General features: G+C 61.9%; 51 protein-coding genes and 2 pseudogenes (2 of these 53 cut by a window edge). 38 read left to right on the forward strand and 15 right to left on the reverse strand.

Features of this window, described 5'->3' with window-relative positions; translation table 11 throughout:
• The 6 genes from ELQ88_RS34645 to ELQ88_RS14055 form a co-directional block, all read left to right on the forward strand.
• Nucleotides 1-390: the 3' portion of a hypothetical protein gene (locus ELQ88_RS34645; RefSeq protein ID WP_228761610.1), read on the forward strand. The gene continues 372 nt to the left of window position 1, outside the view; 390 of the gene's 762 nt are visible here — the last part of the coding sequence; the start codon falls outside the window, past its left edge; the stop codon is at nt 388-390.
• Nucleotides 391-648: 258 nt separating this feature from the next.
• Nucleotides 649-1572 carry a hypothetical protein gene (locus ELQ88_RS34650; RefSeq protein ID WP_228761611.1) on the forward strand — a complete coding sequence of 308 codons (924 nt, stop codon included), beginning with the start codon at nt 649-651 and terminating at the stop codon, nt 1570-1572.
• Between the two features lie 92 nt (nt 1573-1664).
• Nucleotides 1665-1994, forward strand: a complete 330-nt coding sequence (locus ELQ88_RS14040; RefSeq protein WP_138965754.1) for a hypothetical protein — start codon at nt 1665-1667, stop codon at nt 1992-1994.
• 16 nt (nt 1995-2010) lie between these two features.
• Nucleotides 2011-2265, forward strand: coding sequence for a hypothetical protein (locus tag ELQ88_RS34655; protein WP_228761612.1), 255 nt, complete (start codon nt 2011-2013; stop codon nt 2263-2265).
• A gap of 402 nt (nt 2266-2667) precedes the next feature.
• Nucleotides 2668-3378: a hypothetical protein gene (locus ELQ88_RS14050; protein ID WP_138965757.1), complete on the forward strand. Its 711-nt coding sequence runs from the start codon at nt 2668-2670 to the stop codon at nt 3376-3378.
• 187 nt (nt 3379-3565) lie between these two features.
• On the forward strand, nt 3566-3964 hold the full coding sequence (locus ELQ88_RS14055) for a DUF6124 family protein (protein ID WP_138965759.1): 399 nt from the start codon (nt 3566-3568) through the stop codon (nt 3962-3964).
• Nucleotides 3965-4425: 461 nt separating this feature from the next.
• On the opposite strand, the gene ELQ88_RS14060 is transcribed toward ELQ88_RS14055, so the two are convergent.
• The 3 genes from ELQ88_RS14060 to ELQ88_RS14070 all read right to left on the reverse strand — a co-directional run bounded on the left by ELQ88_RS14060 (nt 4426) and on the right by ELQ88_RS14070 (nt 6427).
• A complete protein-coding gene (locus ELQ88_RS14060) occupies nt 4426-4839 on the reverse strand; it encodes a VOC family protein (protein ID WP_138965761.1) in 414 nt (137 codons plus the stop codon).
• Between the two features lie 90 nt (nt 4840-4929).
• Nucleotides 4930-5589 (reverse strand): TetR/AcrR family transcriptional regulator, encoded by a 660-nt coding sequence (locus tag ELQ88_RS14065; RefSeq protein ID WP_128869653.1) that lies wholly within the window; start codon nt 5587-5589, stop codon nt 4930-4932.
• A complete protein-coding gene (locus ELQ88_RS14070) occupies nt 5576-6427 on the reverse strand; it encodes a 3-hydroxybutyryl-CoA dehydrogenase (protein WP_128869652.1) in 852 nt (283 codons plus the stop codon). The genes ELQ88_RS14065 and ELQ88_RS14070 overlap by 14 nt, the downstream gene beginning before the upstream one ends.
• Nucleotides 6428-6592: 165 nt before the next feature.
• Between ELQ88_RS14070 and ELQ88_RS14075 the strand changes: the two genes are divergently transcribed.
• The 3 genes from ELQ88_RS14075 (at nt 6593) to ELQ88_RS14085 (ending at nt 10737) form a co-directional block, all read left to right on the forward strand.
• Nucleotides 6593-7630 carry an AraC family transcriptional regulator gene (locus tag ELQ88_RS14075; protein ID WP_138965763.1) on the forward strand — a complete coding sequence of 346 codons (1038 nt, stop codon included), beginning with the start codon at nt 6593-6595 and terminating at the stop codon, nt 7628-7630.
• Nucleotides 7631-7744: 114 nt separating this feature from the next.
• Nucleotides 7745-8875 carry a hypothetical protein gene (locus ELQ88_RS14080; RefSeq protein ID WP_138965765.1) on the forward strand — a complete coding sequence of 377 codons (1131 nt, stop codon included), beginning with the start codon at nt 7745-7747 and terminating at the stop codon, nt 8873-8875.
• Nucleotides 8876-8922: 47 nt separating this feature from the next.
• On the forward strand, nt 8923-10737 hold the full coding sequence (locus tag ELQ88_RS14085; protein WP_138965767.1) for an ABC transporter ATP-binding protein: 1815 nt from the start codon (nt 8923-8925) through the stop codon (nt 10735-10737).
• 3 nt (nt 10738-10740) lie between these two features.
• Here the strand turns inward: ELQ88_RS14085 and ELQ88_RS14090 are convergent, their stop codons facing one another.
• The 3 genes from ELQ88_RS14090 to ELQ88_RS14100 form a co-directional block, all read right to left on the reverse strand.
• On the reverse strand, nt 10741-11685 hold the full coding sequence (locus ELQ88_RS14090) for an alpha/beta fold hydrolase (RefSeq protein WP_138965769.1): 945 nt from the start codon (nt 11683-11685) through the stop codon (nt 10741-10743).
• A gap of 267 nt (nt 11686-11952) precedes the next feature.
• On the reverse strand, nt 11953-12951 hold the full coding sequence (locus ELQ88_RS14095; protein ID WP_138965771.1) for an NAD(P)H-quinone oxidoreductase: 999 nt from the start codon (nt 12949-12951) through the stop codon (nt 11953-11955).
• Between the two features lie 97 nt (nt 12952-13048).
• Nucleotides 13049-13771, reverse strand: coding sequence for a pirin family protein (locus ELQ88_RS14100; protein WP_138965773.1), 723 nt, complete (start codon nt 13769-13771; stop codon nt 13049-13051).
• A 321-nt stretch (nt 13772-14092) separates the two neighbouring features.
• Between ELQ88_RS14100 and ELQ88_RS14110 the strand changes: the two genes are divergently transcribed.
• Together ELQ88_RS14110 and ELQ88_RS14115 are read left to right on the forward strand one after the other, a co-directional pair.
• The gene (locus ELQ88_RS14110; protein WP_138965775.1) at nt 14093-15043 is read left to right on the forward strand and encodes a GlxA family transcriptional regulator; all 951 of its coding nucleotides are present in this window, start codon (nt 14093-14095) and stop codon (nt 15041-15043) included.
• A gap of 184 nt (nt 15044-15227) precedes the next feature.
• Nucleotides 15228-16622 (forward strand): annotated as a pseudogene (locus tag ELQ88_RS14115) (winged helix-turn-helix domain-containing protein); the annotation flags it as partial.
• 8 nt (nt 16623-16630) lie between these two features.
• On the opposite strand, the gene ELQ88_RS14120 reads toward ELQ88_RS14115, so the two are convergent.
• Both ELQ88_RS14120 and ELQ88_RS14125 read right to left on the reverse strand, forming a co-directional pair.
• Nucleotides 16631-19429, reverse strand: a complete 2799-nt coding sequence (locus tag ELQ88_RS14120; protein WP_138965778.1) for a winged helix-turn-helix domain-containing protein — start codon at nt 19427-19429, stop codon at nt 16631-16633.
• Nucleotides 19430-19739: 310 nt separating this feature from the next.
• Entirely contained in the window at nt 19740-20153 is a 414-nt protein-coding gene (locus tag ELQ88_RS14125; protein ID WP_138965780.1) for an AraC family transcriptional regulator, read from the reverse strand.
• A 159-nt stretch (nt 20154-20312) separates the two neighbouring features.
• Here ELQ88_RS14125 and ELQ88_RS14130 point away from each other — a divergent pair, with 159 nt between their 5' ends.
• The 4 genes from ELQ88_RS14130 (at nt 20313) to ycaC (ending at nt 24554) form a co-directional block, all read left to right on the forward strand.
• On the forward strand, nt 20313-21233 hold the full coding sequence (locus ELQ88_RS14130; RefSeq protein WP_138965782.1) for a LysR family transcriptional regulator: 921 nt from the start codon (nt 20313-20315) through the stop codon (nt 21231-21233).
• A gap of 200 nt (nt 21234-21433) precedes the next feature.
• Nucleotides 21434-22024 carry an antibiotic biosynthesis monooxygenase gene (locus tag ELQ88_RS14135; RefSeq protein WP_138965784.1) on the forward strand — a complete coding sequence of 197 codons (591 nt, stop codon included), beginning with the start codon at nt 21434-21436 and terminating at the stop codon, nt 22022-22024.
• On the forward strand, nt 22021-23859 hold the full coding sequence (locus tag ELQ88_RS14140) for an amidohydrolase (RefSeq protein ID WP_138965786.1): 1839 nt from the start codon (nt 22021-22023) through the stop codon (nt 23857-23859). Before ELQ88_RS14135 ends, ELQ88_RS14140 begins: the two co-directional genes overlap by 4 nt.
• A gap of 68 nt (nt 23860-23927) precedes the next feature.
• On the forward strand, nt 23928-24554 hold the full coding sequence (gene ycaC, locus ELQ88_RS14145) for an isochorismate family cysteine hydrolase YcaC (protein WP_138965788.1): 627 nt from the start codon (nt 23928-23930) through the stop codon (nt 24552-24554).
• Here ycaC and ELQ88_RS34310 read toward each other — a convergent pair.
• A complete protein-coding gene (locus ELQ88_RS34310; protein WP_178084694.1) occupies nt 24530-24874 on the reverse strand; it encodes a hypothetical protein in 345 nt (114 codons plus the stop codon). The genes ycaC and ELQ88_RS34310 overlap by 25 nt on opposite strands.
• 123 nt (nt 24875-24997) lie before the next feature.
• Here ELQ88_RS34310 and ELQ88_RS14150 point away from each other — a divergent pair, with 123 nt between their 5' ends.
• The gene (locus tag ELQ88_RS14150) at nt 24998-25894 is read left to right on the forward strand and encodes a LysR family transcriptional regulator (RefSeq protein WP_138965790.1); all 897 of its coding nucleotides are present in this window, start codon (nt 24998-25000) and stop codon (nt 25892-25894) included.
• Between the two features lie 142 nt (nt 25895-26036).
• Here ELQ88_RS14150 and ELQ88_RS34660 read toward each other — a convergent pair whose 3' ends face one another.
• Genes ELQ88_RS34660 through gspG form a run of 3 tightly spaced genes read right to left on the reverse strand, consistent with a single transcriptional unit; the run spans nt 26037 to nt 28191 of the window.
• The gene (locus tag ELQ88_RS34660) at nt 26037-26528 is read right to left on the reverse strand and encodes a hypothetical protein (RefSeq protein ID WP_228761613.1); all 492 of its coding nucleotides are present in this window, start codon (nt 26526-26528) and stop codon (nt 26037-26039) included.
• A gap of 28 nt (nt 26529-26556) precedes the next feature.
• A complete protein-coding gene (locus ELQ88_RS14160; RefSeq protein ID WP_128870075.1) occupies nt 26557-27744 on the reverse strand; it encodes a type II secretion system F family protein in 1188 nt (395 codons plus the stop codon).
• A gap of 12 nt (nt 27745-27756) precedes the next feature.
• Complete coding sequence (gene gspG / locus ELQ88_RS14165) at nt 27757-28191, reverse strand: type II secretion system major pseudopilin GspG (protein WP_128870076.1); 435 nt, start codon at nt 28189-28191, stop codon at nt 27757-27759.
• Nucleotides 28192-28385: 194 nt separating this feature from the next.
• Here gspG and ELQ88_RS14170 point away from each other — a divergent pair, with 194 nt between their 5' ends.
• The 22 genes and pseudogenes from ELQ88_RS14170 to ELQ88_RS14280 all read left to right on the forward strand — a co-directional run bounded on the left by ELQ88_RS14170 (nt 28386) and on the right by ELQ88_RS14280 (nt 52872).
• The gene (locus tag ELQ88_RS14170; protein ID WP_128870077.1) at nt 28386-28994 is read left to right on the forward strand and encodes a lytic transglycosylase domain-containing protein; all 609 of its coding nucleotides are present in this window, start codon (nt 28386-28388) and stop codon (nt 28992-28994) included.
• A gap of 206 nt (nt 28995-29200) precedes the next feature.
• Nucleotides 29201-35017, forward strand: coding sequence for a manganese-oxidizing multicopper oxidase MnxG (gene mnxG / locus ELQ88_RS14175; protein ID WP_138965792.1), 5817 nt, complete (start codon nt 29201-29203; stop codon nt 35015-35017).
• 20 nt (nt 35018-35037) lie between these two features.
• Nucleotides 35038-35160, forward strand: a pseudogene (locus ELQ88_RS34665) (outer membrane lipoprotein carrier protein LolA); the annotation flags it as partial.
• A gap of 110 nt (nt 35161-35270) precedes the next feature.
• Nucleotides 35271-37223, forward strand: coding sequence for a cytochrome D1 domain-containing protein (locus ELQ88_RS14185; protein ID WP_138965796.1), 1953 nt, complete (start codon nt 35271-35273; stop codon nt 37221-37223).
• Nucleotides 37224-37235: 12 nt separating this feature from the next.
• On the forward strand, nt 37236-37892 hold the full coding sequence (locus ELQ88_RS14190; RefSeq protein ID WP_138965798.1) for an SCO family protein: 657 nt from the start codon (nt 37236-37238) through the stop codon (nt 37890-37892).
• Nucleotides 37889-38509 carry an SCO family protein gene (locus ELQ88_RS14195; RefSeq protein ID WP_128870079.1) on the forward strand — a complete coding sequence of 207 codons (621 nt, stop codon included), beginning with the start codon at nt 37889-37891 and terminating at the stop codon, nt 38507-38509. The genes ELQ88_RS14190 and ELQ88_RS14195 overlap by 4 nt, the downstream gene beginning before the upstream one ends.
• A 9-nt stretch (nt 38510-38518) precedes the next feature.
• Complete coding sequence (locus tag ELQ88_RS14200) at nt 38519-40069, forward strand: ABC transporter substrate-binding protein (protein WP_138965800.1); 1551 nt, start codon at nt 38519-38521, stop codon at nt 40067-40069.
• A 13-nt stretch (nt 40070-40082) separates the two neighbouring features.
• The gene (locus tag ELQ88_RS14205) at nt 40083-41036 is read left to right on the forward strand and encodes a peptidylprolyl isomerase (RefSeq protein WP_138965802.1); all 954 of its coding nucleotides are present in this window, start codon (nt 40083-40085) and stop codon (nt 41034-41036) included.
• A gap of 222 nt (nt 41037-41258) precedes the next feature.
• Nucleotides 41259-41792, forward strand: a complete 534-nt coding sequence (locus ELQ88_RS14210; protein ID WP_128870081.1) for a response regulator — start codon at nt 41259-41261, stop codon at nt 41790-41792.
• A gap of 69 nt (nt 41793-41861) precedes the next feature.
• Nucleotides 41862-43568: a GspE/PulE family protein gene (locus ELQ88_RS14215; RefSeq protein WP_128870082.1), complete on the forward strand. Its 1707-nt coding sequence runs from the start codon at nt 41862-41864 to the stop codon at nt 43566-43568.
• Nucleotides 43549-44352, forward strand: a complete 804-nt coding sequence (locus ELQ88_RS14220; RefSeq protein ID WP_138965804.1) for a hypothetical protein — start codon at nt 43549-43551, stop codon at nt 44350-44352. The genes ELQ88_RS14215 and ELQ88_RS14220 overlap by 20 nt, the downstream gene beginning before the upstream one ends.
• Nucleotide 44353: 1 nt before the next feature.
• Nucleotides 44354-44899: a PilN domain-containing protein gene (locus tag ELQ88_RS14225; protein ID WP_138965806.1), complete on the forward strand. Its 546-nt coding sequence runs from the start codon at nt 44354-44356 to the stop codon at nt 44897-44899.
• A complete protein-coding gene (locus tag ELQ88_RS14230) occupies nt 44886-45434 on the forward strand; it encodes a GspMb/PilO family protein (protein ID WP_128870085.1) in 549 nt (182 codons plus the stop codon). The genes ELQ88_RS14225 and ELQ88_RS14230 overlap by 14 nt, the downstream gene beginning before the upstream one ends.
• Nucleotides 45434-45952 (forward strand): hypothetical protein, encoded by a 519-nt coding sequence (locus ELQ88_RS14235; protein ID WP_138965808.1) that lies wholly within the window; start codon nt 45434-45436, stop codon nt 45950-45952. Before ELQ88_RS14230 ends, ELQ88_RS14235 begins: the two co-directional genes overlap by 1 nt.
• Nucleotides 45949-47781 carry a secretin N-terminal domain-containing protein gene (locus ELQ88_RS14240; protein WP_128870087.1) on the forward strand — a complete coding sequence of 611 codons (1833 nt, stop codon included), beginning with the start codon at nt 45949-45951 and terminating at the stop codon, nt 47779-47781. The genes ELQ88_RS14235 and ELQ88_RS14240 overlap by 4 nt, the downstream gene beginning before the upstream one ends.
• 2 nt (nt 47782-47783) lie before the next feature.
• Nucleotides 47784-48257: a type II secretion system protein gene (locus ELQ88_RS14245; RefSeq protein WP_128870088.1), complete on the forward strand. Its 474-nt coding sequence runs from the start codon at nt 47784-47786 to the stop codon at nt 48255-48257.
• 3 nt (nt 48258-48260) lie between these two features.
• Nucleotides 48261-48635 carry a type II secretion system protein gene (locus ELQ88_RS14250; RefSeq protein WP_064678369.1) on the forward strand — a complete coding sequence of 125 codons (375 nt, stop codon included), beginning with the start codon at nt 48261-48263 and terminating at the stop codon, nt 48633-48635.
• On the forward strand, nt 48610-49146 hold the full coding sequence (locus tag ELQ88_RS14255) for a type II secretion system protein (protein ID WP_128870089.1): 537 nt from the start codon (nt 48610-48612) through the stop codon (nt 49144-49146). Before ELQ88_RS14250 ends, ELQ88_RS14255 begins: the two co-directional genes overlap by 26 nt.
• The gene (gene csgE, locus ELQ88_RS14260) at nt 49143-49532 is read left to right on the forward strand and encodes a curli production assembly/transport protein CsgE (RefSeq protein ID WP_138965810.1); all 390 of its coding nucleotides are present in this window, start codon (nt 49143-49145) and stop codon (nt 49530-49532) included. The genes ELQ88_RS14255 and csgE overlap by 4 nt, the downstream gene beginning before the upstream one ends.
• The gene (locus ELQ88_RS14265; protein WP_138965812.1) at nt 49529-49963 is read left to right on the forward strand and encodes a curli assembly protein CsgF; all 435 of its coding nucleotides are present in this window, start codon (nt 49529-49531) and stop codon (nt 49961-49963) included. Before csgE ends, ELQ88_RS14265 begins: the two co-directional genes overlap by 4 nt.
• 28 nt (nt 49964-49991) lie before the next feature.
• Complete coding sequence (locus ELQ88_RS14270; protein ID WP_128870092.1) at nt 49992-50858, forward strand: CsgG/HfaB family protein; 867 nt, start codon at nt 49992-49994, stop codon at nt 50856-50858.
• Nucleotides 50859-52542: 1684 nt separating this feature from the next.
• A complete protein-coding gene (locus tag ELQ88_RS14280; RefSeq protein ID WP_138965814.1) occupies nt 52543-52872 on the forward strand; it encodes a DUF6124 family protein in 330 nt (109 codons plus the stop codon).
• Between the two features lie 275 nt (nt 52873-53147).
• Here the strand turns inward: ELQ88_RS14280 and ELQ88_RS14285 are convergent, their stop codons facing one another.
• The 3 genes in view from ELQ88_RS14285 to ELQ88_RS14295 are tightly spaced (at most 60 nt apart) and all read right to left on the reverse strand, a layout consistent with a single transcriptional unit that may run on beyond the window.
• On the reverse strand, nt 53148-54596 hold the full coding sequence (locus tag ELQ88_RS14285) for a curlin (RefSeq protein ID WP_138965816.1): 1449 nt from the start codon (nt 54594-54596) through the stop codon (nt 53148-53150).
• 28 nt (nt 54597-54624) lie between these two features.
• The gene (locus ELQ88_RS14290; RefSeq protein ID WP_128870072.1) at nt 54625-55086 is read right to left on the reverse strand and encodes a curlin; all 462 of its coding nucleotides are present in this window, start codon (nt 55084-55086) and stop codon (nt 54625-54627) included.
• Nucleotides 55087-55146: 60 nt separating this feature from the next.
• Nucleotides 55147-56668, reverse strand: the 3' portion of a protein-coding gene (locus ELQ88_RS14295) for an Ig-like domain-containing protein (protein WP_138965818.1). Its footprint extends 713 nt past the window's final position; 1522 of the gene's 2235 nt are visible here — the last part of the coding sequence; the start codon falls outside the window, past its right edge — the gene reads right to left on this strand; the stop codon is at nt 55147-55149.

Below are 56668 nucleotides of genomic sequence, written 5' to 3' on the forward strand. Positions count from 1 at the left end.
GACGACGCTTTATACCACGCCCCGTGGGATGGTATTTCAGCCGTAGCCAATGAGTTTCAACTGGTAGGCACCCAAATCGGTGGCATGCAAAACGCTTCGTTGGAAATTCGCATGTGGAAGTTTGAAGATCCGGCAACGGCGCTGATGGTCAGCCTTGGTCCACCCTTCGGCAAATCACTGGCGATGCAAAAAGATTTTTGGGAGTACATCCGCTCCTACATGAACAATGGCCCTTATTTTGATGATCACGGTAATCACAGTGAGGCTGATACGTTTGTAAAAAGCCAACTCTCCGTGCGACCCAAAATGAGCGACAGTTTCAAGCAGACACTGGCGCAATTAAAACAGGCGAAGAAGGATGCGGGTGGTAAAAAACTACTTACGCAGTAGCGACGTAGCAAAACTGATATTCGAGCCACTGCTCTACCCTCAGGACCGAATTCAAGAAATTACCTACAGCCTCGCCAAACGCCGCTCCCGCAACCTGTGGCCAAAAATCGTCACTGAGCGCCTGAAAGCCAACGGCCCAATCACGAGGCTTGTTGATTTGGAGTGAGGAAAAGCAACAACGAGTTGAAACAGAGTTGAGTTATTCGCCGCGAGAAGACATGACTGCTGCCAGCAGTAAAAACCATGGAGCGAGCATGGATGAATACGCCAATAACACCACGCTACAGCGCCGTACCCACCGTAACTCTTGAAGCGAATAAGGCCACGGGCGAACAGCCTATGGAGCTGTTTATTAGCGATGAGCACACTGAGCATTACTTATCGTTGCTAGCAAGTGGCGACTCTGATCGAGGAATGCTAACGGGAGTGTTGGGCGGTATGGGCGGGGTTGGGGGGATGGGGCTTGGGCTGCTCAGCTTTATGCAAAGTGGTGAGCCTGAAGGGCTGTTTATCATGCTTGCCATATGCGGGCCCTTGTTCCTAGCGCCATTTTTATGGGAAACCCTTCGTCCTTTACCTCTGCCCATTCTGTTTAACCGCCGTACCCGCGAAGTGTACTTCGATCATGATGGCGATCTTTACCACGCCCCGTGGGATGGCATCTCAGCCTTCGCCAATGAATTTCACTTAGTCGGGACCCAAATCGGTGGCATGCAAAACGCTTCACTGGAAATTCGCATGTGGAAATTTGAAGAGCCGGAAACGGCTTTGATGGTCAGCCTCGGTGCCCCCTTCGGTAAATCACTGGCGATGCAAAAAGGCTTTTGGGAGTACATCCGTTCCTACATGAACAATGGCCCCTATTTCGATGAACACGGTAACCACAGTGAGTCGGATGCATTCGTAAAAAGTCAGTTATCCGTGCGGCCCAAATTGAGCGACAGCTTCAAGCAAACACTGGAGCGGATTAAACACGCGAAGCAAGAGAGCGGAGGTAAAAACTATCTGCGCAGTATCGACGCTCTGAGCTTAGTACTCGATCTCTGCTTCTATCCCACCTGTCGCATTCAAGAGCTCACCTACAGCATCGCCAAGCGCCGCTCCCGCAACCTGTGGCCAAAAATCGTCACTGAGCGCCTGAAAGCCAACGGCCCAATCACGAGGCTTGTTGATTTGGAGTGAGGAAAAGCAACAACGAGTTGAAACAGAGTTGAGTTATTCGCCGCGAGAAGACATGACTGCTGCCAGCAGTAAAAACCATGGAGCGAGCATGGATGAATACGCCAATAACACCACGCTACAGCGCCGTACCCACCGTAACTCTTGAAGCGAATAAGCCCACGGGCGAACAGCCCATGGAGCTGTTTATTGCCGACGAACACACCGGGCACTATTTGGCGTTGGAGGCAGGCGGCGATTCAGATCGGGGGCTGTTAACAGGACTCTTTGGGTGGGTTGCGCTCGGAATGCTATGTATAGAAGCGTTGCTGATTTTCAAGGGGAATTGGGATGGTGTCCCCATAGACTTGATTATGGTGACTACGTTTTTTTGTACCGTTTCTGTGGGAAACCCTTCGTCCTTTACCCCTGCCTATTCTGTTTAACCGCCGTACTCGCGAAGTGTACTTCGATCATGATGGCAATCTTTACCACGTCCCGTGGGATGGCATCTCAGCGGTCGCTAATGAATTTCACTTGGTAGGCACCCAAATCGGCGGCATGCAAAACGCTTCACTGGAAATTCGCATGTGGAAATTTGAAGAGCCGGAAACGGTTTTGATGGTCAGCCTCGGTGCGCCCTTTGGTAAGTCATTGACGATGCAAAAAGGTTTTTGGGTACATCCGCTCCTACATGAACAATGGCCCTTATTTTGATGAGCACGGTAATCACAGTGAGTCTGATGCGTTTGTAAAAAGCCAACTCTCCGTGCGACCTAAAATGAGCGACAGTTTCAAGCAGACACTGGCGCAATTAAAACAGGCGAAGAAGGATGCGGGTGGTAAAAAACTACTTACGCAGTAGCGACGTAGCAAAACTGATATTCGAGCCACTGCTCTACCCTCAGGATCGAATTCAAGAAATTACCTACAGCCTCGCCAAACGCCGCTCCCGCAACCTGTGGCCAAAAGTTGTCACTGAACGCCTGAAGGCCGGCGGCCCCACCACGCGACTTGTCGATCTGGAGCGTGATCGGGGTTGTGGCACATCGAAGGAGAGTTGATCTTTCATCCGCAAGACGGACTGACGCTGCCAGCGGTAAAAATCACGGAACGAACATGGATATGAATACGCCAGTCACATCACGCTACAGCGCTACACCCACGGTAATACTTGAAGCGGGCAAGCCGACGGGTGAACAACCGATGGAGTTGTTTATTACCGATGAGCACGAGATTGCGCTGTCGTTGTTTGTGTATCAGGGGCAGAAGTTTGTGGAGACGTTGAGTGAGCTGCTGATAAAGGATGAAATGTCGCGATCTGATCGGTTTGCTGTTTTTGAATCATTCGTCGGTATGTTGGCTGCCGGCTTTGCCGCCGTACAAGGTCTGTCGGTGACGATCTTGCAAGGGCATATCGAGCAAATGGACAGTGCTGCCGGCAAGCTCAATACCATGAGCCGATTGGGACGCTGGGCCGGTATTGCCGGGGATGCCGCTTTTGGATTTGGTGCTTTGGCCGCCACAATCGATTCAGGTAAACATTCGCTGCAATGGGGTAAGCATTGGCCGAAGGCAATTACCAAGGCTTGGCAGCCACAACCCTGCAAATCGCCTGTGACGGCATTCTGGTGGGCACCAACACCTGGGGCGCCAAACACACGACGTCGATCATCCGCCAGATCCTCAAGAAGCCCGCCGAACTGCGTGCCCTGGCCTGGGCCGAAGCCAGTCCGCGGCTGCAGAGCATCGGCGTCAAAGCTACAGGGCCGAGGAGCTCAAGTCGGTGGATTCTGGCGCTACTGTAGGCAACGACTGAAAATTTTGTAGGCTGCGCGAAGGCATTTTGCCGATGCGTAAACAAGCTCCAATAAATGCGTTTGTTTTCGGCTGCAGGCTTCCCACAGCCGATTAAAACAAGCTGAAAACACAGGAAATGTCCGACGTATTTTTAGGGTTGGCTGTCGGAAGTGCGGCGGTTAGCGTGGTAGCTCTCATCACTCAGCAGAGAGCCACCATGCCCGACGACACACTCCAGACCCATGAGCCATTTGCGGGCCACAGTACCTCCCCGTACGTCTCAGGCGATTCGAAAAAGTTTCACCAGGCCGCCGACCGTGCACTCGACCACTACCTCAAGCCCACCGTTCCCGCAGAGGTATGCAATCGACGCAAACCGGCGATGATTTTTATCGTTGCCCCCGAAGTCGACAACGAAACGTTGCTGGCCCAGGTCTGCGAATTGCTGGCGTCGGCTAATGCCATGGTCAGCGACCTGGCCGGGCTGGTGGACGGAACCCAGCGCAACACGATGCTGGCGGTCCAGCAGGTCATCATGCTGGGTGAACTGGCGGTGAACCGGGTGCTGGATAATGTGGCGCCGCCGCAAAAGACTCAACCGCTGCTGAACAACTGACGGATCAGGTTCGGGGTGCTCCCGGTCCGGCGTTTGAACGATCACCGAAAGTTCGCCGCATCGTTGAAGCTCGAGTACTGCGCGCAGGGCGAGTTTCCAACGATGGGGTTTGAGTACCGAGAACATGGCCGCGATCCCTTGGCCAAGAGGCAATGCGCGTGAGCACAGCAAATGTTTGTCACCGTTGGGTTTCCGGGGTGTGAGGACTGTAGGAGCCGGCTTGCTGGCGAACGGGTTCAAGTCATGCGGTGCTCTTGGGGACGCCTTCGCTGGCAAGCCAGCTCCTACACAAGCCGGCTCCACAGGTGATGTGGGTGTGAGGTCGAATCAGCTCATCCGGTTGCGTTCGATCACCAGGGCCTGTTCTACACCGGCAGCAGCGAAGCCAGTTACGACAAGAACACCCACCAGACCAGTCCAAAGTTCTCGGGCGCCAGGCTGCCCTGGCGCGTAAACGGTGGTCACTGATCCTTTTCGCAGTTGACCATCCACGACACGCCAAAGCGGTCGACCAGCATGCCGAAGCGTGCCGCCCAGAACGTGGCTTCCAGTGGCATTTGCACCTTGCCGTCTTCGGCCAGTGCCGTGAACACGCGCTCCGCCTCGGCAATGCTGTCGACATTCAGCGACACCGAGCAGCCGGCCATTTCATCCGTGGGACGATCCGGTGTGGTGTCCGAGCCCATGATCGCCTGATCGCCCACCGACAGGCGGGTATGGATGATCAGGTTGTGCAGGTCCGCCGCAAAGTGTTCGCGCGCCGGGCTTTCACCGAAGGTCATCATCATTTCGATCTGGCCTTGCAGGGCTTGGGCATAGAAGGTGAAGGCGGCTTTGCAGTCGCCATTGAAGATGAGGTAGGGATTGATTTTCATGTTGCAGCTCCCGGTCATTGAGGGGACACATCGGTTGACCGTTTACCTGGCCAGTGAATTCCGATGTGCTTCGACTCGGGTAGCAAAGCCCTAAAACGCAGCGGGCGGTTGGGTTTTTTTAGATGTTTTTTCCATGGACGAGGCCAGGCTTATTGCCTCGGGTACCCGTCGCGGCGCGAGCACACGCTCGATGGCGCCACGCACCAGGCTTTCGAGCAATTCATCGCGCTCCGGTTCATCCAGCGCGGGCTGCGCCAGCCAGCTGGGCGCGCTGTTGAGCAAGGCGGCAATCGCATGCCCGGCGGCCAGCCGGCCCTGTTCACTGAACCGTGACCGGGTGCCGAGCATCAGCAGCAGTTTGCGTTCGTACTGCTCGCGCAGTTGCCGCACCCGTAGCTGTTGCTCTTCGTTCAGGCAGCCGCTGTCGCGCTCCACCAGACGATAATGCCAGGGCATCTCCTGATGCAGGTGCACATGCGCGCGGATCAGCGCCTGCAGTTTGTCGCGCTTGGCCGGCGCCTGTTGGGCGATGCGCCCCAGGGTGGCCAGCAGCTCTTCGTAGAACTCTTCGATCAGATCCAGCAGCAAGTGCTGTTTGCTGGGGTAATGGTGATACAACGAACCCGGCGAGAGCCCCAGGCAGGTCGCGAGCTCACGCATGCCGACCTGGCCAAAACCCTTGCTGGCGAACAGCTCCAGGACTTTGTCCCGGTACTCGGCGAAGCGTGTGCAACGCTCAGGCATAGGCATGGAAGCCGCGCCCCGTTTTGCGTCCCAGATAGCCGGCGGCGACCATTTCCTTGAGCAGCGGCGCAGGGCGGTATTTGCTGTCGTTGAAGCCATCGTAGAAGGCTTCCAGAATCGCCAGCACGGTGTCCAGGCCGATCAGGTCCGCCAGGGCCAGCGGGCCGATGGGCTGGTTGCACCCCAGGCGCATGCCGGCGTCGATCTCTTCGGCACTGGCCAGGCCTTCCTGCAACACCAGGATCGCTTCGTTGATCATCGGCACCAGGATCCGGTTGACCACGAAGCCCGGACGGTTGCCAGCGGTGATCGCGGTCTTGCCCAGGGTGGTGGCCATGTCCAGTGCCAGGGCGTGGGTCGCGTCGCTGGTTTGCAGGCCGCGGATCACTTCGATCAGGCCCATCACCGGCACCGGGTTGAAGAAGTGCAGGCCGATGAAACGTTCAGGCTGGCTGACGCTGGCGGCGAGTTGGGTAATGGACAACGACGAGGTGTTGGAGGCGATCACGCAGTCCGGGCTGACCTGCGCGGCGATCTGTTGCAGCACGCGCAGTTTCAGCTCGAGGTTTTCCGTGGCGGCTTCGATCACCAGTTGCACGTTCTGCAGGCTGCTGTAGTCGGTACTGGTACGGATCCGGTCGAGGGTGGCGAGTTTTTGCTCCTGGGTCAGCGTATCCTTGGCGATTTGCCGATCAAGGTTTTTGCCGACCGTCGCAATGGCCTTTTGCAGGGCGCTGTCGGAAATGTCGATCAAGGTCACCTTGAAGCCGGCCAGGGCGCAGACTTGCGCAATGCCGTTACCCATGGTGCCCGCGCCAATCACGCCAATGTCTTGCAGATTCATGTTTGTGTCCTTGCGCTCAAACCTTGCGATACCTTGGCCGTCGCAACGGCCGAAGGCGTACTATTGGCCACGAGTCTAGAACTGGCAGGGCGGTTGTCCTATGCCGAAACTGTTCAACGCAACTGGTGTTTTTTGCCAGTCGATCATGGGGAGAGAAGCGTTCAAATGCGGGAAAAAGACTCGGTGGCCGCCTACTTCATGCAGGCCATGGTCCAGGGAAAGGGGAACGATCCACAGCGCGTGGGGGCTGCGCTGGAACAGGCGGGCATCGACCCGGTATCGATGGAACAACCCACGGCACGGGTGCCGGCCAGTGCATTTGCCGCCCTGTGGCTGATCCAGATCCGCGAACTCGACGACGAATTCTTCGGCCTCGACTCCCACGGCATGCCACCGGGCAGCTTCGCCCTGATCTGCCGGGCGCTGATCCAGGAGCCCGACCTGCACAAAGCCATGCGCCAGTGCCTGGTCAACTTCGCCCTGTTCCTGCGGGACTTTCGCGGTACCTTGGCCGTGCGCGGAAAACGGGCGGTCATCAGCCTGGAAACCCGCGCGCAAAACGATGACCTCGCCCGTTTGGGCGAAGAGACGTTCCTGGTGTTGATGATCAGCCTGCTGTGCTGGCTGGGCGGTCGCCGCATTCCCATCGACCGTGCGGACTTTCGCCATCAACGCGTTCCCCTCAGCGATGACCGTTTGCTCTGGGGCCCCAACCTGACCTTCGGCGCCGAACGTACCGAGATCGAATTTGCCAGTCATTACCTGCGCTTGCCGGTGATTCAGGACCTGGCCTCGTTGAAAGTATTCCTGCGCACCGCACCGCAATGGCTGGTGATCCGCTTCCGCAACCAGCACGGCCTGGCGTCGCAGGTGCACCAGCGCCTGCGCCACAGCCATTACAGCGAATGGCCGACCTTGCAGGCCTTCGCCCTGGAACAGCACCTGAGCTCCAGCACCTTCCGCCGCAAACTGGAGCGCGAAGGCTGTTCGTACCAGGAGATCAAGGATGAGGTGCGGCGCGGGGTGGCATTCGAGCAGTTGCGCCAGAGCAAGGCGAGCATCGGCGATATTGCCGAGCGTTTGGGGTTTCAGGAGCCGAGTGCGTTTCATCGGGCGTTCAAGAAATGGACGGGGGAGAGTCCGGGGCGGTATCGGGCGCGGTTTCAGGGTGAATTGTCAGAAGGCTCTGACAGACCGATCTGATTAAGCGCGACCCCGATGTTTTCGGCGGTTTCGGCCTGTACAGTCGCAGCTCCTAGTCTCTGTTCAACGCTGTTTGCAACAAGGACGCTGACCCCAAGGAGCTGGAGCCTGTCGATGACCGATATTGAAAACATTCCCCCGAGAACCGTAAACCCGACACCCGATCGCTTTAGCCAATTGAGTAAGAGCCTGTTGTGGCTCAATGAGCGCGCCTGGCCATTGACCCTGGTCATACTGCTCACGGCCGGGGTGTACCTGTATCAATACATTCAGGAAGAAAAGATCCCGCTGAGTATCACCTCTTCAGCGGTCATCTCTGCACTGCCGGTCATGTCCGCGATACTCGTGTTCATCATTTCGGTGCTGGTGGCTTTTGTCCTGTTGCCGATTTTCGTCCTGTTTCATCGACTGAATGATTCCGGCAAGCGGTTGAGCGACGAGCTCACCCTTGATCAAACCTGCGCCGAACACAGGGCGCGCCACCGGCGAATGCTAGGGCGCTGGGGCGGCGGCCTGTTGCTCCTCGGGACTTTCTGCGCGTTGCTCAGCGTCATCGGCTCGCAGGTGGCGGGCAACTGGTACTGGGGCACTGCGGCGGTAGTGGGTACGGGACTGACGATTGCCTGTTACTGCTGGGTAATGACGCGCGGTGTGGAAGGCCCGGTGTCGATGGATTTTCGCATGGCCTGTGTCATGTCCGCCATTGTTCAGGTATGCGTGATTCTCAATGTCACAATTGTGGCGATCAACATCGCCGGCCAATACGTCAGCAGCCTGTGGTGGCTGGTGCCGCTGATGCTGGTGGAATTGCTGGTGGTCTGGATGATCCAGCTGCTGGGTGCGTTGTTCGTGGTGAAGATGCGCAGCCATGAGAATCCGCTGGCCTTGGTAGCCTCCGCCGTCATAGTCCTGGTCATCGTTCTGGGCTTGTATCCACCCACAGGCGCCAAACTGGGCGGGTTTTCCTTCCAAGTCTCGGCTTCCGGCGCACGCAATTGCACCCTCATGAATTTCGCCCCCGAGAGCAAAGGGCTCGAGACGCTCACGGATCCCGACAGGCCTGGCTTCAGTCGCCCGTTACGCGTCATCGCCGAGGCGGACGGTACGTATTTTGTGCGCCTGTGGAAGACCGACTCCAAGGCGGTGCAGTTTGTACCGCGTGCCAGCCTGTTGGGCGTTGATGTCTGCCCGGTCGCCAAGCCCAAGACTGCTTCCTCCGGAGCCCCCGCGCCGATCCCTGGCTGAAGTACCATGGCGCATTGTTGTCCTCACCACGCCGGGTCCAGCGCCGTATGCCAGTTGCTCTTAACCGCTTCACCACCTTGCTCGACCAGGCCAGACGCGCCTTGCTGCTGGTCTGGGGCACTTCTCGCGGTCTGTTCCTGGGGCTGGTGCTGGCCACCCTGATTGCCGGTGTACTCCCCGCCATGGCCGCCTGGCTGGGCCAGCGTATCGTCGATGCGGTGGTGTTCGCCATGCAGTTGCACGCGCAGCAGGGCAGTGCGCCGTTGTGGCCGGTGGTGCGTTATGTGTTGTTCGAAGCCGGGGTGCTGGCGTTGCTGTCCGGGACCCAGCGGGCGCTGTCGGTGCAGCAGTCGCTGTTGCGGGTGCAGCTGGGGCAGAAGGTCAATACGATGATTCTGGAAAAGGCCCAGACGTTATCGCTGGTGCAGTTCGAGAATTCCGAGTTCTACGACAAGCTGGTGCGGGTGCGGCGCGAGGCTTCGACCCGGCCGTTGGCGCTGGTGATGAAGTCGTTGGGGCTGATCCAGAACCTGATCGTGCTGATCAGCTTCGGCGTATTGCTGGTGCATTTTTCGCCGTGGGCCCTGGTGTTGCTGGTGGTCGGTGCGTTGCCGGTGTTCTTTGCCGAAGCGCATTTTTCCGGGGATGCCTTCCGCCTGTTCACCCGCCGCGCGCCGGAGAGCCGGCAGCAAAATTACATCGAGACACTGCTGTCCCACGAAGGCTATATCAAAGAGGTCAAGCTGTTCGGTTTTGCGCCGCTGTTATTGAAGCGTTATCGCGAGACGTTCGCCCGTCTCTATGCCGAAGACCGGCGCTTGACGCTGCGCCGTGATGGCTGGGGGTTCGGCTTGGGGCTGTTGGGTACCGCTGCGTTTTATCTGGCGTATGCCTGGGTGGTGGTCGATGCCGTCCATGGCAACATCAGCCTCGGCCAGATGACCATGTACCTGGTGTTGTTCAAGCAGGGGCAGACGGCGGTGAGCAACAGTCTCAGCGCCATCAGTGGTCTTTATGAGGATGGCCTCTATCTGTCGAGTCTTTATGAATACCTGGCGGAACCGGTGGTGATCGATACCGGCAGCCTGACGGCAGGCGCACTGCCCGGCGATGGTTTGCGTTTCGAGAACGTCGGTTTCCGTTATCCGGGTGCCAGTCGCGCCGCGCTGGAAGGCATCGATCTGCACCTGGTGCCTGGACACAGTGTGGCGCTGGTGGGAGAGAACGGTTCCGGCAAGACCACCCTGATCAAACTGCTGACCCGTCTGTACCGTCCCGATCAGGGCCGTATTCTGCTGGACGGCAGCGATCTGCAGGCGTGGGAAGAAGGCGCGCTGCGTCGCCGCATCGGCGTGATTTTTCAGGATTACATTCGATACCAATTCTCGGTCGGCGAGAACATCGGCGTCGGCGACACCCTGGCCTTCAACGATGAACAGCGTTGGCAGGAGGCTGCGGCCGAGGGCATGGCCGCACCCTTTATCGAGCGTCTGGATCGCGGTTATGCCACGCAACTCGGGCGCTGGTTCGCCGGTGGGCAGGAACTGTCCGGCGGGCAATGGCAGAAGATCGCCTTGTCCCGCGCCTACATGCGCCGCGAGGCCGACATTCTGATTCTCGATGAGCCGACTTCGGCACTCGACCCTGCGGCGGAAGCGGCGGTGTTCGAGCATTTCAGCGAGCACACCGAAGGCCGCATGACGTTACTGATTTCCCACCGCTTTTCCAGCGTGCGCAATGCCGATCACATCATCGTGCTGGATCAGGGTTCGATCCTGGAGCGGGGGGATCACGACAGTCTGGTGGCGGCGGGCGGGCGCTATGCGCAGTTGTTCAACTTGCAGGCCAGGGGATATCGCTGAGCCTCAGGAATCCTGGGCGCGCCGAGTCACGGCCGGCCCCGCGACCTGGGCCGGTGGTGTCGACGGCATCAAGCTGTCCAGTGCCTTGCGGTAGGTCTGCCCACCCTGGCTCATGCTGTTGTTGTGCGACGCCCCGGGCACCAGCAACAGACGCTTGGGTTCCAGGGCCGCATTGAATAATTGTTCGCTGAAGCGTGGCGGCACGTAGCGGTCGTCCAGCCCGTGGACCACCAGCAGCGGCATGTTGATCCCGGCGATCTTGTCGATGGAATCGAATTTCTGCGACAGCAGCCAGCGCACCGGCAGGGAAGTATTGGCCATCGCCGTGGCGACGTCGGCCAGGGAAGTGAAAGTAGACTCGATGACCAGCCCGCGAGCCGGCACCGGGGTCTGCGCTTTTGCGGCTGTCTGGCCCAGCTCGGCCGCCAGGTCGATGGCCACGGCGCCGCCGAGAGAATGACCGTAGATCAGCCGTTTGTTCGCGTCCGGTTGCAGCAACTTGAAGCGTTCCCAGGCAACTCGTGCATCTTCGTACACCGTGGTTTCCGAGGGCAGGTCGCCGTGACTCTGACCGAAACCGCGGTAGTCGATGGCCAGCACCGAATAGCCCAGTGCCTGCAGTTGCTGGATGCGAAACAACTGCCCGGTGAGGTTCCAGCGTACGCCATGCAGGTAGAGGATCGCCGGCGCATTCGCCCGTTCCGCCGGCCACCACCAGCCATGGATACTTTGCCCGGCCTTGAAGCTTTTGGGCTGCAGCTCGAACTCCTGGACGCTGCTAGGCAAGCCGCTGTACCAACTGGCAGTCCCCGGTTCGATGCGGAACAACAGCTCCCGCTCCTTATGCTCCAGCACCGCGCAACCCACAGGCAGGCCGACGAGCAGCGCGGCCATGCATAGTAGCGCTAGCCAGCGTTGGCGTAGACGAGCGAGGAGGGAAGTGGGCATCGGGCGGTCCACGGTAAGAAACTGAAGTTCGGGTTTTAGCAGAAGCGTGCGCAGGGCGGGGGAAATTTCGACGATCGTTCACCCCCCCTGTAGGAGCTGGCTTGCCAGCGAAGGCGTCCGTTCAGGCGATAAATCTGTCGACTGACCCACCGCTTTCGCGAGCAAGCTTGCTCCTACGGTGGAGTGTCAGTCGATATCAATGTTGCTGATCCGCTTTCGCGAGCAAGCTTGCTCCTACAAGGGGTCAAGGTCGGCCCAGGATCGGGCTCAATCCACCCGCAACACAATCTTGCCAATGTGCTCGCCCGCTTCCATCCGCGCATGTGCCTGGGCTGCATCGGCCAACGGATAGACCTTGTCGATCATCGGCAAGCAACGCCCGGCGGCGAGGACGGGCCAGACGTACTCGCGCAATTGCTCGGCAATCGAGGCTTTTTCTTCGCGGGTGCGCGAGCGCATCAAGGACCCGGTGATCGTCGCGCGTTTACCCAGGATCGCCATCAGGTCGACCTCTTTGGCCTGGGCACCGCCGAGAAAGCCCAGCATCACCAATCGACCGTCCATGCCCAGCGCCGCGATATTCGGGTTCAGGTACGAGCCGCCCATGATGTCGAGGATCACATTGACGCCTTTGCCAGCAGTTTTCTCCTGGATGACCTGGACGAAATCCTGCTCGCGATAATTGATCGCCTCGGCCCCCAGCTGACGAATCGCCGCGCACTTTTCTTCACTGCCCGCCGTGGCGAAGGCCTTGATCCCGAATTCGCGACACAACATCAGCGCGGTGGTGCCGATGCCGCTGGTTCCGCCATGGATCAATGCGCGCTGGCCTTTGCTGGCGCCACCGAGGTCGAACAGGTTGGCCCACACGGTGAAGAAGGTTTCCGGGATCGCCGCGGCTTGCAGCCAGTCCATGCCTTGGGGAATCGGCAGTGCCTGACTGGCCGGGGCGACGCAATACTGCGCATATCCGCCGCCATTGGTCAGCGCACACACGCTATCGCCGAGGATGAACTCAGTGACGCCCTGGCCGATCGCCACGACTTCACCGGCCACTTCCAGCCCGGGGATGGGGCTCATGCCGGGTTTCATCGGGTACTTGCCCGCGCGCTGAATCACGTCGGGGCGGTTGACGCCGGCGGCGTGGACGCGGATCAGTATTTCGCCGGGCCCAGGGGTGGGGACGGGGACCTGGTTGGGTTGCAGGACTTCGGGGCCTCCGGGTTGGGTGATTTCAACCTGGGTCATGGTTTGGGGCAAAGTCATGTCGTCTACCTGTCTGGAAGGTGATCTGTAGATAGGACCGCGTCGTCGCGCGGTAGATCAAAAGATCGCAACAGCAACAGCCTGCGATCTTTTGATCTTATGGCATTTGCGGCAGTTCCTGCGGGCGCAGGTCGAACACCAACACCTCGGCATCCACACCCTTGCTCAAGGTCAACAGCTGTTCATCGCGAACCCGCACCCCATCGCCTTCCTGCAACAGCACGCCGTTGAGTTCGACGCTGCCCCGGGCTACATGCACATAGGCATAGCGATTCGCACCCAGCGCCAGGCTGGCGCTTTCCTTGCCATCGATCAGGCCGGCATACACCCGCGCATCCTGGCGCACCTTCAGCGAACCCTGTGTCCCCTCAGGGGAAATGATCAGTTGCAGGCGGCCGCGTTTCTTCTGTGTGCTGAAATGCTCCTGCTGATAACGCGGTTTGGCGCCGCTCAGTTCCGGCACGATCCAGATTTGCAGGAAATGCACCGGCCGGGTCGCCGAGTGGTTGAACTCGCTGTGAGCGACGCCGCTGCCGGCGCTCATCAGTTGCACATCGCCGGGGCGGATCACCGAACCGGTGCCCAGGGTGTCCTTGTGTTCCAGGGCGCCTTCGAGCACATAGGAGAAAATCTCCATGTCGCGGTGCGGGTGCTGCCCAAAGCCTTTGCCGGCCGCCACGCGATCATCGTTGATCACCAGCAGGTCGGAAAATCCCTGCTCTTTCGGGTTGCGGTAGTTGGCGAAGGAAAAGGTGTGGAAGGACTTCAACCAACCGTGATTGGCGGCGCCGCGATCAGAAGCTTTGCGAAGGGTCAGCATGATGGAATTCTCCTGTGGGGACGTTGATTCGTCCGAGTGAGGAGAAGGTTAATGGTTACTGGTGGGTGCAATAAGTAGGTGGAAATTGAAATACTGTCGCGTTTAGGTTGACAGTTAGCCGCGGCTAATAAGGTATTCTTAGCCGACACTGCATCTCTTAATGCCGGGCGCATACCCTTGTGGGAGCGGGCTTGCTCGCGAAAGCGGTTTGACAGTCACCATCATTGTTGAATGTGAAAACGCTTTCGCGAGCAAGCCCGCTCCCACAGGGGTTTGGTGTTTGGCAGACTTACCTTCTTATGACCTCAGTGATTTGAACTCATGAAAACCGTGGCAATGGTGTTGTTCCCCGACTTTCTCCTGCTCGACATGGCCGGGCCCATGGAGGTGTTTTCCATCGCCAACCGTTATCTGCCACAGGCCCAGCGCTATGAGCTGTCCACCATCGGCACCGAACACGGCGCGCTGCAGGCCTCCAACGGCGTCAGCGTCCAGGCCGACCGGCACATCGATCAGGCAACCGAGGCCTATGACCTGTTACTGGTGCCCGGCGGTCCCGGGGCCTATAACGAAAAACATCCGCCGTTGCTTGGCTGGCTGCACGGCGCTGTCAGCCGCGCAGGCCGGTATGGTTCGATCTGCACCGGCGCCTTCGTGCTGGGGCATGCCGGGCTGCTCGACGGCTACCGCGTCACCACCCACTGGCACTACACCGAACGACTGGTCAAGGGCTTTCCCAAAGCGAGGGTAGAGACCGACCAGATCTACGTGCTGGACCGTAACCTCATCACGTCCGGCGGCGTCACTGCCGGTATCGACCTGGCGCTGGCGGTGGTCGCCGAAGACCATGGCAAGAAAGTCGCCCAGGACGTGGCCAAGGTGTTGCTGGTGGTGATGAAGCGCCAGGGCGGGCAGGCGCAATTCAGCCCGTTGACGGCCGCCGTCGCCCCGCAGGAAACGCCGGTGACCCGCGTGCAGAACTACATGCTCGAGCATCTCGATGAAACCTTCAGCATCGAGCGCATGGCCGGCTTGGCCACTATGAGCCCACGGCATTTCGCCAGGGTCTTTACCCGGGAAGTGAACATGACGCCCATGGAGTTTTTGCAGAGTGCGCGCATCGATTGCGCCAGGAACCTGCTGGAAACCAGCGACCTGCCCCTCAAGACCGTGGCCTTCAAAAGTGGCTTCGGCAGCGTGCGGCACATGCGTTTCCTGTTCAGTGAAAAGCTCGGCCTGACCCCGACCCAGTACCGCGAACAGTTCAGCTAGAGCATTCTTGTCCGTTGTGCGCACCCTGATGTCCGCGACGCTCCCACCATGGTGGTTGTACCGTCACCGAGGCCTGCCAAGATAGCGCTGAACCCTTTGCGATGGAGATGCGGGAGCCTGGATGAGGTGTGCGATAGAGCGTTGCTGCACTGTGCGCCGGTCCGGTTCCAGCACGAGAACCTGCATGAACAGCCTCAGAGATTTGAACAGCGAAGCGCTGCTGCGATTCGGTCCCTATGTGTTCCACCTGCGTCAGCGACTGGTCCTGCAGGGTGATCGGCCGCTGCGCATGGGTGGACGGGCCCTGGATATCTTGCAGGTGCTGGTGGAGCGTGCCGGCTCAGTGGTCGGCAAGGACGAGCTGATCGCGCGGGTCTGGCCGACGTCGGTGGTCGAGGACATCAACCTGCGGGTGCACATTGCGGCGTTGCGCCGGGCATTGGCTGACGGCCAGGACGGGCAGCGTTATATCGTCAATATTCCGCAACGCGGCTACAGCTTCATCGCACCGGTGCAGCACGAACCGGACGGTGCGCCGGTCTCGCTCGAGACGCTGCAGAAAGCCCGGCACAACCTGCCTGCGCGGTTGTCGCCGGTGACAGGGAGGGACTCGATCGTCGGCAGCCTGGTGCGGCAGCTGCCCGTTCGCCGGCTGATGACCCTGGTCGGTCCCGCCGGCATCGGCAAGACCACCGTAGCATTGCGCGTGGCCGAGTTGCTGTTGCAGCACTATCAGGATGGCGTCTGGCGGGTGGATCTGGCGGTAATCGATGACCCGGCGCAAGTGATCGATCATTTGAGGCGAGTGCTCGAACTGGACGTTGGCACCCGCCTTGACGTGTTGGCGCAACGGCATACGTTGCTACTGCTCGATAATTGCGAACACCTGCTCGACCCTTGCCGGACTTTGGTCGAAGACTTGCTGATGGCAGCGCCCCGGTTGTCGATCCTGGTGACCAGTCGCGAACCGTTGCAGGCGTCGGGGGAAACGGTGCAGCGTTTGCCACCTTTGGCGGTACCGCCCGCTTCGGCGATGCACAGTGTGACCGAGGCCATGGGCTATTCGGCGGTGCAGTTGTTCGTCAGCCGTGCACGCGCCCGTCAGCAAGGCTTTACCCTGCGGGAACAGGACCTGCAGGCTGTAAGGGAAATCTGTCGGCGGCTCGATGGTTTGCCCCTGGCCATCGAACTGGCGGCAGTGCAAATCGACGCGTTGGCGCTGGTCGGTTTGCAGGCCCAGCTCGACAATTGTTTTGAGCTGCTGACCCAGGGCCGGCGTACGGCGGTCCCACGGCATCAAACCCTGAAAGCGGCGCTGGACTGGAGCTATGAACGGCTGAGTCCGGTGGAGCAGGCCGTTTTGCAGCGTCTGGCAGTATTCAAGAGGGCCTTTACCCTGGAAGCGGCAATCGGCGTGATCGGTTGCGCGCAGCTGCTGCCTGGCCGTCTGGTCGAAGTGATCGAACGCCTGGCGCTAAAATCCTTGCTGTCGCTGGAGCAGGGCAGCGGCGTGACTCGTTACGGTTTCCTCAACACCACTCGCAGCTACGCCCTGGAAAAACTCCAACACGAGGGTAATGCTGAATTTCAGGCGGCCAGATAGCGCTGCAAGCGATCGAGTAAGCAACGGACCGTCGTCAGGTCCGGTGTGCTGAAGCCTTCGGTGAAGCGCTGGTAGATCGGCGCCAGGAGCTCATGGGCTTGCCCATAACGGCCCTGACGCAGCCAAAGCTGCGCCAATGCGGTGGCGCTGCTCAGTTCCCAGGTCAGGGCGCCTTGGGTTTTTGCCACGTTGAGCGCCCTGATCAATAGCGCCTCGGCCGCCGCGGTTTTCAGCGGGCAGTCTTCGCTCAGTAGCGCTTGTGCCCTGGCCCGCAGAATCTCCGGCGTGCTCCAGCCTGCAGCGCCGGTATCGGCCCGGTGCAGCAAGGCGTCATCGACGAAACGGCTGTCCAGCGTGACCATGATGTCCTTGATCAACCCGCTGCCCGGTTGTGGCTGCGGTCGCGCTTCGGGGTGGTCGATCACCTGCGCATACTGGCGAGCCCAGGTGTAGAACAGCAGCACCGAATGTTTTTGGGCTTGCTCCAGCAGCAGGCGCAACAGTTCGCGGGCGGTACGGGTATCGCCGTTGTAATGGGCGATCAGGCAGCCGGCCAGCGCCAGGGTGTAGCAGATGGACGTGCCGTGGTCGATCTGGATCGCGATATCCAGCGCCTGGCGGGCAGTGCGCCAGGCCTGTTCCGGTTGACCCTGCAACCAGAGAATGCGCGCCAGGATGGTCAGGGCGGCAACGCTCTGGTCGTACTGCACGCCGAAACCGTGGGTAAAGCGGTTGAGGTGCCCGCTCTGGGCCATGCGCTGCAGGACCTGTTCGGCATTCACCCGTGCCGCTGGTTGATCGCCAGCGAAGTGCAGGGCCAGCACCCGCAAGCGCTGCGCACTGAGGGACAATAGTGCATCGCCCTGCAGCCCCAACTGGTCGAACTGCCGGCTCTGTTCCAGCGCCGTTTGATAGTTGGCGCAACCGAGGTTGACCGCCATGTGCCCGGACACCGCTCGCAGTTGACCATCCAGGTCGTTGCACGATGTGGCCAGCGCCCGGGCGTCGACAAAGGCTTCGACCGTTTCCGCCGTTCCGCCCTGGGTGTGGTAGCACGAACTGCCAAGGGCCAGCTTGAGGGTCATTTTCAGTTGCGCGCAGCGCTCGGGTGCGGCGTCGAGCAAGGCCAGCGCCTTGCGCACATAGGCCCCGTGTTCCTTGAGCAGCGACAGTTCCTGCCACAGCGGCGTGGACGTCGCGGCCAGATGGATCGCCAGGGTCTGCGGTCCTTGGGCAGTCAGGCCCCAGTCGAGGGCCGAGCGAATGTCTTCCAGGCTTCGGGCGTAGCGCTCGATCCACAGTCGGGTCGCGATCAGCTCCCAGTCGTGCCGGGCCTGACGCATCAGGGTCAGGCAGTGTTCGGCATGGCGTTCCCGGGTGCCCTGCAAATCGGCGGCCTGGTCGAGTTTTTCCAGGGCATAGCTGCGAGTGGTGTCGAGTAGACGGTAGAACACTTCTTCATCGCCCACTTCCACGTTGAGCAGCGATTTGGCCACCAGTTGCGTGATCGAGCCAAACACCGTGCGGGGTTCGATGTGTTCGCCGACAATCACCGCCGCGGCCGACTGCAGGGTGAAGCCACCCCTGAATATCCCCAGTCGACGCAGGCAGGTCTGTTCGCACGGGCTGAGCAGTTCGAAGCTCCAGTCCAGCGTGGCGCGCAGGGTTTGATGGCGCCCCAGCGCCGAATGACCGCCTTGGGTGAGCAGGTCAAAACTGCCTTGCAGTTGCTCCAGCAGGCCGCTCAGGCCCAGGCTGCCTACCTGCGCCGCCGCCAGTTCGATGGCCAGCGGAATGCCGTCCAGACGACGGCAGATTTCAATGGCCAGCGGCAACTCGTCATCGGTCAGTTCGAAGCTGTCATGGCTGGCCATCGCCCGTTCGACGAACAACTGCAGCGCGGAGAACTCCAGGGCCCGGGCGCGCTCGGTGATGGGGGGAGGGCAGTCCAGCGAGTCCAGGCGCTGGACGTATTCGCCTTCGGCCCGCAGGCTCTCGCGGCTGGTGGCCAGGATATGCACCTGGGGTGCACCGCGCAGGATGCTTTCGCTCAGTACCGCGATCGCGTCGATCAGGTGTTCACAGTTGTCGATCACCAGCAGCATCTGTCGCTCGCGCAAGCACGCCGCGAGGCCGCTCGTGGGTTCTGCATCGTGCAGTGACAGGTCAAGCAGCGTCGCCAGGTGATGGGTGATCATCGACGGGTCGTTGATGGGGGCCAGGTCCAACAGGCGGATGCCGTCCCGGTAGCGCCCGAGCAGTTGTTCGGCAACGCGCAACGCCACGGTGGTCTTGCCGATGCCGCCGGGGCCGACCAGGGTGATGAAGCGCTGGCGAGCCAGTTGCACCACCAGACTGTCGACCAATGACTGGCGACCGATCGGGCGGGTGCGGCGTACGGGCAGGTTGTGGCCGTTCGGTGGGGGGGCGTCGCTACCGGGATGTGGGGCGACCTGTTCCAGCGAATAGGGCGCTACAAAACTGTAGCCACGCTGGGCGACGGTGACGATGTAACGCTGGCCGGCCTGACCGTCGCCAAGGGCTTTGCGCAACGCCGCCATGTGTACACGCAGGTTGATGTCTTCCACGATGCTTTTTGGCCAGACCCGGGCGATCAGCGATTGTTTGCTGACCACATTCCCGGCGTGTTCCAGCAGGATCAACAGAATGTCCAGGGCTCTCCGACCCAGGCGCAAGGGCTGGTCGGCTTCCATCACCAGGCGTTGGCTGGGATAGACCCGGTAAGGGCCAAAATGGATGGCCTGTTCGGGGAAAAGGGTCAACGGGGCACTCCGCGCAAATTCACAACGATTAACGCGTACTGCGTCAGGTCTGCGCCCAAAACTCTCCTATCAGGGCTGATGCGTCAAGAGCATGCCAAAGATCGTGGCGCGACTGGCGTAGCGCATGAGCCACTGCATCGGGACGCGGATCAGCTGCGTACCGATGAACAATGGTCAATGCCCAACCTTGTAGGAGCGAGCTCGCTCGCGATGGACTCAAAGGCAACGCGTTCATTCAGAAGGAACGCGTTATCGTTAACGTCCATCGCGAGCGAGCTCGCTCCTACAGGGGCCACGGCAAGCCTGGCGACTACTGGAGGGTGCGGGGGAGGGCTCGCAGGGTCTGGCAGCGCCAGGCAAACGGGTTGATGCCCTCGCTGCGGGTGAAGATATGGCAGAAGTGCGCCTGATCGCAGAAGCCGCATTCCAGGCTGATTTGCGTCAGCGTCAAGTCAGTGTTGCGAATCAGCTGCTTGGCCCGCGCAATGCGCTGGTGACGAATCCAGTCCTGGGGCGAGAGGCCGGTGCTGCACTTGAACGCGCGGGAGAAATGACTGCGCGAGAGCGCACAGGCCTGGGCCAGTTCGGTGACTTCCAGCGGTTCACCGAGACGGTCGAGGATCAGCTGCTTGACCAGGCGCACGCGCCATTGGGTGAGGCCACCGGTGGTTTTCTTCGTTTCATTGACTGGCGCGCGAGCAGCGCTTTGCTGACAGTGAGCCATGGCAAATGTCCGTGTTGGAGAGATCCATTCTTGGTCCCGGGCGCTCTGGCAAGCGAGTTAATCGTTGTTAATTCTTCGTTTGTGACGGGCAGTCTCGAGCAAAGTCAGACACAATCTTCAGCCCCCGCGCCTGGCTGAACACATAAGGGACTCTTGCTGATGAACCGTAACGATCTGCGCCGCGTCGACATGAACCTGCTGGTGATTTTCGAGGCCTTGATGTTTGAAAAGAACCTGACCCGTGTGGCGGAAAAGCTGTTCATGGGCCAACCGGCGGTGAGCGCGGCGCTGGGGCGATTACGCGATTTGTTCGACGATCCGCTGTTGCTGCGCAACGGCCGCGGGATGGAACCGACGGCGCGCGCGCTGGCGATTCTCAAGGAACTGCAGCCGGCGATGGACACCATTTCCGGGGCGGTCAGCCGGGCCAAGGAATTCGATCCGGCGACCAGCTGCGATGTGTTTCGCATCGGGCTTTCGGACGATGCCGAGTTTGGCTTGTTCCCGCCGTTGTTGACGCAACTGCGGGAGGAGGCGCCGGGGATCATTGTTGTGGTGCGTCGGGCCAACTATCTGTTGATGCCAGCGTTGCTGGCGTCAGGGGAGATCTCGGTGGGGGTCAGTTACACCACGGATCTGCCGGCCAATGCCAAGCGCAAGACGTTGCGCGACATTCCATGCAAGGTGTTGCGCGGTGACAAGCGACCGGGGTCGCTGACCCTGGACGAATACTGTGAGCGGCCCCATGCGATGGTGTCGTTTTCAGGGGATCTGAGCGGCAACATCGATCTAGACCTGGCGAAGATCGGGCGCAGTCGACGGGTGGTATTGGGAGTGCCGCAGTTCAGTGGGTTGCGGGCGCTGCTGGCCGGGACGGAGATGATTGCGACGGTGCCTGATTATGCGGCGTGTGCGTTGGTCGAGGGGTGTGCGTTGCGCACCGAGGATCCACCCTTTCCGATAGAGGCGGCGCAGCTGTCGATGGCGTGGAGCGGGGTGCATGACAATGATCCGGCGGAACGGTGGTTGCGGGCGCGGATCGGTCAGTTCATGTCCGAGCCGCTGAACATCCCGATCTGAAAAAGAGCACGTACATCCAATTTTCTCCGCCTTCACCCCGGCACTATCAAACCCGGTTCCGGCGCCTTGACGCCGGTGATTTTTGATTTGTGCAAGGTAGTCTATGAACGTTTCGCGACGGGAGGCTGCAAAGCCCCGCATCCTTACCGCCGGCCCGGGGCGGCTGGCATTCAATCTTCGTTACCGCGGAGCCTTGCGTCATGCCTGAAGTCAATCGTTTCGAAGAAGTCGTGACCCTGGTCATCAAACACCGGGTCAAGGCCGGGTTCGAGGTGCCTTACGAAGCCTGGTTGCGCAACATCGTCAGCATTGCCGGGCAACAGGAAGGGCATCTGGGGGTGGATGTGATGCGCGGCAAGAACGCCGGCCTCGACCTGTACACCTGCGTGCTGCGCTTCTGCTCCACCGAAGCGATGCAGCGCTGGCTCGATTCGCCGCAACGCCAGACCCTGGTCGAGCAAGCCACGCCGATGCTGGCGGACGGCGACCAGACCGAGGTCAACCCGGTCAACGAGTTCTGGTTCGCCCCCCAGGCCGATGCAGGTCCACCACCGCCTCGGTGGAAGCAGGCGGTGGTGACGCTGTTGGTGATTCTGCCGCACACCTTGCTGGTGCCACTGCTCTGGGGACCGCTGTTGCAGCTCAACGCCTTCCTCTCCCACTACGTGGTCGCGACGTTTCTGATCACCCTGACCATTGTGGTGTCGGTGGTGTACCTGTTCATGCCGATGGCGACGCGCCTGTTCGCGCCCTGGCTTTCCTCTTCCACTCAGCCTAAGGAAACGCGATGAGCGCCGATCTGATTTTATTCAATGGCCAATTTCATACCGTTGACCGGGAAAATCCGCGTGCCAGCGCCGTGGCCATCCGCGACGGCCGCTTCGTCGCGGTCGGCACCGACGCCGAAGCCATGGCGCTGCGCAGCTCGGCTACCCAGGTTGTCGACCTCAAGGGCCGCTGCGTCATCCCCGGCCTCAACGACTCGCACCTGCACCTGATCCGCGGCGGCCTGAACTACAACCTCGAACTGCGCTGGGAAGGCGTGCCGTCGGTGGTCGATGCCCTGCGCATGCTCAAGGATCAGGCCGACCGGACGCCGACACCGCAGTGGGTGCGCGTGGTCGGTGGCTGGAACGAATTCCAGTTCGCCGAAAAGCGTATGCCGACCCTGGAAGAACTCAACCAGGCGGCGCCCGACACGCCGGTGTTCGTGCTGCATCTGTACGATCGCGCCTTGCTCAACCGCGCAGCGCTGCGCGTGGCCGGTTACACCCGAAATACGCCGAACCCGCCGGGTGGCGAGATTGTGCGCGATGCCAACGGCGAGCCGACCGGCATGCTGGTGGCGCGGCCCAACGCGATGATTCTGTACTCGACCCTGGCCAAGGGCCCGAAGCTGCCGCTGGAATATCAGGTCAACTCGACCCGCCAGTTCATGCGCGAGCTCAACCGCCTGGGCCTGACCAGCGCCATCGATGCCGGCGGTGGTTTCCAGAACTATCCGGACGATTATCAGGTGATCGAACAGTTGGCCAAGGATCAGCTACTGACCATTCGCATCGCCTACAACCTGTTCACCCAGAAGCCCAAGGAAGAACTGACCGACTTCAAGAACTGGACCAGCAGCGTCACGTTGCACCAGGGTGACGATTACCTGCGCCACAACGGCGCCGGGGAGATGCTGGTGTTCTCGGCGGCGGATTTCGAAGACTTCCTCGAACCGCGTCCGGACCTGCCACAGACCATGGAAGACGAGCTGGAACCGGTGGTTCGCCATTTGGTCGAGCAGCGCTGGCCATTCCGCTTGCATGCCACCTACGACGAATCCATCAGCCGCATGCTCGACGTGTTCGAGAAGGTCAATCGCGACATCCCGTTCAATGGCTTGCCGTGGTTTTTCGACCACGCCGAAACCATCGCCCCGAAAAACATCGAGCGGGTGAGGGCGTTGGGTGGCGGCATCGCCATTCAGGATCGCATGGCGTTCCAGGGTGAATACTTCGTCGAGCGCTACGGCGCCAAGGCCGCCGAAGCTACGCCACCGATCAAGCGCATGCTGGCAGAAGGGGTACCGGTTGGCGCCGGCACCGACGCCACGCGAGTGTCCAGCTACAACCCCTGGACCTCGTTGTACTGGATGGTCAGTGGCCGCACCGTCGGTGGCCTGGAACTCCACAGTGAAGGACTTTCCCGCCAGACCGCATTGGAGTTGTTCACCCACGGCAGTGCCTGGTTCTCTTCCGAGCAGGGCAAGAAAGGCATGATCAAGGTCGGCCAGCTGGCTGACCTGGCCGCCCTGAGTGCGGACTTTTTCAGTGTCGATGAAGAAGCGATCAAATGGATCGAGTCAGTGTTGACCGTGGTCGGCGGCAAAGTGGTGTACGCCGCCGGTGATTTCGAAAAACTGGGCCCCGCCAGTGTGCCGGTACTACCGGACTGGTCGCCGGTGGTCAAGGTGCCGGGCCACTGGCGTCCGACTTCGCCGATGCAGGCGCAGGTTCACCATTGCAGCGGGCCGTGCGCAGTGCACTCCCACAGCCATGAACGGGCGCGGTTGTCCAACGCGCCGGTCAGCGATTTCGCCGGTTTCTGGGGCGCCTTTGGCTGCTCGTGTTTTGCCTTCTGACCCATACCAAAAACGCCGGCCCGCTGGACCGGCGTTCCAAGCGACAACCATCCACCGAGGAGTTTTCCATGAGCAACGTTCCCTACAAACGCCTGAACAAAGACGACGCCGTTGTGCTGTTGGTCGATCACCAGACCGGCCTGATTTCGCTGGTCCAGGATTTTTCGCCGAATGAATTCAAGAACAACGTGCTGGCCCTGGGCGACGTGGCCAAATTCTTCAAGCTGCCGACCATCCTCACCACAAGCTTCGAAAACGGCCCGAACGGCCCGATCGTGCCCGAGTTGAAGGAGCAGTTTCCGGACGCGCCGTACATTCCGCGTCCAGGCCAGATCAACGCCTGGGACAACGAAGATTTCGTCAACGCCGTGAAAGCCACTGGCCGCAAACAGCTGATCATCGCCGGTGTGGTGACTGATGTGTGCGTGACCTTCCCGACCTTGTCGGCGCTGGCCGAAGGTTTTGAAGTGTTCGTGGTCACCGACGCTTCCGGCACCTTCAACGAAACCGTGCAACAGGCAGCCTGGGCGCGCATGACGGCGGCCGGTGCACAACTGGTGAACTGGTTCTCGGTGGCGTGTGAACTGCAAGGCGACTGGCGCAACGACATGGAAGGCCTGGCGAATTTGCTGTCGCCACGCATTCCCAACTACCGCAACTTGATGAACAGCTACTCGGTGCTGACCTCCAGATAAGAAGTCAACGCACACCCTTGTAGGAGCTGGCTTGCCAGCGAAGGCGGTGGGTCAGTCGACACATGTATTAACTGACCCACCGCCTTCGCTGGCAAGCCAGCTCCTACAGGGGGATGTATGCACCCGCCATTCAACGCTTGTGCAGCCACCCCAAAAACCCCGCTTTCTTGATCGGCACCGGCTTGGCCAACAATGCCAACCGGCTGTTCTGCTGCCGCACCGCCTGCAGATGTTTGAACGGGGCGAGGTTGCCAGAGCAAGGCATCGATCACCAGCAGCAGGGTGCTCCAGGACTGCAGGTGAGCAAGCAGGAAGGACATGGGAGACTCCGGCGGCAAGAGGGTTGCTTATCAGGTGAAGTGTGCTTTGTGACACAGATTAATAGGATGCTGGAAAGGGAAAAAGCGGCTATAAAGGGCATGACTGTCAACCAGGACGTGACAATGAACCCTTTCGAAGACATGCGTATTTTTTGCCAGGTCATGGACTCGGGCAGCTTCACGGCAGCGGCCGATCAATTGGGCCTGTCCAAGCAATTCGTCAGCCGGCGGCTGATGCAGCTCGAAGAGCGCCTGGGCGTGCGTTTGCTCAACCGGTCTACCCGGCGCCTGGACGTCACGCCCCTGGGGCAGAGTTACTACGAGTCGGCCTTGCGCCTGCTCGGTGAAGTGGAGCAGGTCGAGCAGGGTATCGCCGGCCAGACCACAGAGCCGCGGGGCACCATACGCGTGAGTGCGCCGTTGTCATTCGCACTGGCGCACCTGGGCTGTCTGCTGCCGCTGTTCTTGCAGCGATATCGCGACGTCACGGTGGAAGTCGACTTGAGCGACAGGCCAGTGGACCTGCTCAGCGAGGGCTACGATCTGGCCCTGCGCATCGGCAATCTGGAAGATTCGACGCTGATCGCCCGACGCATCGCCTCCATCCAGCGCGTGTATTGCGCCAGCCCGGCGTACCTGGCCGAGCGCGGCACGCCGCTCAAGCCCGAAGACTTGCACAATCATGACTGCCTGCCGTATGGCCATGGTCGTCAAGTGCAATGGCGATTCGCAGGGCAGGGCAAGCCGCTGGCGGTCAACGTCACCGGGCGGATGCGGGTCAACAACGGTGAATTGCTCAAGGATGCGGCGATTGCCGGGATGGGGATTACTTACCTGCCGACGTTCATTGTCGGCGCGGCATTGAAGGATGGGCGGCTGGTGCCGGTGCTGGACGGTTTTCGGCCGGAGCCGCTGACGTTATCGGCGGTGTATCCGCAGCATCGTCAAGGGTCGAGGCCGGTGCGGGCGTTGATCGAGTTCTTGCGCGAGCGGCTGGATCGGGCTGAGGAGATTTTATAGATCGAAGCACATTTTCAATGTGGGAGACCGGCTTGCCGGCGAAGGCGGAGTGTCATCCGGCATTGATGTAGTCTGACACTGCGCTTTCGCCGGCAAGCCGGACTCCCACAGGCTACTGCGGGGCTGATGTGATGAGTGTGTGTCAGGACCTTTTGTCGTCGCCTGGCTCGCCACCGACATGCACACCGTGATCGTCGCCGACTTCGCCGGCACGATGCACACCGTGGTCATCGCCGACTTCGCCGGCGCGATGTACCCCATGGTCGTCACCCGGTTGATCATGGGTGCCACTGCGACCGGAGGATGAGGCGGAGTTGCCTGAATGCCCCGAGCCATGGTCGCTGCCGCTGTGATCGCCGCCACTGTGACCGCTGCCGCTATTGCCGCCACTGCCGCTGCCCCCGTGACCACCACCATTGCCGCTTCCACTGCTTCCACCTCCATGACTGCCGCCACCGCCGCCACTACCGCCGCCACCGCCGCCACCACTACCGCCGCCACCGCCTCCACCACCACCGCCACCATCCTTGGCCTGAGCACTCGATACACCGGACAACCCGTCCGGCATCAATACGGCGGACGCAGACAGAACCGCGCCAATCGCCACCGCCAGCAACAGCCTTTTCATGTGCATATCGATCTCCGTCTTGTTGTCGGGTGTATCAGTGAATGCTCGAGGCCAATTCGAAAATCGGGATGTACATCAGGATCACGATGACCCCGATCAGCAAGCCGATGAAGGTCATGAGCAGGGGTTCGAACAGCCGCACGAACCATTCGATCCAGCGGCTGATTTCTTCGTCGTAGAAGTCGGCGCTGCGTTCCATCATCTGCCCGAGGTTGCCGGACTGTTCGCCGGCGCGCAGCAGGCGCAGGGATACCGGTGTCACCAGGTGATTGAGTTCCAGCGCGGCCGACAGCGATTGCCCTTCGCGCACCCGTTCGCAGGCCTGGTCCAGGCGGGCGCGGGAGGCGACGGTCAGCAGGCCGCGGACCATGCCCATGGCCGTGACGAGGGGGATGCCGCCTTGCAGCAGGATGCCCAGGGAGCGGTAAAAGCGCGCCAGTTCGTACATGAAGATGCGTTGATGGACCGCCGGGAGTTTCTCAATGACCCTGTCCAGGCCTCGGCGAAAGGCCGGTTGGCGCTGGAGGAAGGCGAGGGCGACGATGATCGCCGCCAAGGCACCGAAGAATTCACCCTGGTGCGCGTGCAGGAACATCCCGCCGCTCATCAGGACCTGCGACAGCCACGGCAGGTTCGAGCCCAGGCCTTCGAACACCAGGCTGAAACGCGGCACCACGTAGCCCATCAGGAACAACACCACGCCGCCGCCCACCACCAGCAACAGCAAGGGGTAGATCGACGCGCTGACGATCTTCTGTCGAACCTCGTCCATGCGCTGGCGATAGCTGACATAGCGGCCGAGGGCATCGCCCACGGCGCCGGTTTTTTCACTCGATTGCACCAGCGCGACATAGAGCGGCGGGAATACCGCCGACAATTGCCCGAGGGCCTGGGAGAACGACTTGCCTTCATACAGCAGGCGCACCAGTTCGCTCAAGGTCTTGCGGGCCTGGGGCGCATTTTCTTTTTCCGCCAGGCTTTCCAGCGCATCGATCAACGGCAGGCCGGCGTTGAGCAAGGTGGTCAGTTCCTGGCTGAACAACACCAGGTTGAACGTCTCGCGCTTGTGCAAGCGCAACGCCCGCCAATGCCGCTCGACGTGCAGGCTCACCACCCGCAAGCCCTGGTCTTCGACGATACGCCGGGCTTCGCTGTGGCCGGGGGCTTCGACTGTCATCGAGACCACACCCGCCTTGCCCACGGCCTTGAGGTGAAAGCGCATGTTCGTCCCTCGTCATTGCCAGCTGGTGATTTCGGCGTTTTCGCCTTCGCCGCCGGGTTGGCCGTCCTTGCCCATGGACAGCAGGTCGTACTCGCCGTTTTCGCCGGGGTGGCGGTAGGTGTAGTTGTGGCCCCAGGGATCCTGCGGCAGCTTTTTCTGCAAATAAGGACCGGTCCAGCGGGTCTCATCGCTCGGCGCGGTGATCAGCGCCTGCAAGCCCTGTTCGGTCGACGGGTAATGACCGACCTCCAGCCGGTACAGATCCAGGGCCTTGCCCAGGCCCTCGATTTGCGCCTTGGCCACCTTCACTTCGGAACGCCCCAGCTGGGCGAAATACTTCGGCGCGACGATGCCGGCCAACAGCCCGAGCACGACCAGCACCACCAACAGTTCGAGCAGGGTGAACCCGCTTTGCGTTCGCGGGGTACTACACAGACGCTGATTCATGATGACCTCACACAGTGGGCAAAAGGGTCGCCATGACGGCTTATGCAATTGCCATGCTCACGCCCGGATACCCCGCTGCAAGCCCCGGATCACGGGCCTTGGCCGAGTCGGCACAGTGCTTGCGTACAGCAGGTGTACGACCGGCCATTGGGGCATTAGCCCCATTTTTCGGGGCCGGTCAGGGAGGCAGAGCAATGAAAACACTCACCATGGGACTGCTCGGGCTGCTGCTGCAGACCGGTGTCGTACAGGCCGATGTGTTCGTGTCCGTGGACGCCAAGGGCAGCTACGTGCTGTCCAATGTCTACCGTCCCGGTCGCACCTACGAGCGGGTGATTCATGAGCCTGAATCCGCCCAGGCCAGCACTGGCGGGCAACCGCAGATGATTGCCCGGCAACCCTATGCCGAGCTGGTGTCTGCGGCGGCGGCGGCCAATCAACTGCCGGCGGCGCTGTTGCATGCCGTGATCCAGACCGAGTCCAGCTACAACGCCGGCGCGACCTCACCCAAGGGCGCCGGCGGGCTGATGCAACTGATGCCCGACACCGCCCGGGAAATGGGCGTGATCGACGTCTACGACCCCAAGGCCAACATCCAGGGCGGCGCCCGTTATCTCAAGCGCCTGATGACCCTCTTCGGCAATGACATCAGCCTCGCCGTAGCGGCCTACAACGCCGGGCCGCAAGCGGTGCTCAGCCGTGGCGGGGTGATCCCGCCGTTCGCCGAAACCCAGCGTTATGTGCCCAGCGTGTTGCGCCAGTACCGACGCTTGCAGGGCCTGGCCGTGGATGCACCGTTGTGATCGGCAGCTGTGGGACAAGTTTCCCCAACAATGGGGCAAGAAGTCCCGACCCGTAAAAGGGGGAATGGGTGGGGAATATCCCCCGGCTTAGCAAATGCTATCTGTAACTGATTGATAAACAACAATAATATTTATGGCATGCGGATTGCTCCAAGGGACTTGTCGAGAATTATTCCCTGTGAGCACCCACAGCGAGGCCCGTGATCATGACCGGCATACCCAACGCTCAGTCCCTTTTCAAATTGCTGCTGTTGGTGGCGCCGATGCTCGGCATCGGGGTGGCCGAAGCGGCGTTGCGCTGTGAACGCAATCTGGTGGCCAACGTCGTGGCCCTGGATCAGCCACTGATGTTCAACCGCCTTGGCGCGCAGAACGTCAACGGCATGATGTTCGCCCTGCGCCGCGACGTGGTCGACGACCATGACCGGTCCCTGGCCCAGGGCGGCTCGGCGGTGCCGGGCAAAGTCTCGCTGCGACCGGACAAGCGTCCGCGGCCATTGGTGCTGCGGGTCGCGGCGGGTGACTGCCTGACCATCAACCTGCAGAACCTGCTGGCTTATCAGGCCAACCCCGGTTCCCACGAAGACGGTGAAGGAGTAGAGGGCGAGGTTGAAATCGGTAACGAGGTCAACTTCAAGGTCGACGAGCAGGTCAAGGATCGACACGTCGGCTTCCAGGTCAACGGCATGCAGGCGGTCAATAGTATCGATGACATTGCGTCCTATACCGGGCGCAACGCCAATACCTTGATCGCCCCGGGTGCCAGCCGTTCCTACACCCTGTACGCCGAGCGCGAAGGCGCATTCGCCGCCAGCAACCGCGGCGCGACCTTCGGTGGCGAAGGGGATGCGGGCAACGTGGCCAACGGTCTGTTCGGCCAGGTGGTGGTGGTGCCCAAGGGTGGCCGCACTTATCGCAACACCGTGACCGAAGAAGAAATGCGCCTGGCCAGCGCCGGCCGCACCCCGGCCGGCCAGCCGATCGTCGACTATCAGGCGCGTTACCCGCAGCGCGAGCCGTGGATCCGTGAAGGCAAGGCCGGCACGCCGATCATCAATATGGTCGACGGCAACGAAATCATCTCCAGCGAGAGCGACGCGATCGTGATGGGCAGCAACGCCGATGGCAGCTTCCCGCCTTCGACCTACCCGCTGGAAGCCCTCGGCAAACGCAACCCGGCGATCCCCAATCGCCTGGAGCCGTTCCGCGATTTTGCTTCGCAGTTCCAGGATGAAACCGCCGCGACCCAGGCGTTCCCCGCGTATTGGGCTGACCCGGTGATGGCCCACGTGCTGGAGCCGACCCGCGACTCGTTCATGATCAACTACGGCTCCGGCGGCATGGGGGCCGAGGTGGTGGCCAACCGTCTGGGCGTCGGGCCGATGCACGACTGCCTGTCCTGCGCCTACGAAGAGTTCTTCCTCAGCTCCCACACCGTCGGCGACGTGGCGATGCTGGTGGACGTACCGGCCAACACCGGCCTGGAAGGCATTCTCCCGGGGCAGGTACCGAACGCCGATCAGATCGGGGTCAAGGCGACCATGGCGCTGTACCCGTCCGAACCGTCGAACGTCAACCACAGCTACATCGGTGACTTCGTAAAATTCCGCAACACCCACAACGGTCACGAGCAGCATATTTTCCACCTGCACGGGCACCAGTGGTTGTTCAACCCCAACGACGACAACTCCGATTATGTGGACGCCCAGGGCATCGGCCCGGGTGCCGGCTACACCTATGAAATCGCCAACGGTGGTTCGGGCAACCGCAATCGCGTAGCGGGCGATGCGATCTATCACTGCCACTTCTATCCACACTTTGCCCAAGGCATGTGGAGCATGTGGCGGGTGCACGATGTGTTTGAAGAAGGCACCAGACTCGAAGTATCCCAACAAGGCAGCGACGGTTTCCACAGCGAACCTTATGCATTGCGCAGCGGCAAACCGGCGGCTGGCGCTCGGGCCTTGCCCGATGGCGAGATCGTTGCCGGGACCCCGATCCCCGCGGTAGTGCCGCTGCCGGGCAAAGCCATGGCACCGATGCCGGGCAAGGTCGCGGTGGTGCCGAAAATCGGCGAAACCCTGGTGGCCGGTGGCGATGATGACGAGGAGGATGACGATGGCGAACACCACGGCGGCAGCGGCGGCGCCCAGGCCATCGGTTCCCTGGCCCTGGTCGATCGCAGTGAAGCCAACCGCAATGCCGACGGCAGCCTGAAAAACCCTGGCTATCCGTTCTGGATCGGCGGCATGGAAACCTCAGTCGGCCAACGCCCACCAACCCCGCCACTGGACATGCTCGACGCAGCCAAGGCTCAGTCCTTGAAAACCAGCGGCAATGCGTTGTGGACCAACCTCGACCCGGCTCAGTCCGGCGGCTGGGACGGCGGCCTGGGGCGCCATTCCCTGGATGGCTTCTCCGCCGGTGGCGAGGCGCACACCATTACCACCTCCCTGGATTTCTCCAAGGAAGTGACCCGGGCCAAACCCATCTACATGCCGGAAGAGGGCACCGAAGTCGAACAGGCGGCCATGGCGTTCCACGCCAAAAAAGACCACCCAAGCTTTGCCGTGCTGCCGGGCAATCAGGTGGTGGCGCGCAATTTCCGCACCAACGGCGCGTTACCGATCGCGGGCGCTCCGTATTACGAACCGTGCATGGATGACCGGCAAAAACGCCTGACCAGCAGCGCCGGCACCGGCGAGTTCAATAGCGGTGAACGGGTTGACGGCATGTCCTACACCGGTTCCTCGACCTTCACCGCCGACCGTCCACGGGTCTATAAAGCCGCGAACATCCAGTTCGACGCGGTGTACAACAAGGTCGGCTACCACTTCCCGCAAGCGCGCATCCTGGCGCTATGGGAAGACGCCTGGCCGGTGATCACCAAGCAGCGCCCACCAGAGCCGCTGGTGATGCGCATGAACACTTTCGACTGCGTGCAGTACCAGCAAACCAACCTGGTGCCGGCCACCTATGAGATGGACGACTATCAGGTGCGCACGCCGACCGACGTGATCGGCCAACACATTCACCTGCCGAAATGGGACCTGACAGCGGCCGACGGTTCGGCCAACGGCTGGAACTACGAGGACGGCGTGCTTTCCCCAGGTGCCGTGCAAGAACGCATCCACGCCATTCGCGAGTTCAACCAGTGCACAGGCACCGACCCGCGTGACGGCACGCCGGCCTGTCCAAAAGCCAAGGCGCACCCGTTCTTTGGCCAATACGGCCGGGCCGACTGGGTCGGCGCGCGCACGGCGATGCAGCGCTGGTTCGTCGACCCGGTGGTCAACGCCAAAGGTGTCGACCGTGGCCTGGGGACCATTTTTACCCACGACCACTTAGGCCCATCGACTCACCAACAGATTGGTCTGTACGCCACCGTGCTGGCCGAACCTGCCGGCTCCACCTGGTTCCACGCCGAAACCGGCGAGCCGTTGTACAGCGGCGCGCGGCAGGACGGCGGACCGACTTCGTGGCAGGCGGTGGTGTCTACCGGCGACCTGGACGGCGACGGCAAGAACGACAGCTTCCGTGAGTTCTTCCTTGAGTACAGCGACTTCCAGCATGCCTATGAAGCCGGTGTGTATGTCGGTGCCGGCCCCAACGGCGTGCCTAACCCGCAAGCCTTCCCGGCCACCGCCGACAGCTTCCGCTACGCAATCAACCCGCCGGTGCGCAATAACGCCAGCAACCTGCTGGAAGGGATCGTCGAAGTGCAAGGCGGGCAGGTACCCGGTTGCCCAAGCCGCCCATGCCCGCAAGCGATCTCGGTCGATGACCCGGGCATGTTCGTGGTCAATTACCGCAACGAACCGCTGGCCCTGCGGGTATATGACCCGAACAAGGTCGGCCCGGACGGCAAGCGCGGCATGCAGGCCGACGGCCTCGGCGGCGACCTGGCGTATGCCATGCAAAGCCGTACCGACCGTGCGATCCCGGCAATGAACCTGGCGCCGAACCTGGTCACTGCGGCCACCGGCCCCACCGGCGGCACCACGCTGTTCCCGCCGCACATCAACCGTGGCGGCGCGGAGCCGGGCGACCCGTTCACCCCGATGCTGCGCACCTACACCGGTGACAACGTGCGGCTGCGGGTACATGCCGGCGGTCACGAAGAAGAGCACAACGTGACCCTGCACGGCGTGAAATGGCTGCAGAGCGGGTCCGGGTTCGGCAACAGCTCCAACTCGGGCTGGCGCTCGTCGCAGATGGTCGGGATCTCCGAGCAGCTGGGCTTCAATGCGCCGGTGTCGATGATGTCCAGCTCGGCCGCGACCACCGGGGATTACCTGTACTCGATGGACGCCTCCCTGGAAGGCTACTGGAGCGGGATCTGGGGCGTGATGCGCAACTACACGGCCCAGCGCAGCGATCTGTTCGCGGTGCCGAACAACGCGAAACCGACGGGTATGCGCAATACGGTTGCGTTCGATGGCATCTGCCCACGGTACGGCGCCAACCCGAATGGCATCGGTACCCGGCCGACCGTGCAACGCAACTATGAAGTGGTCGCGGCGCTGGCCAACGACATTCTGCGCAATCCGCTGAACCTGGCGATCGGCGATCCGGCCGGGCTCGGGCAACATGTCGGCGGGCCGTTGAATCCGGCGGGCGGCACCCTGGTGTTCAACTCACGGACGGTGAGCATTCCGCAGGTTACCGTAACCGACCCTGAAGACGGTGAGACCTTCACCATCGGCGGGCAAAGCGGGCCACTGCATGACCCGACGGCGATCCTGTATGTGCGCAAGGGCGACCTAGATCCGATCACCGGCAAGCTCAAGCCTGGCATACCTGTCGAACCGCTGGTACTGCGCGCGGCGGCCGGTGATTGCATCAACATCACCCTGGAAAACCGTCTGCCACTGATCATGCCGGACCTGACCCAGACTGCAGTGATGCAAGGCATGGTCAAGCGCGATCGCAACAGCGGCCTGGGCGCGACCACCTTCAGCAACAACCTGATGCGGCCGTCCAGCCACGTTGGCCTGCACGCGCAACTGCTGGCGTATGACATCACCAAGTCCGACGGCACCAACGTCGGCGCCAACCCGATCCAGACCGTGCCGCCACGGGTGGGCACAGTCGGCGCGTACCCGACGCGTACCTATAAGTACTACGCCGGGCACCTGGAACGTGAAGGCAAGCCGATCACGCAACTGGGCCGTAATGTCGACAACATCAACGCCACGGCGGTGGAGTTCGGCGGGTTGAATTTCACCCCGGCGGACGTCATCAAACAGCCGCAGAAAGGCCTGGGCGGGGCGATGAGCATCCTGCCGATCGGGGCGACCTGGGTTGACGATGCGCGCAAAGTGACGGCCACGGTCACCGCACCGGGGCAAACCACCTACCGCGACTTTGCGATGGTCTGGCAGAAAGCCTTGAACATCCGCTGGGCCGACGGCCGGCCGGTGGAAGGCATTGCCGCCGAAGGCCTGGGTGTGCCGACCGATCCGCAGGACAACTCGAGCATGGCCATCAACTACAAAGCCGAGCCGCTGTGGTTCCGCTTCGGGCTGGCACCGGATGCGCCCTTCGGGCATGCCGATGGCCATGGTTACGGTGACGTGCCCAATGCGCACATGGCCTACAGCAACGCACTGGTGGGAGGCGATCCGCAAACGCCAGTACTGTATGTGAAGCCGGGGCAACCGTTCCGCACCCACATCATGATGCCCACCGGTGGCAGCCGCGGTACGACCTTCCAGCTTGACGGTCACGTCTGGTCGGTCAACCCGTTCCAGTCGGAGAAGAGCGATACCGGCGGTTACCCGATGAGTACACCAGGGGTGGGTTCGGTGCGGTTCGGCTTTAACCCGATGTCGATGTACATCGGCGCACGGGAAAGCATCCTGCCGGCGGCGCACTTCAGCTTCATGCACCCGAGCGCCGGGGGCAGCAATGCGATACCGGGCGACTACCTGTTCCGTGACTACGGCGCCTACGGCAACACCGCCGGGCTTTGGGGATTGCTGCGGGTAACCAACGAGCCCGAACCGGCACCGGCACCGTAGGAGCGATGGGAGGGGGGCAAATGTCCCCCTTTGTAGGAGCGAGCTTGCTCGCGATGGACGCCAACGATAAAGCGGGCAACCTGAAACCCCGCGGCGTTCTCAGGCTTTTCGCGAGCAAGCTCGCTCCTACAGGGATGGTCGTCAACGATAACGCGGCACACCTGACACGCCGCGGTGTTCTCAGGCTTTTCGCGAGCAAGCTCGCTCCTACAAGGGCGATTAGACAGGCACAGATCTGTAAGGGGAGAACAATATGAACAGGACCATCATAGTCGCCGTTTGGGCGCTGCTTGTCGGGTTGGCGCTGATCTGGCTGGGCGTATGGCGCGCGTGGCAGCCGGTGTTGCTCAGCGAAGTGGCGGTGCCGAAGACCTGGAGCAAAAACACCCTGGTGCGTGACGGGGTGACGGTGGCATATGAGCTGAAGCCGCTGGCCGGAAGCGGTGTGCTGCGCGAGGGTGAGTTCGCCGACGTGCGCTTTCGGGTCACCGACAGCGCCTCGGGCCAGCCACTGTCGGGCGTCGCTCCCGGTGCCTGGCTCGACCCGGAAACCATCGCCGCCGACGAGGCCCAGGGGCGTGAGCAAAGCTGCAAATCCCGGGTCGGGGTGTTCCTGAAATCGAGCATCGGCGCACGGCCGCTGCTCGACCTCAACAGCTACTTCCTGCTGGTGATGAACCGCGATGCCAGCGTCTCGGTGGTCGACCCTTCGGTATCGGTGGGCGGGATCACCAGCACCATGGCGCGGATCGATATCAAGCAACCGCCGATGGACTGGGTGACGCCCCGGGACAACAAACGCGTGTTCGTGTCGATGCCCACTGCCGGGGAGGTGGCGGTGATCGACAGCGAGCAATTCAAGTTGCTCGACTCGGTAGCCGCCGGCAGCAACCCGGTGCGGTTGGCGTTGCAGCCGGACGAACGCCTGCTGTGGGTCGGCAACAACGCAAAGGCTGCCGAGGACTCCGGGGTCACGGTGATCGACACCCAGAGCCTCAAGGTGCTCAAACACCTGCCCACCGGTGCCGGGCATCACGAAATCACGTTCAGCAAGGACAGCCGTCATGCCTTCGTCACCAACCGCGACGACGGCACGCTCAGCATCATCGACATTGCCAGCCTGACCATCAGCAAACAATTGAAGACCGGTTCGCACCCGTTATCGGCCGCATACTCGTCGCTGTCCCAGGCGGTGTATGTCAGCGATGGCGAGGACGGCACCGTGACGGTGGTCGATAGCGCCAGCCTGGCGGTGCGCCGGGTGATCAAGATCAAACAGGGGCTGGGCCCGATGGGCTTCAGCGCCGACGGACGTTTCGGCATCGTGCTCAATACCCTGGAGAACCAGGCCGCGGTCATCGACGCCGCCACCGATGCATTGATCCATGAACTGGACGTGTCCGCCGAACCCTATCAAGTGGTGTTCACCAAGGCCTACGCCTACATCCGCGGACTGGCCTCGGCCAAGGTGACGATGATCAACCTGTCGTCTCTGGGTGAAGGCCGCAAGCCGATCAGCCAGGGTTTCGAAGCAGGGCCGCAAGCGCCACGCCTGGCCGGTGACTTGCCGCTGGCGTCGAGCCTGGCGGTGTCGCGGGACGACAACGCAGTATTCGTGGTCAACCCGGTGGACAACACCACTTACTTCTACGCTGAAGGCATGAACACGCCGATGTCCGGTTACCCCAATCGCGGCCAGGTGGCCCGTGCGGCACTGGTCATCGACCGAAGCCTGCGCGAAGTCGAGCCGGGACTGTACAGCTCGCGGATCAAGCTGCCAGGCGCCGGGAGGTTTGACGTGGCTTTCCTGCTCAACCAGCCGAACATCATCCATTGCTTCACGGCGTCGGTCGAGGAGGACAAAACCCTTGTCCAGCACCCGGGCCTGCCGAAAGTGGAGTTCATGCTCGACAAAACCACGGCCGCTCTCGGCAGCCCTTACGTCGTGCGCTTTCGCATCGTCCAGGGCAAACAGAAGGCCCAGCGCAGTGGCGTGAAAGACGTCCAGGTGCGCTACTTCCGCGCCCCGACGTCCCGCGCCCAGGAAGTCGCTGCCCTGGAGGTGGGTGACGGGATTTATGAAGCGCCGGTAACCCTCGACCAGAACGGCGCCTGGTACCTGCATGTGCGCGCAGCCTCCCTCGGCGCGAGTTTCGACGACAAGACATTTGCCAGCGTTCGGGTCCTGCCCGGCGATACCCACTAAGAGGAAACTGACATGAATCGATTCGCAAACAGTGGGCTGCTGACGCTCTGCCTGTTGACCGCCAGTGTCGGCCAGGCCCTGGCGCACTCGGCAGATGAACACGCCGGCCATGAAATGCCGGCCAAAAGCGCCAGCTCGGAGAGCGCCCAGGTCAAGTTCGCCGACGTGGCTCTGGTGGACCAGAACGGTAAGGCAGTGCGCCTGGAAAAGGATCTGGTGACCGACAAGATCGTGGTCATGAGCTTCATCTACACCAGTTGCACCACGGTCTGCCCGGTAGTGTCCTCGATCATGGCCAAGGTGCAGAAACAGCTCGGCGCCCGGGTCGGCAGCGAAGTGCAGCTGGTCTCCATCAGCATCGACCCGCAACGCGATGACGCCAAACGCCTGAACGACTATGCCCGCACCTTCCAGAACGGTCCGGGCTGGAGCTGGCTCACCGGCAGCGTGCAGTCGGTCAACGAAACCCTCAAGGGCCTGGGCAGCTTCAGCGGCGATTTCAAAAGCCATCAGCCATTGATCCTGGTGGGGGACGGCAATAGCCGCAACTGGACCCGTTATTACGGCTTCACCGACCCGGTCGTGCTGAGCCGTGAAGTGGAAAAACTCAGCGGCCAGCGCAACGGACGTAACAAGCACACGGCCATTGCCATGGAGCAGCACCCATGAAAGCGCTTGCCTTGATTCTCCTGACGATGGGCCTTTGCGTAAGCAGCGACCGGGCGTTCTCCCATGAAGGGCACGCGAGCGCCGCGCCTGCGGTGGCCACCGCGCAACCGGCCGGCGGCACCCGCGATGCGCAGACCTGGTTCACCGACACGCCGCTGCAGGACCAGAACGGCAACACCCTGCGCTTCTACAGCGACGCGTTGCAGAACCGCGTGGTGCTGCTGAACGTGATTTTCACCAGCTGCAACGATGCCTGCCCGCTGATCACCCGCAAGCTCAAGGAAGTTCGCGAGGTGCTGGGTGACAAGGCCGATGGCATCACCTTTATCTCCCTTACCAGTGATCCGCTGCGGGACACCCCGGCGGTGCTCAAGGCTTATACCTTGAAGCAGGGCGTCGATGGGCCCCACTGGCTTTTTCTCACGGGCGACAAGGCGCAGATCGACCTTGTACTGAGCCGCATCGGCCAGATCCTGCCGAGCCCCGAGCAGCATTCCACCCAATTGATCGTAGGGGACGTCGCCAACAAGCGCTGGAGCAAGATCCGTCCCGATGCCCCGGCCGCCGCCATTGCCCAGCGCTTGCAGTTGCTGACAATGCCCGTGGCCGGCCGTTGAGCCCGCGCCATGAAGACCTTACTCATCCTCGGCCTGCTCCTGCTCGGCGGCATCAGTTTCGCCGCCCAGGGGCTGCCCCTGAGCCCCAGTGAAAGTGCCGGCAAGCGGCTGTATCGCGAAGGGGTGTCGGGCAGCGGTGAGCCGATCATGGCCCGGGTCGGTGCGGCGAACATGCTGCTGCCGGCCAGCAGCCTGCCGTGCGCCAACTGCCATGGCAACGACGGCCAGGGGCGGCCGGAAGGCGGGGTACGGCCGCCGGACCTGAGCTGGTCGCGACTCACCAGCAGCTATGGCCAGCAGCAAATCAATGGCCGTGACTACCCGGCGTATACCGAAGGCCTGTTGGCGCGGGCGATTCAGGAAGGACGCGATCCGGGCAACAATCGGCTCGATCCGGCGATGCCGCGGTTCGTGTTGTCGATGAATGATCAGCGCAACCTCACGGCCTACCTCAAGCGGCTGGCCGATGACCGCGACCCGGGCCTGACCGCCGGGAACCTGCATCTGGGCACGTTATTGCCACGCGAGGGACCGTTGAGCGAGGAGGGCGCCACGGTGGCTGCGGTGCTCAGGGGCAGCGTGGCGCGCATCAACGAAGCGGGCGGGATTCATGGTCGGCAGTTGTACCTGACGATTGTCGACCCGGGCCCGGACCGCGCCAGTGCCGAGCAGGCGCTGGACCAATTGATCAATCAGGAGCAGGTGTTTGCGTTGATCGCGCCGCTGGTCCCGGCACTGGACTCGGATCTGGCGGCACGCCTGGAACGGGCCGGTATCCCGCTGATCGGGCCGTTGTCGCTGCTGGGGACGGCCCAGGTCAGTCGGCAGATCTTCGAGCCGCTGCCGGGGTTGCGTGAACAACTGATCGCCCTGGCCGATTACGCCACCAACAGTTTGCGGGTGCTCCAGGGACCGACGCTGATCACCTACCCGGACGAGCCCGGACAACAGGTGGCGGCGCAGAACCTCAGCCAGTACCTGCAGGATCACGCCTGGCAAAAGGTGAGCCTGCAAGCCTATGACCCGGCACGGGACGATTTGCCACTGGGCTCGCGCTCGGTGTTCTACCTGGGCAGCGGCGGCGGTTTCAGTCGCCTCGCCGCGCGCTTGCAGACCGCGGGGCAGGTGCCTTACCTGTTCGCCGCCTCGAACCAGGTGGCGGGCGATCTGTTGCAAGTGCCCAGTGGTTTTTCCCGGCGGGTGTTTCTCGCCTATCCGTTCGTGCCCAGTGACTGGACGCTGGCCGGACGCCTGGCCCTGACCCGCATGCGCGAGCACCAGGGGCTCGGCGGGCAGCACGCGGTGCTGCAAGTGGGCGCCTTCAGTTCGATGCTGCTGTTCAGCGAGGGCATGAAGCAGGCCGGGCGCGACGCCAGCCGCGAGAAGCTCGTCAGCGCCCTCGAGGGCCTGCATGACTTCGAGACCGGGCTGACCCCGAGGATCAGCTTCGGTCCGGGTCGCCGCCAGGGCTTGAGCGGCGCGCACATCGTTACCGTCGAGCTGCCCGGCCAGCGCTTCTATCTGGTAGCCCCCTACAAACCCATTGCCGCCACGCCATGACCGGAGGTCGATGATGAAACTCAATACTGTGCTGCTCCTGCTGGTGATGTCGGTGCCCGCGGCGTTTGGGGGCAACGGCCCGGTCGCTGCCCGGGTCAACGGCGAGGACATTTCCGAATGGCGCCTGGAGCGTTATTTCGCCGAGTACCTGGAGGACCAGGGCCGGGCCGTGGCCAGCATTCGCAATCCCAAGGCCTACAAACAATTGCGTCAGGCCGCCCTCAATGCGCTGATCGACCGCGAGCTGCTGTGGCAGGAAGCGGTCAAGCGCGGGGTGGTGATCAGCGACGCCACGGTGCGCAGCCAGGTCGACCAGACTCGGCAGGCCATCGGCGATCCCGCCAAGTTCGCCCGGCGCCTGGAAGACGCCGGCTTCGACGAAGCCGGTTATATCGAATACACCCGCCGTGAGCTCGCCGCTCGTCAGGTGTTCGCCGAGCTGACCCAGGCCGCCGGGCCGGACGAAAAGCAGATCCGCGCCTTCTACGAAGCGCATCGCGCCGAGATGAGCCGGCCCGAGGAAGTCCAGGCCCGGCACATCCTGATCAAAGTGGCGCAGGATGCCGACCCTTCCACAGTTGAAGCCGCGCGACTACGCTTGGAGCGGATGCGGCTGGAAATCAGTCAGGGCGAGGACTTCGCCAGCGTGGCCCGGGCCGGTTCCGAAGATGCATCCGCCAGCGAAGGCGGGGACCTGGGCTATTTCCCCCGGGGGCGCATGTTGCCGGAGTTCGAAGCGGCGGCGTTCGCCTTGGCAACGGGAGCTGTCAGTACGCCTGTGCGTACGGCGGTCGGCTGGCATTTGATCAAGGTGCAGAACCACCTGGAGGCGACCGATGTCTCAGAGGAGCAAGGGCTTGAGATGGTCCGGGTGTACCTTGCCCGGCAACACCAGGCCCAGGCTCGTCGAGACGTTCTGGCGCAGTTACGTTCCAGTAATCGAATCGAGCGAATTGACGATGATTGAAGGTTTACCCCCCAATACTGGGGAAAGAACTTCAGTGCCACTCCACACGCTTCCCCGCCTTTGGGGGGAGGGGGTGCTGGAAGATAGGGCATTGTCTTCAAATTCAAGGACATGAAGAGATAATAATACCGGCGCCCAGCCTGGCATGAAGTGTGCGTTAGTCCTGTAAAGGGCGCACTCCCAGGGCTGGAACATCGGACCTGCGGTTTCAAGGAGTCGACCTTGTTAAACAAAGTACTGGTTGTCGAAGACGAACAGCTCCTTGGCGAAAACCTCAAGGATTACCTTCAGGCGCAAGGGTTGGACGTCCGGATTGCACATGACGGAGCGACGGGTATCGGTGAAGCCGAACGGTTCGCCCCCGATGTGATGGTGTTCGATTACCGCTTGCCCGATATGGAAGGCTTTGAGGTGCTCGATGCTGTCCGCCGGAACAGGAATTGTCATTTTGTACTGATCACGGGGCACCCCACCGCTGAAGTCTGTGAGCGGGCCCGGCAACTCGGAGTCAGTCATATCCTGTTCAAACCCTTTCCATTGGCGGAATTGGCCCGGGCAGTCTGCGATCTTCTGGGCATGCAGCGCGAACCCAAAGCAGGCATGAGCACATCCGAAGGTTTTGTCGAACGACGCCAGAGCAGGACCGAAAGTTTCCCGCTGCAGTTGTACGACGGCAGTTGGGTGCTGGCAGATCGTCGACGAATTCCATCGACGTCCGAGGCACCAGACGACGGACAATTGCTCACCGGGGATTAGGGGCGCGACAAGCTGTAATGGCTCGCCGCGTCGACAGGGCTCAAAGCCCCCGGCGTTGGAGAGCATGCCATGGACCGTCTATCCCTTGTCGTCGAACCGGCGCTGCTGGACTGTGTACCGTCTCGTTTTTCCAGTGAGCAACTGGCCCAGGCCCGGGCCCGGGCCACCAGCTCCGGCGAGCGGGTCCTGGAAGCCCTCGGGGTGCTGTGCGAACTGGCCCCCATGCCTTTCATCCAGTGCCTCGGCGCGACCCTGCATTATCCGGTGCTCGACACCGACAGCCTGTTTCAAGCCACCCCGGTGTTCGACCGGGTCACCCTGGCCCAATGCCTCAAGCGCGAATTCATCCTGCTGCGTCACGCCGATGCGGTGATCGGTGTGTTTGCCGACCCCTTCGACACCTCGCGCCTGGCCTGGATCGATGACTGCCTGCATGGCGCGCCGCTGTACCTGGTGCACGCCGACGACCTGAAAGCCTACCTGGCGCGCCACGAAGAGAGCTTCCACGCGGTGGAATCGCTCAACGCCCAGGCCGACGCCAACATCGAAATCGATACCCTGCAAAGCCTGTCCCTGACCAGCATCAGCGAAGACGCCAGCGTGGTGGTCAAGCTGGTCAACTCGACCCTGTACGACGCGCTGAAAATGCACGCCAGCGACATCCACCTGGGCACCACCGGCAGCGGCCTGGTGATCAAGTACCGCATCGACGGCGTGCTGAACAACATCAGCAAGATCCAGGGCAGCGAGTTCGCCGAACAGGTGATTTCCCGGGTCAAGGTCATGGCCGAACTGGACATCGGTGAAAAACGCGTGCCCCAGGACGGTCGGTTCAAGATCGGTATCAGCGGCCGACAGATCGACTTCCGGGTCTCGATCATGCCGAGCATTTTCGGCGAGGACGCGGTGCTGCGGGTACTGGACAAACAGGACCTGGCGGACAAGGTCAGCGGCGTGCAGTTGCAGGCCCTGGGCTTTGAAGAACACACCCTGCGCCAGCTGCGCCGGCTGGCCGCCGAACCCTACGGCATGGTGCTGGTCACCGGTCCGACCGGCAGCGGCAAGACCACCACCCTCTACGCGATGATCACCGAGATCAACCACGGCGTGGACAAGATCATCACCATCGAAGACCCGGTGGAATATCAATTGCCCGGCGTGCTGCAAATCCCGGTCAACGAAAAGAAAGGCCTGACCTTCGCCCGCGGCCTGCGCTCGATCCTGCGCCATGACCCGGACAAGATCATGGTCGGTGAAATCCGTGACCCCGACACCGCACAGATCGCCGTGCAGTCGGCGCTCACCGGGCACCTGGTGTTCACCACCATTCACGCCAACAACGTATTCGATGTGATCGGCCGCTTCACCCAGATGGAAATCGACCCCTACAGCCTGGTCTCGGCGCTCAACGCGGTGCTGGCCCAGCGCCTGATCCGCCTGGTGTGCGCCAGTTGCAGTGCGCCGAGCTATCCGACCGAGGAGGAGCTGCGCCTCTCCGGACTCGATCCGCAACAGGTCGACCACTTCCAGTTTGTCCACGGCAAGGGCTGCGGCCATTGCCGGGGCACCGGTTATCGCGGGCGTACCGCAATTGCCGAGCTGCTGCATCTGGACGACGAGCTGCGGCAGATGATCGTCGAGCGCCAACCCGTTTCGAAAATCAAGGCACACGCTTGCACCCGTGGCTTGCGCCTGTTGCGCGAGTCGGCGCTGGAACTGGTTGCAGAAGGGCGGACCACGCTCGAGGAGATCAATCGTGTCACTTTTGTCTCGTGATCGTTTTGTCGCCGTGCTCGGCGCCAGCAGCGTCGGCCTGGGCCAGCGCAAGGGCAACGACACCCTGTGGCTGGGCAGCGTCGGCTTTATCGACGAAGGCTTCCATGCCTGGGCCGTGGCCCTGGACACCCTCGACCGGCTGCTGGCTGAACACACCCGGGCCGGTGCCGAATTGAGCGTGGTGATTTCCGGGCACTTCAGCCGTTTTTGCCTGGTGCCCTGGAGCGACCAGATCAGCAGCCCTGACGAACTGCAGGGGTTCGCGCACCTGTGTTTCGAAGACCTCTACGGCGTACCGACTCAACCCTGGAGCCTGGTGTTGTCGGCCGAGCCTGCTGGCTACGACCGTATCGCCAGCGCGCTGCCGCAAGACCTGCTGGCGCGCCTGCGCAGCCTGGTGAGCGAGCGCGGCCTGCGCTTGCGCTCGGTGCAGCCGTACCTGATGGCGGCCTTCAACCACTTCGATAAAAGCCTCGACGCCGGCGACTTCCTGTTCGTGGTCGCCGAGCCGGTGCGCAGTGTGTTGCTGCTGGCCCGGGAAGGGCGTTGGGCGGCGGTGCGTTCGGTCGGCACCGGCGACAGCGACGCCGCACTGACCGCGCTGATCGGTCGCGAAAGCCAGTTGCAGGCCTCCACCAGCGAGCGGCCATTGAACGTCTACCTGCATGCGCCGGCGCGTATCGAGGCGCAGCCCGACGTACCCGGTGTGCAGCTGCGCACCCTTGAAGAGGACCGGACCGGCGTACGCGATGCGTTGTACGTCATGTCTCGGGCGGTGGCCTGACATGCGCGCCCTGATGCTCGACTTCCAGCCGCGTCGCCGCTCGGGCCCCTTGGGCTGGAGCCTGCTGGCCGGTGGCCTGGTGCTGACCCTGGGCTGCTTCTTCATCCAGCAGCACCTCAGTGAACAGGCCGCGCAACAGCAAGGCCATCTGCAGTCCGCCCAGCGCGTCCTCACCGGCGACGCCGGCAGCAAGACCAGCCTGACCCCGGCCGAGACCCGGGAACAGGCGCAGAACCTGGCCGAGATGCGCAAGGTTTCGCAGCAACTGCGCCGGCCCTGGGAACGGCTGTTCGCCATGCTCGAAACCCTGCCCCGGGATGACATCGCCTTGCTGACCCTGACCCCGGATGCGCGCAAGGGCCAGGTGCGGATCAGCGCCGAGGCACGGGACCTGGAAGCCATGCTCGCGTTCCACCAGCGCCTCGAAGCCAGCGACGAGCTGTCCGACGTGTCGCTGCTCAGCCACGAAATCGTCGTCAAATCGCCGGAGCAACCGGTGCAATTCAACCTGTCGGCCAGCTGGGAGATCGGTGATGCAAATCTCTAGATTGATCGTCCACGAATACTTGCAAGGCCTGGGCGTGCCCGGCCTGGCCGGGCTGGCAATGCTGCTGCTGGCGCTGCTGTATGGCCTGGGCGGCCTGATGCCGGACTGGCAGGCGCTGCAAACCCTCAGCCAGCAGACCCGCGAAGCCGGCGAGTACCTGGCCCGGGTCGAAGACGGCAGCGTCGCCGCCCCGGTGGTGCCGCAACGCCAGCTCGACGATTTTCGCAGCAAGCTGCCGTCCCAGCCCCAGGCCACGGTTGCCATCGACAAGATCTACGCGCTGGCGGCCCAGGAACACATCACCCTGGCCCGCGGTGAGTATTCCCTGGGCATCGACCCCAAGACCCATCTGGCTCGCTATCAGATCTTGCTGCCGGTGCGCGGCAGCTACCCGCAACTGCGGCGCTTCCTGCATGCCTTGCTCGGCCAGCTGCCGGCAGTGGTGGTCGAGGACGTGGAGTTCCAGCGCAAGAAAATCGCCGACACCGACCTGACCGGGCGGATCCGCATGACCCTTTACCTGTCGAGGTCATGATGAATACCAAGCGCGCAGTGGGTTGGGTGGCGTTCTTCGGCGTGGCCGCGGCGCTGACCTGGTTGCCCGATTACTTCATGCCGTCGGAACAGGTCGAGGTCTCGGTCGTCGCCGCGTCCACCTCGGGTATCGGCAAAACCCGCGGCGCACTGCCAGCGGGGTCGGCCGCGAAAAAGCCGGCGGTGGTCAAGGACCTGACCCCGGCAGGCGATCTGTTTGCCGCCCGCAGCTGGAAGGCGGCCCCGACGCTTGCCAGCGTCACCGAACAACCCGTCATCGTCACCCCGGTGGTGCAAGCCCCCAGCGCACCGCCGATGCCATTCCAGTTCATCGGTCGGCTGGATGACCGTTCCGACCTGCAAGTGTTTTTGCAGAACGGCGAAAAAATATACGTCGTGCGCAAAGGGGATGTGATCGACGAAACCTGGCGGATCGAGGGCATTTCCGATGTGGAACTGAGCTTTATCTACCTGCCGCTGCATTTGTCCCAGACCTTGTCTGTGGGGAGCACGCAATGAACCAATCCCGTTTGTTGATAAGCCTTGGCCTGTGCACAGTGCTGGTCGCGTGCAGTACGGCGCAAGTGGCCAACAAGGAAGCGTCCGAGCTGATCGAACAGGGCCAGTACGAAGCCGGCCTGGCCCGGGTCGAGGAAGGGCTGCGGGAGAACCCGCGCGATACCGAGTTGCACCTGCTGCGCAACAGCGGTCGGGCCAAGGCGATCACGGCGCTGCTGACTCAGGGCGACACCGATCGCGCACGCCGGGATTTCGCCTCGGCACGCATGGCCTACAGCCGGGTGCTGACCATCGAGCCGAACAACCGCCGCGCCCAGGACGCCCTGCGCCAGCTTGAGTATCTGCGCAGCATGGAAGACAAACTCGAACTGGCCCGTGGCGACTTGCGTCGCGGTGACATCTACGGCGCCGATCGCCAGGTGAAACAGATCCTCGAACTCGACCCGAAGAATGAAGGCGCGCTGGAACTGCAAGGCAACATCCGCCTGGTCCAGAGCCGCAACGTGATCCCCTATCCGCAGCTGCGCACCCGCCTGGACCGGCCGGTGACCCTGGAATTTCGCGACGCCAACCTGAAGGTGATTTTCGAAGTGCTGTCCCAGGTCGCCGGTTTGAATTTCATCTTCGACAAGGACCTGCGCCCGGACATGAAAGCCACCATCTTCGTGCGCGACGTGCGAATCGAAGACGCCGTGGAGCTGCTGCTGCAACAGAACCAGCTGCACCAGAAAGTGGTGAACGAAAACACTTTGCTGATCTACCCGGACTCGCCGCAGAAGGTCAAGGATTACCAGGAGCTGGTGATGCGCACCTTCTACCTGACCAGCATCGATGCCAACACCGCGCTGAACATGATCAAGACCATGCTCAAGACCCGCGACGTGTTCGTCGACGAACGCCTCAATACCCTGACCATGCGCGACAGCGAAGACGCCGTGCGCATGGCGGAAAAGCTCCTGCAGTCGCAAGACCAGTCCAACCCGGAAGTGGTGCTGGAAGTGGAGGTGATGGAAGTCGCCACCCAGCGGATTCTCGACCTGGGCCTGCAATGGCCCAACACTTTTGGCGTGGTCAACAGCGACGGTTCGGCGGTGACCTTGCTCGATCAACTCAAGGGCATCAACTCCGGCCGGATCAGCATCTCGCCATCGCCCCAGGCCAAGATCAACGCCCAGGACAACGACATCAACACCCTGGCCAGCCCGGTGATTCGCGTCAGCAACCGCGAGCAGGCACGCATCCACATCGGTCAGCGCGTGCCGATCATCAGCGCCACCTCGGTGCCGTCGACCCAGGGCCCGGTGATCACCGAAAGCGTCACTTACCTGGATGTCGGTCTGAAACTGGAAGTGCAGCCGACCGTGCACCTGAACAACGAAGTGGCGATCAAGATCGCCCTGGAAGTCAGTAACGCCACCCCGCTGGAGCCGACCCGCCAGGGCACGATTCCGGTGCAGGTCGACACCCGTAACGCCCAGACCACCCTGCGCCTGCATGACGGCGAAACCCAGATCCTCGCCGGCCTGATGCGCAACGACCATGGGGCGACCGGCAACAAGATTCCCGGCCTTGGCGACATACCCGGGTTGGGCCGTTTGTTCGGCAGCAACAAGGACACCGTCGGCAAGTCGGAACTGGTGCTGTCGATCACCCCGCGGATCGTGCGCAACCTGCCGTACCAGAGCCCGTCGGACATGGAATTCCCGACCGGCACCGAAACCAGCATGCACATCCAGGCGCCGGACCGGCAGCTGGAGTCGGCTGCTGCGCCGGCGGCTATCGATCGGCCGGTCGCGGTCACCACCCAAGTCGTTATCGAGAAGCCTTGATCATGAACGCCTCGCAACGTGGTTTTACCCTGATCGAAGTCGTGGTGACGCTGGCCCTGATCGGCCTGCTGGCGGGTATGGCCGCGCCGCTGACCGAGACCGTGGTGCGCCGGGGCAAGGAACAGGAGCTGCGCACGGCGCTGTACCAGCTTCGCGACGCCATCGACGCCTACAAGCGCGCCTTTGACGCCGGCTATATCGAGAAGTCGCTGAACAACAGCGGCTATCCACCCAATCTGCAAGTGCTGGTGGACGGCGTGCGCGATGTGCGCAGCGCCAAGGGCGCCAAGTTCTATTTCCTGCGCCGGGTGCCCCGTGACCCGCTGGCTCCGGTCAAGCGCGACGACGAAGGCGGCTGGGGCTTGCGTTCCTATGACAGTACGGCTCAAAGCCCGCGGGAGGGCGAAGACGTCTTTGACGTCTACTCCCAGGCGCGCGGCAAGGGTCTCAACGGCATCGCCTACCGGGAGTGGTGACTTATGCGCCGGGAAAAGGGTTTTACCCTGCTGGAACTGATGGTGGTCATGGCAATCATCGCGACCCTGATGACCATCGCCTTGCCCCGCTATTTCAACAGCCTCGAAGCCTCGAAGGAGACCACCCTGCGCCAGAGCCTGTCGGCGATGCGCGAGGCGCTGGACCACTACTACGGCGACACCGGGCGCTACCCCGATTCCATCGAACAACTGGTGGAGCAGCGTTACCTGCGCAACCCGCCGATGGACCCGATTGCCGAGCGCAAGGACCTGTGGGTCCTGGTGGCGCCGCCGGACGGTGTGCCGGGCGGGGTTGCCGATATCAAGAGCGGTGCCACAGGGAGGGCGCGTGATGGCAGCCTTTATGCCGAGTGGTAGGCCCTCGAACCAGGCGGGTTTCACCTACCTGGGCGTGCTGTTCCTGATCATGGTGATGGGCATGGGCCTGGCCAGTGCCGGCGAATTATGGTCGACCGCCTCGCGCCGTGACCGTGAACGCCAGTTGCTCTGGGTCGGGACCCAGTACGCCCAGGCCTTGCGCAGCTATTACCGCAGTTCGCCGGGCCTGGCGCAGTACCCCAAAGAACTGGCGGACCTGGTGCAGGACGAACGTTTTCCCAACGCCAAACACCATATTCGCCAGCTGTACCCGGACCCGATCGGGGGCGGCGAATGGACCCTGATGCGCGGTTTCGACGGGCGCATCACCGGCCTCTACAGCCCCTCGACGGACAAGCCGCTCAAACAGGCGGATTTCCCCAGTCAATGGTCGGACTTCACCGGCATGGCCAGTTACAAGGACTGGCAGTTCGTGGCCGAGAAGGCGTTCCTCGAGGGCACGTCGGGGCCGAAAAGTCCGTCCAGGTCTGCACAAGGAGTGATGCCATGAACCGATTCTGCCTGGCCCTGATCCTGCTGCTGGCGACGCCGTTTGCCGCGGCCGCCGAAGAGGACGAAATGATGGGCTTTATCGTCGACGACACCATCTCGCACATCGGCCACGAGTTTTATTACGCGTTCAGTGAACGCCTGCGCGCCACCAGTCCCATGGATTTCAACCTGGTGGTACGCGAACGACCTTCCGCACGCTGGGGCAGCCTGGTGACGGTGGAGTACCAACAGCGTTTGGTTTATCGGCGCTTCCTGCCGCCGAACACCGTGGATCTCAAGGAGGAGGCGTACGACGCCGCCGACTGGGTGCGCGGGCAGATCGTCAAACGCAAGCTGGAAGCCTTGTTGCAGGACACCACGGACCTTGAGAGGGACGAACTATGAAAACCAAAACGTTGTTGCGCCGCCCCGGACTTTCACTGGCCGCCATCTGCTTGCTCGGGTTGGCCAGTGGCGGCCTGGTCCAGGCCACGGAGCTGGTCTACACGCCGATCAACCCGTCATTCGGCGGCAACCCGTTGAACGGAACCTGGCTGCTCAACAAAGCCCAGTCGCAAAACGACTACGACGATCCGGACTTGAAAGAGCGGACCTCGCTGGCCGGGACCTCGGCCCTCGAACGCTTCAGCAGCCAGTTGCAATCGCGGTTGCTGGGACAGTTGCTGGACAACATCTCCACCGGCAACACGGGGAGCCTGTCCACCGACGCTTTTATCGTCAACGTCATCGACGACTCCGGCGCACTGACTATTGAAGTGACCGACCGCGCGACCGGCGAAATTTCGGAAATCCAGGTGAATGGCCTGGCCCCTTGAGGGGCTCGGTCAACGGGGAGACAAGGACATGAAAAAGATCATAGCGCTAGGGCTGATGTTGGCGGCATTACAAGGGTGCAGTCTGCGCGAGCCGATGTCGGCGGAGCAGGACACCGAAACCCCGACCCTGACACCTCGGGCGTCGACTTATTACGACTTGCTGAACATGCCACGCCCCAAAGGCCGGTTGATGGCGGTGGTGTACGGCTTCCGGGATCAGACCGGGCAGTACAAACCGACCCCGGCCAGTTCCTTTTCCACCAGCGTGACCCAGGGCGCGGCGAGCATGTTGATGGACGCGATGCAGGCCAGCGGCTGGTTCGTGGTGCTGGAACGCGAGGGGCTGCAGAACCTGCTGACCGAACGCAAGATCATCCGCGCTTCGCAGAAAAAACCGAATACGCCGATGAATATCCAGGGTGAGCTGCCACCGCTGCAGGCGGCGAACATGATGCTCGAGGGCGGGATCATTGCGTACGACACCAACGTGCGCAGCGGCGGGGAAGGGGCCGGTTACCTGGGCATCGACGTTTCCCGCGAGTATCGGGTGGATCAGGTCACGGTGAACCTGCGGGCGGTGGATGTGCGCAGCGGGCAGATCCTGGCCAACGTGATGACCAGCAAGACCATCTACTCCGTGGCCCGCAGTGCCGGGGTGTTCAAGTTTATCGAGTTCAAGAAGTTGCTCGAGGCTGAGGTCGGGTACACCACCAACGAGCCGGCGCAGTTGTGTGTGTTGTCGGCGATCGAGGCGGCGGTGGGGCATCTGTTGGCCCAGGGGATTGAACGCAAGATGTGGCAGGTGGCGGGGGATAAGACCGCGCCGCTGCAGGATGAGACGCTGGATCGGTATTTGACCCAGGCCAAGGTGGTGCCTGAGGGTAAGGAAGAGTGAACGTGGCGGCCTTCGGGCCGACCAGGTTCTTGTGGGTTGAGTACATATCCATTGCTGCGGTAACGGCCGCTTATGGTTTCGCCCTGACGGTCGACTCCCTTTGGCAAACGCCCCAAAGGAAGCAAAGGTCTCGCCCCGGCGTCCGGCCCCTCGCCAAGGCTCGGGGTTCCTTCGCTCCGGTGTCCATCCGGGGACACTGCCCTCCGGTCTGCTTCGCGACGACCTACATGCAGCGTGTTCGACTGCGTCGAACGGCGCTGCGCGCCACTCCCCGGATGAACACCTCCACTCAGCCTCCCGAAGGGGCGGGTGGATCAAGATCAAAAGCTGCAGGCGAGCTAACGCTCGGCCTGATGAGTGGTGAGAAGCGAAAGAAGTACACCGATCCAATGTAGGAGCTGGCTTGCCAGCGAAGGCGGCCTGACAGCCGACCTGATCCTGCGGATCTACCCGGACCTTGTAGGAGCTGGCTTGCCAGCGAAGGCGGCCTGACAGCCGACCTGATCCTGCGGCTCTATCCGGACTTTGTAGGAGCTGGCTTGCCAGCGAAGGCGGCCTGACAGCCGACCTGATCCTGCGGCTCTATCCGGACCTTGTAGGAGCTGGCTTGCCAGCGAAGGCGGCCTGACAGCCAGCCTGATCCTGCGGATCTACCCGGACCTTGTAGGAGCTGGCTTGCCAGCGAAGACGGCCTGACAGCCGACCTGATCCTGCGGATCTACCCAAACCCCTTGTAGGAGCTGGCTTGCCAGCGAAGACGGCCTGACAGCCGACCTGATCCTGCGGATCTACCCGGACCTTGTAGGAGCTGGCTTGCCAGCGAAGACGGCCTGACAGCCGACCTGATCCTGCGGATCTACCCGGACCTTGTAGGAGCTGGCTTGCCAGCGAAGACGGCCTGACAGCCAACCTGATCCTGCGGATTTACCCGGACCTTGTAGGAGCTGGCTTGCCAGCGAAGACGGCCTGACAGCCGACCTGATCCTGCGGATTTACCCGGACCTTGTAGGAGCTGGCTTGCCAGCGAAGACGGCCTGACAGCCAACCTGATCCTGCGGATCTACCCGGACCTTGTAGGAGCTGGCTTGCCAGCGAAGACGGCCTGACAGCCAACCTGATCCTGCGGATCTACCCGGACCTTGTAGGAGCTGGCTTGCCAGCGAAGGCGGCTGACAGCCAACCTGATCCTGCGGATTTACCCGGACCTTGTAGGAGCTGGCTTGCCAGCGAAGGCGGCCTGACAGCCGACCTGATCCTGCGGATCTACCCGGACCTTGTAGGAGCTGGCTTGCCAGCGAAGGCGGCTGACAGCCAACCAGACTTTTATGGGTTCAAGTAGTGGTCTGTAGGACTGACTTGAAGGCTACACCACCTTGCGCCATTGCCTACAACTACGCCAGAATCCGCCGGCTTGTGCGCCTTGTCCCTGGTCTTTATTGTTGTCCGATCGCTGCCAATTCAGCGATCGGGTTTAGCGATCCGAACAGTTACAGGGAGCAACAGCACTCCAGTCCTCATTGCAGGTTTTTTATGTCTGCAATTTGATCATGGCGGCTGTGCGTCGGAGACTTTCGGGTCTGCCGGGTTTTCCTGTACCCCCGGTTCGCTAACCTTCGTACAGCCGCCACCCTTGCTTGTTTAGCGACAGGTCATGGTGGTTTCATTTTTCTACAGGATCTTCACCATGCCCAAACCGACACCTAATCCCCCAGAATCGCAAACCGAAAGCACCACCCCCAGCTGCGCCTCCAGCTTTAGCCTCAAACCCGCCATTCTCAAAAGCCATGTACCCCACAAACCCAGCACAATGTTCGTCATCGCCCCGGATATCGATACCGAAAGCCTGTTGGCCCACGCCTGTGAATCGCTGGCTTCCGCGAGTGTCATGGCCAGTGACTTCGCGACCTTTGTAGATGGGCCGCAGCGCAGCATGGTGTTGGGCATCCAGCAGGTGATCATGCTGGCCGACCTGGCAGTCAACCGGGCACTGGATAACCTCGATCCCCAAGGTTGACCCTCAACCACAGGAAATCCTCATGTGGGCCATGTTGCGATGACATCCTGATAGCCGACAATCAATCTCGACCGTACTCGATCCACTGTAGGAGCTGGCTTGTCGGATCGCCGCACCGCAGCGAAGGCGATTTCACATTTAACGATGATGTTGACTGATCCACCGCTTTCGCTGGCAAGCCAGCTCCTACAGGGGGCAGCGGCGCACATCCTGGTCCATGCGGACGAAAAAAAACCGCGATCCCAAAAAGAGTCGCGGTTTTTTTGTTGGCGAAACTACTGCTGCAGAACAGTCGCCTGGTTACCCGTCCCATACTGCTGCACAGTCGCCATCTGCGTCATCCCACTCTGATCAACCCTGGCAATGTTCCCCGTCCCCTCCTGGGTCACATACGCCACGTTCAGGCTGTCAGCCTGTTTCACAGTGATCTGGTTATCACTCCCATACTGGGTAGTGAACGCCTGGTTATCCATGCCCGACTGATCGTACTCGGTACTGTTCCCCGAACCGTTGCTGGTGCCCAGGGCCAGGTTGGTGGTGCCGCGTTGCGAGGCGATGAGGATGTTGTCGCTGCCGTTCTGGTCGAAGTACAGCTCGTTGTAGTTGTCGGCCTGGCTGACGGTGGTCTTGTTGCCGGTACCGGCCTGGTTGGTGGTCATGATTTGGCCGGCGCCGGCCTGGGTGAAGCTGGCGGTGTTGTCGCTGCCGGTCTGGTTGACGGTTGCGCGCTGGTTGCTGCCGAACTGGCCACCGGCTTGCGGACCTTTCCAGTTGCTGGCGTAGACCTTGTTGTCGTTACCCACCGAGTTGGCGGTGAGCACATGGCTGTCGCCGGTCTGGTAGGTGAAGTGCACGTTGCCGGTGCCCTGTTGGTACAGCGCCAGGGTCGAGCTGGTGGATTCGAACTGGTCGGCGTAGATCGCGTTGGCGTCGCCGATTTGCAGGATCTGGGCGACGTTGTTGTTGCCGAAGCTCTGGTCGACGATGGTTTCGTTGGCTGTACCGATCTGGTCGACGGTGGCCTGGCTGGCGAGTTGGGTGTCCTGCCAGACTTCGCTGCCGTTCATGTCGCCCAGCTGGTTGATGGTCACGGTGCCGCCCTCACCCGCGGTCTGGTGGCCGTAGGCGTAGTTGACTTCGCCCGCCTGGTTGATGTTGATCTGCCCGGCCAGGTGGCCGATCTGTTCGCCGGTGCCGTAGTTGGCGGTGCCGTACTGGATGACTGTCGCGTTGTTGCCGGTACCGTACAAGAGTTGCTCGACGTTGGCTTCGTTGCTGTCACCAAGCTGCAAGGTGGTGGCGGTATTACCGTCCTGGCCTTCCTGGTAGATGAAGGAGAAGTTGCCGGTGCCTTGCTGTTGCTGCAACGCCTGGTTGGCGCCGAGTACGCCGATCGACTGGCTGGCATGACTGGTGTTACCGGCACCGACCTGTTGCTGGACGATAGTGCTGCCGTTTTCGTACAGCTGCTCGGCATAACCGGCGTTGAAGTCACCGACCTGATCCTGGGTAATGGTGCCGGTGGCACCTTCTTGCTTGGCGGCTGCGTTGTTGCCTTCGCCGAGTTGGGTCTGGGTGGCGGTACTGAAACTGGCCTGGATTTGCGTCACCTCGGCGATGTTGGCGGTACCGACCTGGTTCTGGGTGGAAAGGCTGTCGTCAGCCATCGCCTGGGCACTGACAATGACCAGGATGGCGGCGGTGAGGGGCGTCAGTTTGAACATGATGAAACCTCCAAAGTGGGGCAATGCTTTAGCGATACTGTTTGACTGAAACGCTCATGCCGTTTCCCGACTGGGTCACGGCACTCGAGAGCCCCGTGCCGGCCTGGTCGATGCTGGCGTCGTTGTTGTTGCCGTTCTGGGAAATCTGCGCGCGGTTGTGGCTGCCGTTTTGTGTGATTTCGGCGTTGTTGCCCGAACCTTGCTGGGTGATCAGGGCCATCAGGTCGCTGCCTTGCTGCAGGATGTACGCTTCCTGATTGCTCCCCGACTGGACAATGCGACCGAGCAGCGACTGGCCGTTCTGTTGCAGCAGCGCGACGTTGGCCTGGCCGTTCTGGTCGATCAGCGCTTGCTGGCCGATCGGCGCTGGCCATTCGCCGAGGTCGGCTCCGGGCGCCAGGTCGTCGTTCTCCATCAAATCATCGGCCCGCACGCCCGCACTGCTGCAAAGCAGAAGCAGGCAGAGCAGGGTGGCGGTCGATCTTTTCATGGCGGTGTCCTTTGGGAAGAGGCTTGCCCCACCGACCGGCCAGATCGGTGGGGCGAGGGCTTACTGCACGGTAACGGCGACCGTGCGCACGGTGCCCTGGGACGAGCGGATGGTCGCTGTCGGGTTCGCCGACGGGATCACCGTGGTGCTGTTGCTCACCGTCAGCCGCCAGCGTCCGGTCAACGGCACCGTGGTGGTGCCGAGGGTCACCAGCCCGGTCGGCGTGGTCACCTGGATGGTGATGGTGTTGCCGGTGGTCACCGATGATGTGCCCGAGAAGTCCCAGTTGAAGCGGTTGTTGGAGCGGGCCGTCACCGTGGCCGCGGTCACCGCGAAGGTTTCCGCTGCTGGCCTTGGCGAGACTTGCACCGTGACCGTCGCCGGTGCCGACTGGGCGCCGAAGCTGTCCCTGGCGACGTAGGTAAAGGTCGTGGTGAAGGCCGTCGTGACCGTGGCCGGTGGGGTGTAGGTGATCACGGTGCCGTCAGTGCTGACGGTGCCGCGACCGGCCGCTGGCTGGGTCTGGATGGCGACGGTTAACGGCACGTTGCCTTCCGGATCGGTGTCGTTGGCCAGCACGTTGATCGGTACCGCCACGCCCAGGGTCGCGATGCTGTCGACGACGGCCACCGGAGGCTGGTTAGGCGCCACGGTGATGGTCACGGTCGCCGGAGCGGTCGAGGCCAGGCCTTTGACGTCTTGCGCCTTGTAGGTGAAGGTCGTGGTCAGCGGTGCGTTGACTACGGCCGGTGGGGTATAGACCACCGCTGCCGTGCCGCTCAAGGCGACGGTGCCCTGGTTAGCGGCCGGTTGGGTCAGCGCGGTGATGCTCAGTGGCGTGTTGCCGTCCGGGTCGCTGTCGTTGCCCAGCAGGTTGAGGGTGATCGGCACCCCGAAGCTGGTGCTGCCGGTGTCGGCCACGGCCAATGGCGCCTGGTTTTCACCGGTGTCCGGGGCCGAACCGACCACCACGACCGGCTCGGTATCGCTGCCGCCCCTGGCGGATTTGATCGTGACGGTGGCCGGTGGCTGCGGCAGATCGGCGACGGTCAGGCGTTGCAGGGTGCCGGTCTTCGACAGACGTCCGTAACCCTGGGCGACCATGTCCGGTACCGCCACTTCGTCAGTGGAGGTGGCCTCGATCAGCAGGCTGTGATTGCTCCAGTTGTACCGAGCGGTCTGGACTTTCACCACGTCGGTGAGCTTGCTCGACACTGCCGTCGGCCGGGTGGTACCTGTCGGGTTGGTGGCGGTGACCACCACGACCGGCGGCACGTTGCCGGTGAACTGACGCTGGCCGAAGAACAAGCCATTGTTGTCGCCGGTCATGTTGATCAGGCATGGCGACAGCGGTGGGCCGGGTACCAGCGCAATGCTTTCGCGCAAGCACAGGCTCGACGTGTTGCCCGATTTGCCGAAGACTTCGACCCGCGTACCGGTGTCGGTGCGCCGGTAAGTGGCGCGGTCGATTTCCACCGGGGTCTGGGCACGGTTGTCGAGGACTTTGCCGGATACGGTGAACAGGTTGGTCTCGATGGTCCCGGCCGGTCCCTGGATACGCACGAAGTTGGTGTTGTTGGGG

The organism is Pseudomonas sp. MPC6 (genome assembly GCF_006094435.1).
Lineage (GTDB): Bacteria > Pseudomonadota > Gammaproteobacteria > Pseudomonadales > Pseudomonadaceae > Aquipseudomonas.

Coding starts and splice junctions, on each gene's coding strand:
- ELQ88_RS14280 (WP_138965814.1), top strand. CDS start 52,543: ATGCCCAAACCGACACCTAATCCCCCAGAATCGCAAACCGAAAGCACC.
- ELQ88_RS14240 (WP_128870087.1), top strand. CDS start 45,949: ATGAACCAATCCCGTTTGTTGATAAGCCTTGGCCTGTGCACAGTGCTG.
- ELQ88_RS14185 (WP_138965796.1), top strand. CDS start 35,271: ATGAACAGGACCATCATAGTCGCCGTTTGGGCGCTGCTTGTCGGGTTG.
- ELQ88_RS14140 (WP_138965786.1), top strand. CDS start 22,021: ATGAGCGCCGATCTGATTTTATTCAATGGCCAATTTCATACCGTTGAC.
- ELQ88_RS34660 (WP_228761613.1), bottom strand. CDS start 26,528: ATGCACATGAAAAGGCTGTTGCTGGCGGTGGCGATTGGCGCGGTTCTG.
- ELQ88_RS14190 (WP_138965798.1), top strand. CDS start 37,236: ATGAATCGATTCGCAAACAGTGGGCTGCTGACGCTCTGCCTGTTGACC.
- ELQ88_RS14200 (WP_138965800.1), top strand. CDS start 38,519: ATGAAGACCTTACTCATCCTCGGCCTGCTCCTGCTCGGCGGCATCAGT.
- ELQ88_RS14125 (WP_138965780.1), bottom strand. CDS start 20,153: ATGGCTCACTGTCAGCAAAGCGCTGCTCGCGCGCCAGTCAATGAAACG.
- ELQ88_RS14110 (WP_138965775.1), top strand. CDS start 14,093: ATGAAAACCGTGGCAATGGTGTTGTTCCCCGACTTTCTCCTGCTCGAC.
- ELQ88_RS14070 (WP_128869652.1), bottom strand. CDS start 6,427: ATGAATCTGCAAGACATTGGCGTGATTGGCGCGGGCACCATGGGTAAC.
- mnxG (WP_138965792.1), top strand. CDS start 29,201: ATGACCGGCATACCCAACGCTCAGTCCCTTTTCAAATTGCTGCTGTTG.
- ELQ88_RS14285 (WP_138965816.1), bottom strand. CDS start 54,596: ATGTTCAAACTGACGCCCCTCACCGCCGCCATCCTGGTCATTGTCAGT.
- ELQ88_RS14290 (WP_128870072.1), bottom strand. CDS start 55,086: ATGAAAAGATCGACCGCCACCCTGCTCTGCCTGCTTCTGCTTTGCAGC.
- ELQ88_RS14225 (WP_138965806.1), top strand. CDS start 44,354: ATGCGCGCCCTGATGCTCGACTTCCAGCCGCGTCGCCGCTCGGGCCCC.
- csgE (WP_138965810.1), top strand. CDS start 49,143: ATGAACCGATTCTGCCTGGCCCTGATCCTGCTGCTGGCGACGCCGTTT.
- ELQ88_RS14085 (WP_138965767.1), top strand. CDS start 8,923: ATGCCAGTTGCTCTTAACCGCTTCACCACCTTGCTCGACCAGGCCAGA.
- ELQ88_RS14265 (WP_138965812.1), top strand. CDS start 49,529: ATGAAAACCAAAACGTTGTTGCGCCGCCCCGGACTTTCACTGGCCGCC.
- ELQ88_RS14215 (WP_128870082.1), top strand. CDS start 41,862: ATGGACCGTCTATCCCTTGTCGTCGAACCGGCGCTGCTGGACTGTGTA.
- ELQ88_RS34650 (WP_228761611.1), top strand. CDS start 649: ATGAATACGCCAATAACACCACGCTACAGCGCCGTACCCACCGTAACT.
- ELQ88_RS14250 (WP_064678369.1), top strand. CDS start 48,261: ATGCGCCGGGAAAAGGGTTTTACCCTGCTGGAACTGATGGTGGTCATG.
- ELQ88_RS14080 (WP_138965765.1), top strand. CDS start 7,745: ATGACCGATATTGAAAACATTCCCCCGAGAACCGTAAACCCGACACCC.
- ELQ88_RS14060 (WP_138965761.1), bottom strand. CDS start 4,839: ATGAAAATCAATCCCTACCTCATCTTCAATGGCGACTGCAAAGCCGCC.
- ELQ88_RS14255 (WP_128870089.1), top strand. CDS start 48,610: ATGGCAGCCTTTATGCCGAGTGGTAGGCCCTCGAACCAGGCGGGTTTC.
- ELQ88_RS14095 (WP_138965771.1), bottom strand. CDS start 12,951: ATGACTTTGCCCCAAACCATGACCCAGGTTGAAATCACCCAACCCGGA.
- ycaC (WP_138965788.1), top strand. CDS start 23,928: ATGAGCAACGTTCCCTACAAACGCCTGAACAAAGACGACGCCGTTGTG.
- ELQ88_RS14065 (WP_128869653.1), bottom strand. CDS start 5,589: ATGCCTATGCCTGAGCGTTGCACACGCTTCGCCGAGTACCGGGACAAA.
- gspG (WP_128870076.1), bottom strand. CDS start 28,191: ATGAATCAGCGTCTGTGTAGTACCCCGCGAACGCAAAGCGGGTTCACC.
- ELQ88_RS14195 (WP_128870079.1), top strand. CDS start 37,889: ATGAAAGCGCTTGCCTTGATTCTCCTGACGATGGGCCTTTGCGTAAGC.
- ELQ88_RS14245 (WP_128870088.1), top strand. CDS start 47,784: ATGAACGCCTCGCAACGTGGTTTTACCCTGATCGAAGTCGTGGTGACG.
- ELQ88_RS14150 (WP_138965790.1), top strand. CDS start 24,998: ATGAACCCTTTCGAAGACATGCGTATTTTTTGCCAGGTCATGGACTCG.
- ELQ88_RS14130 (WP_138965782.1), top strand. CDS start 20,313: ATGAACCGTAACGATCTGCGCCGCGTCGACATGAACCTGCTGGTGATT.
- ELQ88_RS14235 (WP_138965808.1), top strand. CDS start 45,434: ATGAATACCAAGCGCGCAGTGGGTTGGGTGGCGTTCTTCGGCGTGGCC.
- ELQ88_RS34310 (WP_178084694.1), bottom strand. CDS start 24,874: ATGTCCTTCCTGCTTGCTCACCTGCAGTCCTGGAGCACCCTGCTGCTG.
- ELQ88_RS14090 (WP_138965769.1), bottom strand. CDS start 11,685: ATGCCCACTTCCCTCCTCGCTCGTCTACGCCAACGCTGGCTAGCGCTA.
- ELQ88_RS14160 (WP_128870075.1), bottom strand. CDS start 27,744: ATGCGCTTTCACCTCAAGGCCGTGGGCAAGGCGGGTGTGGTCTCGATG.
- ELQ88_RS14040 (WP_138965754.1), top strand. CDS start 1,665: ATGAATACGCCAATAACACCACGCTACAGCGCCGTACCCACCGTAACT.
- ELQ88_RS14075 (WP_138965763.1), top strand. CDS start 6,593: ATGCGGGAAAAAGACTCGGTGGCCGCCTACTTCATGCAGGCCATGGTC.
- ELQ88_RS14270 (WP_128870092.1), top strand. CDS start 49,992: ATGAAAAAGATCATAGCGCTAGGGCTGATGTTGGCGGCATTACAAGGG.
- ELQ88_RS14205 (WP_138965802.1), top strand. CDS start 40,083: ATGAAACTCAATACTGTGCTGCTCCTGCTGGTGATGTCGGTGCCCGCG.
- ELQ88_RS14055 (WP_138965759.1), top strand. CDS start 3,566: ATGCCCGACGACACACTCCAGACCCATGAGCCATTTGCGGGCCACAGT.
- ELQ88_RS14100 (WP_138965773.1), bottom strand. CDS start 13,771: ATGCTGACCCTTCGCAAAGCTTCTGATCGCGGCGCCGCCAATCACGGT.
- ELQ88_RS14230 (WP_128870085.1), top strand. CDS start 44,886: ATGCAAATCTCTAGATTGATCGTCCACGAATACTTGCAAGGCCTGGGC.
- ELQ88_RS14050 (WP_138965757.1), top strand. CDS start 2,668: ATGGATATGAATACGCCAGTCACATCACGCTACAGCGCTACACCCACG.
- ELQ88_RS14170 (WP_128870077.1), top strand. CDS start 28,386: ATGAAAACACTCACCATGGGACTGCTCGGGCTGCTGCTGCAGACCGGT.
- ELQ88_RS14135 (WP_138965784.1), top strand. CDS start 21,434: ATGCCTGAAGTCAATCGTTTCGAAGAAGTCGTGACCCTGGTCATCAAA.